Consider the following 53,732-nt stretch of genomic DNA (forward strand, 5'->3'; position numbering starts at 1 on the left):
GTGCTTGCTCCTTCGTCGCCTACGCACCGGCGCCTGACCGGCGACCCGGCCGCGGACCGGCCACTGCGTGGCCGCCGCTCCCTATGGGTCGCGGGTTGTGGCGGGGAGTGCGGTCATGGCGGACCTGGGGTGGACGGTGTGGTTGGGGGTGTGGTGATGGCGGACCTGGGGTGGATCGAGGGGCTGGGTAGTGCAGCAGGGCTGCGGGCTCTCGAGAGGCGGTGTGGCGGCCTCGGGGTGCTCGGTGCGGTGGGGTGTGGTGACGGCGCACCTGGGTGCACGGAGGGGCTGGGTAGTGCAGTACGGCTGCGGGCTCTCGAGAGGCGGTGTGGCGGGCTCGGTGTGGTGGGGGTGTGGCCCAGGTATGGCGGTTTCCGCGGGTCCTGGCACGATCGGGGGTGTGAATGCGCAAGTGGAGACGGTCGTCGACTTGGATGCCATTGCTCACAATGTGCGGGTGTTGCGGGAGTACGCGCAGGGGGCCGCTGTGATGGTGGTGGTCAAGGCGGATGGGTACAACCACGGGGCGGTGGAGGTGGCTCGGGCCGCGTTGGGGGCGGGGGCTCGGGAGTTGGGGGTCACCACCGTCGGTGAGGGGCTGGCTTTGCGGGCGGCGGGGATCACGGCGCCGATCCTGTGTTGGCTCAATACCGTTGACGCCGACTACGCGGCCGCGATCGGGGCCGGTATCGAGATCGGGGTGTCTTCGTCGGCTCAGTTGCGAGCCGTGGAGCGGGCCGCGGTGGCGGTGGGGCAGACCGCGACGGTGACGGTGAAGGTCGATACGGGGCTCAATCGCAACGGGGTATCGGTGACGGAATATCCGCAGGTCTTGCGGGCTCTGCGAGGGCTCGTCGACGGGCAGGTGGTGCGGTTACGCGCGATCTTCTCCCATCTCGCCCATGCCGACGAGCCGGGGCACCCGATGGTGGATCGACAGCGAGAACGGTTCATCGAGGCGATCGCGCTGGCCAAGGAACACGGCCTCGAACCCGAACTCGTGCATCTGTCGAACTCGGCGGCCACGCTGACCAGGCCCGATCTGCGTTTCGACATGGTGCGGCCCGGTATCTCGGTGTACGGGCTCTCGCCGATACCGGAGCTCGGGCAATTCGGGTTGAAGCCCGCGATGACGTTCCAGGCGGAGGTCGCGCTGGTGAAAGAAGTGGCGGCAGGTGAGGGCGTGTCGTACGGGCACCGGTGGATCGCCCCGCGCGACACCACGATCGCCCTGGTGCCCGCGGGGTACGCCGACGGTGTATTCCGGTCGCTGAGTGGTCGTTTCGAGGTGTGGTTGGGCGGGGCGCGACACCGTAATGTCGGACGGGTGTGCATGGACCAGTTCATGGTTGACCTCGGCGACAACGCGGGCGGAGTGCGCGAGGGCGACCGCGCGGTGCTGTTCGGCGGCGGCGCGGGACACCCACACGCGCTCGACTGGGCGCGGGCGCTGGACACGATCGACTACGAGGTCGTCTGCGCGCCGCGCGGCCGGGTTGTTCGCCGCTACGTGGGCACCGGCCGATGACCCGGCGCCAGGTGATCCGCCGCGGCGGTATGGCTACCGCGGGGCTGCTGGCGGGGCTTGCCATCGCTCACACACTGCGCCAGATCGGCGCGCGGGTGATGTGGCCCGCCGAACGCGACGAATACCGCGAAGAGAACTTCGCCCTCATCGATACCGACGAACCGGGAGCGGTACTCGCCGACGACGGGGTGTCGCTGGCCACGCGCACCTTCGGCGACGACTCCGCCGAGGTCACGGTCGTTTTCGTGCACGGATTCTGCAACAGCATGGAGTCGTTCCACTTCCAGCGCCGCGACCTCGCGCAGCAGTGGGGCCCCCGGATGCGGATGGTTTTCTTCGATCTGCGCGGGCACGGACGCTCGGGCACGCCGAGCACCGACAGCTGCACTGTCGCCCAGCTCGGCCGCGACCTCGCCACCGTCGTGCGCGAGTGCGCGCCGACGGGGCCGGTCGTGCTGGTAGGGCATTCGCTCGGCGGCATGGCGGTGCTCGCGGCGGCCGCGCAGTTCCCTGAGCTGTTCGCCGCCCGGGTGCGCGCGGTGGCCCTGCTGAGCACCGCGGCCGCCGAGGTGACCGCCACCGGGATCTCGCAGCTGATCCGCCATCCCGCGGTCGACGGATTCCGGCTCGCGGCGCGGACGGCGCCGATGCTGGTGCAGTTCAGCCGCAGCGCGAGCAAGCACGTGGTGACGCCGATCCTGCACGTCAGCTCGTTCCACGGCTCGGTGAGTCCCACGCTGTCGCGGTTCACCACGATGATGATCGACCGCACCCCGGTCGGCACCATCGAGAAATTCTTGAAAGCGATTGAACTGCACGACGAATCGGCGGCGTTGCCGGTCCTCGGTGAAATGCCGGTGCTGATTCTCGGCGGCGCGCACGACATGGTGATCCCGTTCCGCAACTCCCGCGCACTGGCGGCGGAACTGCCGAGCAGCGAACTGGTCCGGGTGCGTGAGGCGGCGCACATGCCGCACCTGCAATTCCCCGACGTGAGCCTGGCCGCACTCGATCGGCTGCTGGCGCGCGCGGGGATCACCGCGAGTGGCGAGGAGGCCGTCGGTGGCTGATCCACACCAGCGCGTCCTGGACACCGTCGAGGACACCGAAGCGTTCGGACGCGAGCTGGCCGCTACTCTGCGACCGGGTGACCTGGTTGTCCTCGACGGCCCGCTCGGCGCCGGGAAAACCGCACTGACCAGGGGGATCGCCGCTGGGCTCGGTGTCGCGGGCCGGGTCAGCTCGCCGACGTTCATCATCGCGCGGGCGCACAAGGCGGGGGTGCGGCCGGACGGCACGCCCGGGGTGGCGATGGTGCACGTGGACGCCTATCGCCTCGCCGGCGACCTCGACGAACTGGACTCGCTCGACCTCGACACCGATCTGCACCACGCCGTCGTCGTCGTCGAATGGGGCAAGGGGGTGGTCGAACACCTCGCCGACCGGCACTTGCGGGTGCAACTCGCCCGGGAGCCGGAATCCGATGTGCGCACGGCGATCTGGGAATGGATCGAATAACGGGCCGGCAGCGGCGCACCGGCGCGCGCCGAGTGCCGATACCACCCGGTATTGTTGAGACAATCATGCTCGTACTAGCAGTCGACACCGCGACACCCGCCGTTACAGCGGGATTGGTGCACCTGTCACCTGCCGGTGAATCCGGCGCCCGGCCCGCAGTGGCGACGCTCGCTGCCCGCGTGAAGGTCGACGCCCGCGCGCACGCCGAGGTCCTCACCCCGCAGATCCTGGAATGCCTGGCCGAAGCGGGGGTGAGCCGCGGCGAACTCGACGCGGTCGTCGTCGGGCTGGGCCCGGGCCCGTTCACGGGGCTACGCGTCGGGATGGCCACCGCGGCCGCCTTCGGTGACGCGCTCGGGCTACCCGTGTACGGGGTGTGCAGTCTGGACGCGATCGCCGCCGACACCTTCGGCGAGCAGCGCGATCCCGGCGAACTGCTGGTGGTCACCGACGCGCGCAGGCGTGAGGTGTACTGGGCGAAGTATCTGGACGGGGCACGGATCGCCGGTCCCGAGGTGAACAAGCCCGTCGACGTGCCGGTCGGAGACGCCGCGGCGATCGCCGGCTCGGCCGCGCACGTGGACTATTTCGATCTGCCGGTGCTACCGAGCGAGACGCCGTCGCCTGCCGGACTGGTCGCTGTCGCCGCGCCCGCGCTGCTGGCCGGGGACGTGCCCGAGGCGCTGGTGCCGTTGTATCTGCGCAGGCCCGATGCGGTGGAGAACAGCTTCCGCACCCTCGACCGGACCGGGGCGTGAGTGCCGTGACCGAGTACCAGATCGCTCCCATGACGCTGCCCGACATCGACCGCTGTGTCGAACTCGAGCATCTGCTGTTTCCCGAGGACGATCCGTGGCAGGCGGTGTCGTTCCGGTCCGAGTTGGCCGGTGGGCACAACCGCTACATCACCGCCCGCGATCCCGACGGGGTGATGGTCGGTTATGCGGGCATCGCGCTGCTCGGTGACGACGCCCATCCCGAGGCCGAGGTGCACACGATCGGTGTCGACCCGCGATGTCATCGCGGTGGCATCGGCACGCTGCTGCTCGAAGCGCTGCTGGCGACGGCCGCCGAACGCGGCGGGCCGGTGTTCCTCGAAGTGCGCACCGACAACGCACCCGCTATCGCGATGTACGCCAAGCACGGGTTTCACATCATCGGGCTGCGCAAGAACTACTACCACCCCAGCGGGGCCGACGCCTATACGATGCGGCGTCCGGAACTGACCGCCGCGGCCGATGAATGGGCAGCGCGCGCTCGACAGGACGAGGTGTTGTCGTGATCGTCGTCGGATTCCACCAGACGGCCGACGACCAGCGGAGCGAGGCACTGTCGTGATCGTCATGGGGATCGAGAGCTCGTGCGACGAAACGGGAGTCGGCATCGTGCGCCGGCATTCCGACGGCTCTGTCGAACTGCTCGCCGACGAGGTCGCCTCGAGCGTCGACCAGCACGCGCGCTTCGGTGGCGTGGTGCCCGAGATCGCCTCGCGCGCGCATCTCGAGGCGATCGTCCCAGCGATGCGTCGTGCGCTGGCGACCGCGGGCATCAGCAAGCCGGACGCGTTGGCCGTCACCATCGGCCCGGGACTGGCAGGTGCGTTGCTGGTGGGTGTCGCCGCGGCCAAGGCCTACGCGGCGGCGTGGGATGTGCCGTTCTACGCGCTCAACCACCTCGGTGGACACGTGGCGGTCGACACCCTCGAACACGGCCCCATGCCGCCCGCGGTGGCGCTGCTCGTCTCCGGCGGGCACACCCATCTGCTGCAGGTCACCGATCTGGGTGAACCGATCATCGAACTCGGCAGCACGGTCGACGACGCCGCGGGGGAAGCCTTCGACAAGGTCGCGCGGTTGCTCGGCCTCGGCTATCCCGGCGGGCCCGCCCTCGACGCCGCCGCGCAGTCGGGCGACGCGCGTGCGATCGCGTTTCCGCGTGGCATGACCGGGCCCAGGGACGCGCGCTATGACTTCTCGTTCTCGGGCCTCAAGACCGCGGTGGCCCGCTATGTCGAGGCCGCGCAGCGTCAGGGCATCACCCCGGACCGGCTGCCCATCTCCGATATCGCCGCGTCCTTCCAGGAGGCGGTCGCGGATGTGCTGACGATGAAGGCGGTCCGCGCGGCGACCGACGTCGGCGTCGACACGATCGTGCTCGGCGGCGGCGCCACCGCGAACTCGCGCATTCGCTCTCTCGCCGAACAGCGTTGTGCCGCAGCGGGTTTGACGCTTCGTGTGCCCAAGCCGCGGCTGTGCACGGACAACGGCGTGATGATCGCGGCGTTGGGTGCGCATGTGATCGCGGCGGGCGCGCAGCCCGCTGAACTGACTGTCGCCACGGATCCGGGGCTGCCGGTCTCGGTGAGCGCCGTGCGGGGTTGACGTCCGCACTCCCGCGTTCACGTCAGCGGAAGGTGCTCGAAGCCCGGATGCGTCAATCGGCGGGTTGTGTGGGAGTCACGTCCGTGATGGTGGCAGGCGGGATCGGCAGTGTGCTGCTGGCGGGGGCCTGAGTAGGCGAGGTGCTGGGGGAGGAGGTCCGGGTGGGCGAGGTGTTGGGGGTGGAGGGGCGCTGCCTGCCCGCGCCGGATGAGCCGCTGTCCATGGGGCCGAGTGGGGACTCGGGGTAGGGGATCTGCGGGAGATTCGGGTCAGGGCGCAGGGTGGGTGCCGTTGTCGGGGAAGGTGCGGGCGCGTTCGCGCTCGATGTCGGCGCGGGGGTGGGCTGACCGGTGGTGGCCGCGGGAGGTTCGATCGCGGGCGGGGCGTTGGTGACGCCGGTGCGTTCGGTGCTCTCGCGATTGCCGGGGGTGGGCGCCGGGCTCGGCACCAGCGGTAAGGGGGATTGACGCACGGTGCTGCTGGTACCGGCGGGGGTGACGTCGGGGGTATCCGGGGTGACGGCCTGCACGCCGTAACCGATCACCAGTCCGACCACGACCACCGCGCCGACCAGTGTGCCGACGACCTTGGCGAAGGTGCCGCTCGGTGCGTCGGCGTGCGCGCCGCCCGTGAGTCCGGACGGCGCCGCGGCATCGGCGACCAGCGCGGCGCCTTTGGCGATCACGGCCTCCGGGTCGGGCACGGTCAACACGGGCACGTCCAGGCGCGAGTCGAGAGTGTCGATGACGCACGGGATGTTGGCGCAACCGCCGATCACGGCGACCGCGTCGGGGTATTTCGGCGCACGGGTGAACACCGACGTGGAGAACAGCGCGATATTGCGCAGCAGACCGTCGATGAGCTGCTCGAAATCCGGGCGGGTGAGCTCGAGCCCGTGTCCCGCGACGTGATCGATGGTGACCACGGGCGCCAGCGACAGGTGTTCCTTGGCGGCGCGGCCGCGGTTGGTGAGCGTGGTGCGGTTGGGCCGGGTGCCGCGACGGGCGTAGTGCAGGTCGACCAGGTGGTGGTAGACCAGCTCGTCGATCGCGTTGCCGCTCAGCGTCGGCGTCCGTTCACTGTGCAGGACCACACCTTCGGCGTGATCGGCCACCGTGACGGTGAGTCCGGTTGCGCCCAGGTCGATCACGGCCACGGTGGGGTAGCGGTCGAGCAGTCCGGTGTGGCGCAGGTAAGCGAGAGCGGCGGCGCCCTCGGTGACCAACCGCAGATCACGGTGCCTGCCGCAGGCGGCCCGGATGGCCTGTGCCTGTTCCTTGTTGCGGTAGGCGACGGCGACGCTGGTCGGTGGGCGCGTACGGGCCGTTTCGGCGCGACGATGGCCACCGGAATAGCGCCCGAGTGGTTCGCCGACCATCGCGGCCTGCGACACCGGTAGTTGGGTGGTCATCAACTCGATCGAGGACGACACGAGATCGCCGAGGTCGGAATGTGCCTCATCTGCGGAAACGACCCGGTAGTCGAAATTCTGCTCGCCCGCGGGCCCCGTCGCGACCAGTGCCGAGCACACCACCTCGTTCCCGGCCGAGATGCCGAGGGATGTTCGCATGTTCACCTCCCTTCAAGCCGATGGTTCTCTCCGAGCGAATGGCGCCTTCCTGTGCTATGTCACAGCCTGTTATGCGAACGTTACAGATTGTTGCAGGGGATGTGAAGATCACTGGCCAGTGTGGGCGTGTCGAAAATGCGGCATCGGCAGAACCCGACCTTGAGTGCTGGCACTCTCACGTATAGAGTGCTAGTCGGTACGTACCAGTCGGGCAACTGCCCAGCTGCACTCGTGCCTGCCGACTTCTGGGCTTGGCTCCGGCTCCCGCGACGACGGGGCTGTGCGCAGGGTCGCGAGCTGACCGAAACCCGGTCCGGGACACCAGTTCCGGACGACCGAATTTCCCCTGAAAGTGGAGGGCTCAACGTGGCGAGCGTGAACATCAAGCCGCTCGAGGACAAGATCCTCGTCCAGGCCAACGAGGCCGAGACGACGACGGCCTCCGGCCTGGTCATCCCGGACACGGCCAAGGAGAAGCCGCAGGAGGGCACCGTCATTGCCGTCGGAGCGGGCCGCGTCACCGATAAGGGTGACCGCATCCCGGTCGATGTCAAGGAAGGCGACGTCGTCATCTACAGCAAGTACGGCGGCACCGAGATCAAGTACCAGGGTGGGGAATACCTCATCCTCTCGGCGCGCGACATCCTGGCCGTCGTCACCAAGTAAGGCCAACGCCGCACCAGCGTTCCGCCCCGGCGTCTTCACAGACCCGGGGCGGCATGCGTTGCCCAGCGCCTTCGGCGTATCGGCTGGCAGTGAGCTGTTCGCGCAGACCCCGATGACGTCGCGATCGATCGCGACGTCGGGTCGTGCGCGACACGACTAAAGGATTGGAACTTATGCCCAAGCAGATCGAGTTCGACGAAAAGGCTCGCCGGGCTCTGGAACGCGGTGTCGACAAGCTGGCCGACGCCGTGAAGGTAACCCTCGGCCCCCGCGGTCGGCATGTGGTGCTGGCCAAGGCTTTCGGTGGCCCGACCGTCACCAACGACGGTGTCACCATCGCGCGTGAGATCGACCTCGAGGACCCCTTCGAGAACCTCGGCGCACAGCTCGTGAAGAGCGTCGCCACCAAGACCAACGATGTCGCCGGCGACGGTACGACCACCGCCACCGTGCTGGCCCAGGCGTTCGTGCGCGGCGGCCTGAAGAACGTCGCCGCGGGCGCCAACCCGATCACCCTCGGCCAGGGCATCGCCGCTGCCGCCGAGAAGGTGTCGGAGGTGCTGCTCGCGCTGGCCACCCCGGTCGCCGGTGAGAAGGCCATCGCCCAGGTCGCCACCGTCTCCTCGCGGGACGAGGAAATCGGCGAGATGGTCGGCAAGGCACTCACCACGGTGGGCAAGGACGGCGTCGTGACCGTCGAGGAATCCTCGACCACGAACACCGAACTCGTCATCACCGAGGGCGTGCAGTTCGACAAGGGCTACCTCTCGCCCTACTTCCAGACCGACCCCGAGACCCAGCAGGCCGTGCTCGAGGACACCTACGTCCTGCTGCACCGCGACAAGATCAGCTCGCTGCCCGATCTGCTGCCGCTGCTGGAGAAGATCGCCGAGTCCGGCAAGAGCGTGCTGATCGTGGCCGAGGACGTCGACGGCGAGGCGCTGTCGACCCTGGTCGTGAACTCGATCCGCAAGACCATCAAGGCCGTCGCCGTCAAGGCGCCGTTCTTCGGTGACCGTCGCAAGGCGTTCCTCGACGATCTGGCCGTCGTCACCGGTGGCACCGTGATCAACCCCGATCTCGGCGTCACCCTGCGCGAGGCCACCATCGAGCAGCTGGGTCAGGCGCGTCGCGTCGTCGTCACCAAGGACGAGACCGTGCTGATCGACGGCGCGGGCACCGATGACGACATCAAGGCCCGCAGCGCGCAGCTGCGTCGCGAGATCGAGGCCTCCGACTCCGACTGGGATCGCGAGAAGCTCGAAGAGCGTCTGGCGAAGCTGGCCGGTGGCGTCGCGGTGATCAAGGTCGGCGCTGCCACCGAGACCGCGCTCAAGGAGCGCAAGTACCGCGTCGACGACGCGGTCGCCGCCGCCAAGGCCGCGGTCGAGGAGGGCATCGTCCCCGGTGGTGGTTCGGCGCTCGTGATCGCCGCCGCCGCGTTGGTCGAGCTGCGTGACTCGTTCACCGGTGACAAGGCCGTCGGTGTCGAGGTGGTTCGCAAGGGCCTCGAGGCGCCGCTGTACTGGATCGCCAGCAACGCCGGTCTCGACGGTGCGGTTGTCGTCGCCAAGGTCTCCGAGGGCAAGGACGGCTTCAACGCCGCCACCCTGACCTACGGCGACCTGCTCGCCGACGGCGTCGTGGACCCGGTCAAGGTGACCCGCTCCGCCGTGGTGAACGCCGCCTCGGTCGCGCGGATGATCCTGACCACCGAGAGCGCCATCGTGGAGAAGCCGGCCGATGCCGACGACGACCACGGCCATCACGGTCATTCGCACTGACGTGTGAGGTGAAAGGCCCGCTGCCGGTCGATGCGGTGGCTGGGCTTGATGGTTGGTGATACGACGAAGGCCCCTGGATCGCTGATGCGGTCTGGGGGCCTTTGTGTTGTCCGCTAGCTGGCTACCGGCGGATCTTCGGCGCCGACCACGGCCAGTAAGCGGGCACGCAAGGTCGGAGGCGGTGGGGTGGGGGTTGCGGACGCGAGCTGGGCGAGTACTTCGCGGGTATCGCGAATCTCTCGCAGGAACTCGGTACACAGGGTTGGATCTTCGGTATCGATGATGGTCTGGATCGCGTGATGGTCTTCGTCGTCGATCAATCCGAGCGCGACGGTGTGCGCGAGATCGATCTGGGCTTCGTTCATCTCACGTCACCCCCAAACTTTTCTTCAGTCGTGTCAATCCGTCCCGAATTCGGGACTTAACGGTCGGTAACCCGATGCCGAGGTATTGCGCTACCTCCGCGTAGGTCCGCCCGCCGTAGTAGGCGAGCGAGATCGCCTCGCGTTGGGTCTCGGTGAGGGTCGAGAGCCCGCGCTGGACGGCCTGTTGTTCCAGTCTGCGTTCCACCTCCTCGGTGACCTCGTCGAATTCGTGACCGAGCACCCGGATCCCGTACGCGACCTCGCGCTGGGTATGGGCTTGCTCGGCACGAACCCGGTCGACCGCGCGCCGGTGCGCCAGCGTCATCAGCCAGGTCACCGCCGACCCCTTGGCGGGGTCGAAACTCGTGGCGGTGCGCCAGATCTGGAGATAGACCTCCTGAGTGGTCTCCTCCGCGTACCCGGGGTCGTGGAGCACCCGCAGGACCAGGCCGAAAACGCGCGCCGACGTCCGGTCGTACAGCTCGGCGAAGGCCTGCTGGTCTGACAGCGAACATCGTTGGAGCAGTGCAGCTAGCTCGACTCCTTCGGCCGCGCGTGCGGTAACCGCAGAATCCACGATCGGTGGCAAGGCTTCGCTTCGGAACCCATTCTGTGTCATCGGTCACGAATCTATCCCGCGGCTATGACCCCCCGGCGACCGGGGGTGTCTTTATTCGGGGTGCCAGCTGTTTGCTAGGGATTCGGCGCGCCACGCCCAGCGGATTGGAACAGATTTGCCAACCCCTCCAGACGGGTGCGGTGGACCTCAGACGGCCATCCGGCGCCGGTTGCGGCGGGCGTGCATCTCGCGTTCGGTCTCGGACATGCCACCCCAGATGCCATAGGGCTCGCTGACCTTGAGGGCATGGGTTCGGCACTGCATGAGGACGGGGCAGGCCCGGCAGATCTCCTTGGCGCGCATCTCGCGCGCGGTGCGGGCGCGGCCGCGTTCGCCGTCGGGGTGAAAGAAGACCGCGGAGTCCTGACCGCGGCACGAGCCACGCATCTGCCAGTCCCAGACATCGGCGTTCGGTCCGGGGAGGTGGGTGGGCATGGGCATGGTGAACTCCTTGTGGCGCGAGCTCGTCAGCGTTGTCGAGCGAGTGGTGCGGCAGGTCTGCGCGCCACCCGGTGGGGGTGGCCGGCTCGACGGTGCCTGACGGTGCCGCTCGGAGGTCGCTGCGATTTCGCGCGGCGCCGACCGTGGCGATGAGCTACGTTAGGTGCAGGCGGGAATTTACGTCAATAGTTCGGCGCATGAGTTCAGTAAATCTGCAACGCTGAAATTTAACCTACTCACTATTTACATTTCACACCCGATCCCTCCATACTGTTTGGTTGGCTATGGATCGGGTGTCTTCGCGTCTGCGAAGCATCCCCGGTTTTCCCAGGTCGCGCCGGTAGGAGCCGGGTTCGGGCGGGTGGTGCTTGGCGCGGGTGGGTGTGCCGGATCACAACGGCCCGACCGGGCCGACGGTGCGGAGATGGCGAAAACGGGACGCGAAGGTTAATTGCGCGAAACGCACGTGAATTCGAGAATTTGCGGTAGAGGCTCCGGCGGGTGGAGATTTACCTGATGGCAACATAGCCACCCGCGAGAAATGCTGATTGTTTGCTGAATAGCCCTCGCCGGTGCACAACACGCGAACCGCGCGGGGCGGGTCGCGGCTAGAGTCTCGGCGTGCAGACAAAGGCCTCACCCGCGGATATCGGTTCCGAAATACTCGCTTCGACTGCTTTCGGCGCCACTCCGGGCCTGGCCGCTACGGAGTTGCCGGAGCCCGCCGACCCCTTGTCACGGTGGTATCGCGCCGTCGCCCTCGCCGGGCAGGGTCGCTACGCCGCCGCCCGTGCCGACCTGCGGACAGTGGCCCGGACCACGACGAATCCCGGCCTGAAATCGCTCGTCGAGAGCACTCGCGGATCGCTGCTGCGCCAGCTCGGCGATCACGCCGCCGCGTCGACGTTCGACGGCCGTGCCGCCACGCTCGCGCTCGGCGCCACCGGAACCGCCCGCGCCGAGGCGCTGGCCGACGCGTATACGGGGCTGGCCGCCGACGCGCTCGGCACCGGCAGGCTCGCCCTGGCCCGCAAGGTGCTCGATCGCGTGCGGCCGCTGCTCGCCGACGCCCCCGCGCGTGCCGAGGTGCGCTGGCACTGGGTGCGCGCCGAGACCGCGCTCGCCGGCGGCGAATCCGCAGCGGCGCTACGCGACGCGGGGAAGGCGGTCGAACTGGCCGCGGCCCTGCCGTCGGTGCGCCACCAGGTGAAATCGGCACTGCTCGTCGCGGCCGCCACCGCCGCCGCCGGTGACCTCGCCGGGTCGGCGGAACTGGCCCGCCGGGTCGACGCGGACTGCCGCGAAAACAACCTGCTCCCACTGCGCTGGGCCACCGCGATGCTGCTCTCGGGAGTCGCCGAACCGGCTCTCGCGCGCGCCGCGGCGGACGAAGCCGCAGATCATGGCGCCCGTCTGCGTGACATGGGTGGGGTGATAGCCCCGCTGGGTGCCCGATTAGTTGACGGATGATCTTTCTGAGAGCTGGGTTAGAAGCGACCACGGCCGCTGGCGGCCGATCCGGGGGTCGCTATTGTTAGTCCCGTTCCGCCTTTTCGGTGGAAGCTCGGTCACATTCGACCGCGCCACTCGTAACGCCAGGAAAATCTCTGACGATGACGCATATGGGCGAAGAGTTGGACCTCGCCGTCGCTGCGGCTGCGCAGGGCGACAGGACCGCTTTAGCTCGGGTATTGGAACTGGTCCGTCCCTTGGTAGTTCGCTACTGCAGGGCGCGGATCGGGGCCGCGGAGCGCGGACAGCTCTCCGCGGACGATGTTGCGCAAGAGGTCTGTTTGGCTGTGATGACCGCCCTGCCCCGCTATCAGGATCAGGGTCGGCCCTTCATGGCCTTCGTGTACGGAATCGCTTCGCACAAGGTCGCCGACGCCCATCGCAACGCCGCACGTAACAAGGCGGAGGCGATGGCCGAAGTACCAGATGTCATATCCACCGACCAAGGTCCGGAACAGCGGGCTCTCGACTCGGAGACGAGCAGGCAGATGAACACTCTGCTGGCAACGCTCCCCGAGAAGCATCGAGAAATCCTGATCCTGCGTTTGGTCATGGGTCTGTCAGCAGAGGAAACCGCAGTCGCCGTGGGCAGCACGGCGGGGGCGATACGGGTTGCCCAGCACAGGGCACTCGCAAAACTGAAGTCACAAGTGGCGAGGGCAGGTGAAATGTATGGCTAGGGATGGCGAGCGCGGTTTAGGCGACCGGAAAGTGTGGCAGCGCGGATCGCACGACAGCGGTCCCTACGCCGCCGAGGATGCCGGTGACTCCGGACCGGTCGACATCGCGGCGGTGCGCGGCGATGACGCGCTCATCGACGCGATCGCGAGCGATGGTCCGGTTCATACCGACAGTCCCGAAGAGTTCCAGCTGGCATCGTTACTCGCGGATTGGCGGGCCGATGTACTGGCCGAGCCGATGCCCGCGGGCCCTGATCTGGACACCGTGTTCGCGGCGGTCAATCAGGAGATCGGTGCGCGGCAGGTTCGAGTCGGTGCTTCCTCGCGCGGACGTCTACGGCTGGTCCGCCCGATCTTCGGAGCAGCAGCGGCACTGTCGCTGGTGTTCGGCGGTATCACGGCTTTCGCGTACAGCGCGGCCCCCGGCGATCCGCTGTGGCGGGTCAAGGAGGTCGTGTTCAGCGAGCAGGCCCAGTCGACCGTAGTGCAGTACGCCGACGAAGATCTACTGGCCGCGCAGAATCTGCTCACCTCGGGCAATCCGGAACAGGCGAAGGCCAGGCTGGAACAGGCCTCGGCCAATGCGGGCCAGGTCAACGACCAGGGCAAGCGCGAGGATCTGATCGCGCGCTGGAACCTGCTGCGTGATCAGCTGCTGAAGGTCGCACCGGAGATCGGCGCGCAGTTGCCGCCGACCACGTCCGACCCGACCAAGCCGAGTTCACCCGCACAGGTCCCCCCGACGGCCGACCCCGGTACCACCGCTCCGGTGGCACCGACAGCTCCGGGGGCGGGCACCACCGATCCGTCGACCGAGCCGCCGGTCATCATGCAGTCGCCCGGTCCGGAGACCAAGCCGCTGGTTCCGCCGGTCGAGCCGACACAACCGCCCGTGACCACCGCGCCGGTGACGCCGGAACCGCCGGTCACCGTCGATCCGACGACACCGCCCACCACCATCGCCGAACCACCGCCGGTCGTGACCGTGCCGACGGTGGTTCCGACCTCGCATCAGCTGCCGCCGACGGTGCCACCCACACTGCAGGCCCCGCCCGCTGCGACGTTCCTGCCCACACCGGTCGTGCCGTCCCCCTGAGTGGTGATCACCGCGCATCGATGAATCGAATCAACGACGAAGGCCCCGAACAGGTTCGGGGCCTTCGTCGTATGTCGAGGGGTTTCCGGTGCGGGCCCGCGTGATCTCCCCACCACGCGTGACCGAGGTGGGGACCGCGAGGTCCCGCGACGGGCTCAGCTGTGCCGAGTCGCCGCGGAGCTCAGTTGTCGAACCCGTCGAAGCCGTCGCCGTGGAACGCCTCGTTCATCGAGGCGTCCGCGTAGCCGCGGCAGTAGTCCCACGTGACGTAAGCCTCGGGGGTGGGATCGTAGGCGGGCTCGTGGGGACGGACGGTGCCGTCGACGAGTAGCTGCAGCAGGTTGGCCCGCAGCATGTCCCAGTCGTGGTAGTGATCTTGCCGACAGTCCTCACAGCTGACGACCAGTCCGCGGATGCCGCGGTGGGCCAGCAGGGCTTCGTATACGGCGAGGTCTGCGAGATCTTCCTCGACCGCGAGGCGCTCATGAGGATCCAACGGCTCACCGGGCTCGATCGCATCGAGCGCGGCAGACGGGTCGGAGGGGTCTCCGGCGAAGGGATCCGGCGGCAGGCCAGGTGGTAGATGGTCACGCACATCCCCACGGTACGCAGTACTTGGTGCATCGCGCCAGCGATGCACGGGGCAAGTTTTGCCGAAGGGCTCACTTCACAGCCGTCCACAGGCGCCGGATACCATGGAATACAGGCGTCGGCGACTTTGTTCTTGCCGACCATCCGAAAGCTTTTTCCGCTCGAGCACCGATGCGCCGTGTCCACTGCGTCGGTTGCTATGACGACCAGGAGGGGTCGATCCGAATGAGTAATCCCGTGTCGGGCGAACGAATCGCGGTGCGCCCTCCTACGGGGGGCGACGATCCGACCAAGATCGCCATGCTCGGCCTCACGTTCGACGACGTGCTGTTGCTGCCTGCCGCCTCGGATCTCATCCCCAGCTCTGTCGAGACGTCCAGTCGACTGACCAGGGACATCACCCTGCGCACACCGCTGGTGAGCTCGGCCATGGACACCGTCACCGAGGCGCGCATGGCCATCGCCATGGCGCGTGCGGGCGGTATGGGTGTGTTGCACCGCAACCTCTCGGCCGTCGATCAGGCCGCCCAGGTGGAGACGGTGAAGCGCTCCGAGGCGGGCATGGTGACCGACCCGGTCACCTGTCGTCCCACCGATACCCTCGCCGAGGTCGACGCCATGTGCGCCCGCTTCCGGATCTCGGGTCTGCCGGTGGTGGACGAGACCGGTGCGCTGGTCGGCATCATCACCAACCGCGACATGCGCTTCGAGGTCGATCAGGACCGTCGGGTGGACGAGGTGATGACCAAGGCGCCGCTGATCACCGCGCGTGAGGGTGTCACCGCCGAGGCCGCGCTCGGTCTGCTGCGCCGCCACAAGATCGAGAAGCTGCCGATCGTCGACGGCAACGGTCGCCTGCGCGGCCTGATCACGGTCAAGGACTTCGTCAAGACCGATCAGTACCCCAACGCCACCAAGGACCGCGACGGCCGCCTGCTGGTCGGCGCCGCGATCGGTGTCGGCGAGGACTCCTGGTCGCGTGCCATGACGCTGGCCGACGCCGGGGTGGACGTGTTGATCGTCGACACCGCGCACGGCCATCAGTCGCAGGTGCTGCAGATGGTCGCCAAGGTCAAGGCCGAGGTCGGTGACCGCATCCAGATCGTCGGCGGCAATGTCGCCACGCGTGCGGGCGCCGCCGCGCTCGTCGAGGCGGGCGTCGACGCGGTGAAGGTGGGTGTGGGCCCCGGCTCCATCTGCACCACCCGGGTGGTCGCCGGTGTCGGCGCACCGCAGATCACCGCGATCCTCGAGGCCGTCGCCGCCTGCAAGGCCGCGGGTGTCCCGGTGATCGCCGACGGCGGCGTGCAGTACTCCGGCGACGTCGCCAAGGCCATCGCCGCCGGCGCGTCCACCGTGATGCTCGGCTCGCTGCTCGCGGGCACCGCCGAGTCGCCCGGCGACCTGGTGCTGGTCAACGGCAAGCAGTTCAAGGCCTACCGTGGCATGGGCTCGCTCGGTGCCATGCAGGGCCGTGGACAGGCCAAGTCGTACTCCAAGGACCGCTACTTCCAGGACGACGTGCTCGCCGAGGACAAGCTCGTCCCCGAGGGCATCGAAGGTCGCGTCCCGTTCCGCGGCCCGGTCAACCAGGTGATCCACCAGCTCGTCGGCGGCCTGCGCGCCGCGATGGGCTACACCGGTTCGCAGAACATCGAGCACCTGCAGGGTGCCCAGTTCGTGCAGATCACCGCCGCGGGCCTCAAGGAAAGCCACCCGCACGACATCACGATGACCGTCGAGGCCCCGAACTACACCGGGCGCGGCTGAGTACAATAGATGCGTTTGTGCTCCGGGAGATAAGCTCCCGGCGCACAAGGGCAATGCAGGCTGACTCCGCCTCCGCCGCCTATCGCATTCCCGGTCCCGCACGCCCCGACCTCGAGGAGGGGCCGCCGCGTAGCGGCGGTTCGCGGCGGGTCGCCGGTCAGGTGCCGCGGCGTAGGCGACGAAGGAGCAAGCCGCGGTGCCTGACCGGCGGCCCATCAGGGCCGCGAACTCGAGCGCGCCAGCGCTCCAAAAACACAGGAGCAACTGTGCGTGACATGGTCGAAATCGGTATGGGCAGGGTCGCCCGTCGGACCTATGAGCTCGACGACGTCGATATCGTCCCCTCGCGGCGGACGCGTTCGTCGAAGCTGGTCTCGTTGGCCTGGCAGCTCGACGCCTACCGTTTCGAGATCCCGGTGCTCGCGCATCCCACCGACGCGCTGGTCTCGCCGGAGTTCGCGATCGAGCTGGGTCGCCAGGGCGGTCTCGGTGTGATCAACGGCGAAGGCCTCTGGGCCCGCCACGCCGACGTGCAGTCCAAGATCGACCAGCTGCTCGATCTGGTCGACAAGGGGGGTTACGAAAAGGCCATCTCGCTGCTGCAGGAACTGCATGCCGCGCCGATGCAGCCCGACCTCCTCGCTGCCGCGGTCGCGCAGGTGCGCGCGGCCGGGGTGACCACCTCGGTGCGCGTGAGCCCGCAGAACGCCCGTGCGCTGACTCCCGCGCTGGTGCAGGCCGGCATCGACCTGCTGGTCGTGCAGGGCACCATCATCTCCGCCGAGCACGTCGGTGGGGAGGAGCCGCTCAACCTCAAGACCTTCATCGCCGAACTGGATGTGCCGGTCGTGGCCGGTGGTGTGAGCGATCACCGCACCGCGTTGCACCTGATGCGCACCGGCGCGGCGGGCGTCATCGTCGGCTACGGTTCGTTCCCCGGCGCCACCACCACCGGCGAGGTGCTCGGCATCGGTGTCCCGATGGCCACCGCGATCGCCGATGCCGCCGCGGCCCGTCGCGATTACCTCGACGAGACCGGCGGCCGGTATGTGCACGTGATCGCCGACGGTGACGTGGCCACCTCGGGTCAGCTGGCCAAGGCCATCGCCTGCGGCGCCGACGCCGTGATGCTGGGTGTGCCGCTGTCGGCGTCGGCCGAGGCGCCCGGTCGGGGCTGGTACTGGCCTTCGGCCACCGCGCACCCCTCGGTGCCGCGTGGTTCGTTCCTGCCGGTCGACGAGGCCTGGCTGGACGGCCCCGACGGTGCGGTGGCCCGCCCGAGCCTCGAGCGCGTGCTCTACGGCCCCTCCGACGACCCGTTCGGCTCGCTGAACCTGGTCGGCGGTCTGCGTCGGTCGATGGCGAAGGCCGGCTACTCCGATCTCAAGGAATTCCAGAAGGTCGGGCTCAGCGTCCGTTGAGAAGCGGTTCCTAACGAACGTGGGTCAGTGAGACCCGATCCCGCAGGAATCGGGAGATCGCGGTGTTGACCGGTTCCGGGTGGGTCATCGTGACGGCGAGGCGGGCGCCATCGATCTCCACGAAGGTGGAGGCGGTGAGCCCGTCGGCCAGCGTGCGGGCCCGATCGCCCCTGATGCCGCTCTGGGTGGCGTGGATGATCAGTGCCGGGCAGGTGATCTCGCGCAGCCGGTCGAGTACCGAATCGCGTCCGAGCAGGCAGCCGACGGCGGCGTCGAGGCCGCTGTGGGCGTCGCCGACCCAGCGTCGGGTCCAGATGTCGCGGTACCAGATGTCGTCGCCGATGAGCCAGTCGGCCAGGCGGCCCGCGGCTTCCTCGCGGGAGCCGCGGTCGTGCCACTCGTCGAGGAATCGCTGGGTGGCGGTGGACTGATCCAGCGTCGGCCCGTGCGCCTCGGTGCTGATCAAGATCAGCGCGGCGACCCGTTCGGGCGCGACCAGCGCGGTCCGCAATGCTGTGAAGCCCCCTTGCGCCGTGCCGCCGATGATCGCGCGTTCGACACCGATCGAGTCGAGCACGGTCAGCGCATCGCGCGCCGCGGTCCAGTAGGTGAACGGCAACCTCTGGTCCCTGGTGCGGCCGTGCCCACGCGCGTCCCAGGCGACAACTCGGAATTCGGGGGCGAGTGCGGCCTGCTGCGAGGCGAACATCGTGCGATCCATGAAGAATTCGTGGGCCAGCAACACCACCGGGCCCGTGCCACCGCTGTCCTCGTAGTAGATGTCTGCATCGATCGCGCGGGCGAATGGCACGAGCAAGAGGATAGCCAGAGCCGCCGCGCCACGCCCAAGAACGGCGCCGCGTCGTGCTCTGTCACTACTGCGCGATGGTCGGTCTCCACTGCGCGTTCGGGCTCCGGCGATGCCCGATGCTTGCTCGCCGTACCCCGTCACTAAACTGTGGCGGTGGCAGATACTCAGAGACCGGTCCTCGTCGTCGACTTCGGCGCGCAGTACGCCCAGCTGATCGCCCGACGGGTGCGTGAGGCGCGGGTGTTCTCCGAGGTGATTCCCCACACGATGACCGTGGAAGAGATCGCCGACAAGCAGCCGTTGGCCGTGATCCTCTCGGGTGGTCCGTCGAGCGTGTATGCCGAGGGCGCACCGCAACTCGACGCGCGCCTGTTCGATCTCGGCATCCCCGTGTTCGGCATCTGCTACGGCTTCCAGGCGATGGCGCAGGCGCTGGGCGGCACCGTCTCGCACACCGGCACCCGCGAATACGGCCGCACCGAGCTGAACATCGACGGCGGCGTGCTGCACGGCGGCCTGCCGACCATCCAGCCGGTGTGGATGTCGCACGGTGACGCGGTGACCGACGCCCCCGAGGGCTTCGAGGTCACCGGCACCACCGCGGGCGCCCCCGTCGCCGCGTTCGAAGATCGCGCGCGGCGCCTGGCCGGCGTGCAGTACCACCCCGAGGTGCTGCATTCCCCGCACGGCCAGCAGGTGCTCAGCCGCTTCCTGCACGAGCTCGCCGACATTCCGCCGCAGTGGACCCCGGCCAATATCGCCGAGTCGCTGATCGAGAGCGTGCGCGAGCAGATCGGTGACGGGCATGCCATCTGTGGTCTGTCCGGTGGCGTCGACTCCGCCGTGGCGGCCGCGCTGGTGCAGCGCGCGATCGGTGACCGGCTCACCTGTGTGTTCGTCGACCACGGTCTGCTGCGGGCAGGTGAACGCGAGCAGGTCCAGCACGACTTCGTCGCCGCGACCGGTGCCAAGCTGGTGACCGTCGACGCGGTGGACAAGTTCCTCGGCGAGCTGAAGGGCGTCTCCGATCCCGAGGAGAAGCGCAAGATCATCGGGCGCGAGTTCATCCGCTCCTTCGAGGACGCGGTCGCCGGCATCGTCATCGAAGAGGGTGCGGCCGAAGGCAGTACGCCGAAGGTCGAGTTCCTGGTGCAGGGCACCCTCTACCCGGACGTCGTCGAATCCGGCGGCGGCACCGGCACCGCGAACATCAAGAGCCACCACAATGTCGGCGGCCTGCCCGACGACCTCGAGTTCGACCTGGTCGAGCCGCTGCGCCTGCTGTTCAAGGACGAGGTCCGCGCCGTCGGCCGCGAACTCGGCCTGCCCGAGGAAATCGTTGCGCGCCAGCCTTTCCCGGGTCCGGGTCTGGCTATTCGCATTGTCGGCGAGGTGACCGCCGATCGGCTCGACCTGCTCCGTCAGGCCGACGCCATCGCGCGCGAAGAGCTCACCGCCGCCGGTCTGGACAAGCAGATCTGGCAGTGCCCGGTCGTGCTGCTGGCCGACGTGCGCTCGGTCGGTGTGCAGGGTGACGGCCGCACCTACGGCCACCCGATCGTGCTGCGCCCGGTGTCGAGCGAGGACGCGATGACCGCGGACTGGACCCGGTTGCCCTACGACGTGCTGGAACGGATCTCGACACGGATCACCAACGAGGTGGCCGACGTCAACCGTGTGGTCCTCGACGTGACGAGCAAGCCGCCGGGCACCATCGAGTGGGAGTGAGTTAAGCCGGTCGCGGCGGCGCCGGCTGGGCGAGCAGGAGCCTGCCCAGGAGGAAGCCGCCGGTGTGCGGTCGGTGGATGACCGGTGGCAGGACCTTCGCCAGCCGGGTTTCCGGTTGCTTGTCGGATTCGTCCATGGCCCTTGTCTTCTCGAGTGGTCCGTCAACAGCAATGGCCCGTCACGGTGACGGGCCATTGCTGGTTTCCTGGGTGGTCCTTCGCCTCAGTGGTGTTTGCGGCTCGGGGTGAGCGTGAGCAGCAGGCCGATGACGATGGCCGCGATCACCACGCCCCAGCCGATGGGGAGGATGCCGCCCTCGGTGGGGGTGGGTGCGCCCACCAGCGCCCAGACACTCACCGCGAGGGCGATCAGTCCGATGGTCAGCAGGGAGAATGCCGGTCGGCGTCGGGTCTCGACGCTGTCGTGCTCAGCCACGGGTCACCTCCACGTCGCCCAGGTGCATCTTGATCTTCAGGTCGAGAACCGGCGCGCCAGGGGTGCTCGGTCCACTCAGCCCCTCCACGCAGGTCGAATCGGCTACGCGGATGTCACATGTCGTGTTCACTGTCATCCCTTCGGGCAGGTGCACTTTCGTGTCACCGATGTTCACCGCGACTTCGACACTGCGGGACTCGGTCAGGGTCAGACCACGCAGATCCAGCGTGCCCGAACCGATGTCGAGGGCATAGCGCGGCTTCAGGTCGGTCACCGTGGTCGGTGCCCAGACACGGTCGCCGACCTCGCCACTGTTCTCGAAATCGATCGGTCCGAGCAGTGAGGCCAGCACCACGAATCCGGCCAGCGGGGCGGTGAGGACCAGCAGTCCGTATCCGCGTCGCAGGAACGCGCCGACGACGAGGCCGAGGCCGACCACGGCCAAGGCGAAGGCCGCGATCCGCGCGGGAGTCATCCATTCCACGCCCGATGCCGCCGCGGCCCCTGCCAGCGCCGCGGCGAGGATCGCCAGGCCGATGGTGACCGGGGTCAGTCGGGAGCGTGGACGTCTCGGCGCGGGTTGTGGTGGCGCGACGGGTGCGTAGTGGGGCGCCGCCTGGGGAAGTTCCCAGGCCAGCGGTGCTACGGCGAGCGGGTCCCAGCCGTTGGGCACCTGTGCGTTGATCCGAGGAGGTTCCGGTGCGGGGGAGATGGTTCCGGGGAGAGGCTTGTGTAGAACCGCGGTGGTCTCCTCGGCGGCGCGAACCTCGACGACCTCCGATCTCGGGCTGTCCGCACGCTTGCCGAGGTCGACGGGCGCGGCCGAATCGTCGACCGGAACCTGATCCGCCTCTTCTGGCCCGGGCTCGCTGGATTCCGCCGGTGTCTCAGTGATCCGTTCGGTGTCGACCGAATCCGCGGTGGTGTCACCTGTTTCGGCGATGTCCTTGCGCAGGACGACGGTCTCGGTGGAGTCGACACGCAGCAACGGGGTGGATTCCGCTGTGGCGGTGCGGTTTTCCTGCCGGGCGAGCACCGTCGTCGCCGGATCGGGGACGTAGGCGTCGGGGAGTTTGGTGTAGGGCGTGTACATCCCCGTCGGCGGTACCTCCGGGTTGTACGGATAGCCGCGCACCGGAACACCGGTGGGGTAGCCGGCACCCGGGTAGCCCGTGGTGCCGTCGAGGGGCGCGCGGTAGGCGTCGAACCCCGAGGGCAGCTCGGGGTGACGCAGATACAGCATCCACCAACCGGCGAGCATCAGCCCCAGGCTGAACACCCCGCCCCCGCCCATCCCCAACCCGATCGGCCCCATGGTCGACACGGCGATGGCCAGCGCGACGATCAACACGATCGTCTTGGTCTGCGAATGTGAGCCGCGCTCGTGCGAGGTCAACGCCTGCGCCGCCGACACTTCGTTGCCCGCCGAACTCAGTACCAACCAGGCCAGCAGGTACAGCAGGATTCCGGCCCCACCGAAGATCGTCGACACGACGAAAGCCACTCGAAGCAGCACCGGGTCGACCCCGTACCGCAATCCGAACCCCGCCGCCACGCCGGCGATCGGCCCTTGCCGAGGCAGCCGGACGGGCCGGGTATGCCACATCTGGTGAACCTGGTCGGCAAAGCTCGTTCTGCTCATGCCATCCATGGTGGGCCGCGCCGCCCCTTTCGCGCATCGGGGGTAACCCTGAGAATTTCCCGGGTTCAGGTCGAGCGGCCGCTCAGCGCCGGATCGCCGACATCGGAGGCGAGATCAGGGACTTACCTGATGTCGGCACCCCGTCCCGCGTGCCACTATCGAGAGCATGGATCCGTCTGTTCCCGCTCGCGACGCCACCCAGGGGTACCCCCACGGGTACGGCAGTGTCCCTGGGAACAACGCCACCCGACACCCGGTCGGCCCGAACTCCGCCCCCGGCTATCCGCCCACGGGCAACGGCGCCACCGGTGCGGGCGCCTATCGAGCGGCAGCCGTGGGGGCTGTGAACGGATATCGACCGGGCAGATCGGCGAGGCCTGTCGAGGGGCCGGGGGCCGCGGCGAATCCGCGATTCGGCGGGCACCGGCTGCGTGGTCCGCACGGTTTCGTCGCGCGCGCGTTCGGGGGTGAGCCGGTGGTCTACGGGTCGCCGCAGCAATACCTGCCGCCGCCGCAGTACCGATCTGCGCCGGGGTACACCCAGTATCCGGGCGCACCGCAGGGCTACGGCGTCCCGCGCGGCTATCGGCCCATGCTGCCCGCTCCCGTTCCCGTGCCGAGCGGTCCGCCCGTGCCGGAGACCCCGCGACTGGTCCGGCGGACCGGTGGCCGGGTGGTCGGTGGGGTCGCGGGTGGCCTGGCCGATCATCTCGGTGTCGACGTGATCAAGGTGCGGCTGGCGTTCGTGCTGCTGTCCGCGCTCGTCGGTGCGGGCCTGGTGGCGTACGGGCTGTTGTGGATCTTCACTCCCGCAGGCGCGGATGCCGCCAAACCGACCGGAGACGAACGCAGGCAGGCGATCGGGCTGGCCTTGCTGGGCCTCGGGCTCGCGGTGACGGTGGGGTGGCTGTTCCAGGGGACCGCGGCGAAGGTGATCGCGCCGATCGTGGTGGTCGCGGTCGGCGCCGCGCTGGTGTGGCGCGAATACGACGTCGCCGCGCCGGGGCCACGGGCCCTGTTCGGGCTGCCCGCGCGGCCCTCGGTGGTCACCTGGTCACGGATCGTGGCCGGGGCGACGCTGATCGTGGTCGGGCTCGGTGTGGTGGTGCTGGCCAGGATCGATCTGAGTTCGCTCGGGTCGGCGTTGATCGCGGTGGCGGTCACCCTGGTCGGCGCCGGTCTGCTGACGGTGCCGCTGTGGCTGCGCATGGTCCGCGCGCTCAATGCCGAGCGCGGCGCCCGCATTCGCAACGAGGAACGCGAGGAGATCGCCTCGCACCTGCACGATTCGGTGCTGCAGACGCTCGCGCTGATCCAGCGCCAGGCCGAAGATCCCCACGAGGTGCTTCGCCTGGCCCGCAGCCAGGAACGCGAACTGCGCAAATGGCTCTTCGACGACACCGCGCCCGCCCAGTCCAGCCTGGCCACCGCACTGCGCACCATCGCGGGTGAGGTGGAGGACCAGCACGGTGTGAAGGTCACCCCGGTCATCGTCGGCGATGTCGCGATGGACCCCGGCGACACCGGCGCGGGCCTGCCCAAGGAACATTTCACCGCCCTGCTCGGCGCCACCCGCGAGGCGCTGGTCAACGCCGCCAAGCACGCCGATGTGCCCGAGATCGACCTGTTCGCCGAAACCGAACCCCACCAGGTGAGCATCTTCGTGCGCGATCGCGGCGCCGGTTTCGACGTGTCGGCGGTGGCTGCCGATCGGCGCGGGGTGGCCAAGTCGATCTGCGCCAGAATCGAGCGCCGCGGCGGCACCGCCGAGATCGACTCGACCGTCGGACGTGGCACCGAGGTGCGGATCGTCATGCCGCGCACCGACTCCGGGACCTCCGAGCCGGACCAGGACGTGACAGCGGAGGCGGACCCGGTCGACTCCGAGCGCCCCGACGCCGACCGGCCCGCGGCCGACCCCGCCGTCGACGCGCCGACCGCTCGACCCGATGACCGCGCGTCGACGCGGGACCATCCGGCCGATCACTGAGCGCGCGTGATCGCAGGCGGAGCCGAGCCGATTTCGACGCCAGGACACCGCGGTGTGGTACCGATGACAGCAGGTCGATCGCGACGGTTCGAATGAGGAGTTTTCAGTGGGTGTTCGGGTGTTCCTGGTCGACGATCATGCGGTCTTCCGGTCGGGGGTGCGGGCGGAGTTGAGCCGGGAGGCCGATATGGAGGTCGTCGGTGAGGCGGGGGCGGTGGCCGAGGCGATCGTGGGGATCGACGCGGCGAAGCCGGACGTGGTGTTGCTGGATGTGCACATGCCCGATGGTGGCGGGGTGGCGGTGCTGAGCGGGATCGCGCAGGGGCCGGTGTGCTTGGCGCTGAGCGTGTCCGACGCGGCCGAGGACGTGATCGCGGTGATCCGGGCGGGTGCGCGCGGGTATGTCACCAAAACGATTTCCGGTGCCGAGCTGGCCGACGGTATTCGCCGGGTCGCGGGTGGGGACGCGGTGTTCAGTCCACGGTTGGCCGGTTTCGTGCTCGACTCGTTCACCGGACGCTCGCCGGTTCCCGAGCCGCCACTCGATCCTGAACTGGACTCGCTCACACCGCGCGAGTTGGAGGTGCTGCGCTTGCTGGCGCGCGGTTACACCTACCGGGAGATCGCCGAGTCGTTGTTCATCTCGGTGAAGACCGTCGAGACGCACGCGTCGAATGTGCTTCGCAAGACCCAGCAGTCCAACCGCAACGCGCTGACCCGCTGGGCGCACCGGCGCCGGATCGAATGATCACATCACGGCGATGATGATCGCGATCAGGATGACCAGGCCGATCAGCACGCCCGCGCCGATGGCGAGGGGAGCGCCGTTGGGGAGGTTGTCGATGAAGCTGCCGCCGCGCTGCTGGGGTGCGGCGGCGGTGGCGGCGAGCGGGGCGCGGTGCGGGCGCGGGAGGGGGGCGGCGTTGGCGCTGCGCAGGCCGCTGGCGGAGTTGCGGGTGGACCAGGCGGGGATGGTGCTGTCCTCGGTGCGCAGCGGCACACCGAGGATGTAGGCGCCGGTGCCGGGGCCGAAGGCGGCGGTGAGGATTTCGTCGCGGGCCTCGGCCATGGTCGGGCGACGCTGGGGAGCGGGCTCGAGCATGTGCAGCAGGGGCTGGGTGAGGATGCCACTGCGGGCGGGCGGGATGATCCGGCCCATGGCGGCCGCGGCGACGACGTCGTGCTCGTCGGAGTCGAAACCGAACGGCGGCTGGCCCTCCAGCGCGGTGTAGAGGGTGGCGCCGAGGGAGAACACGTCGCTGGCCTCGGTGGGCTGGGCACCACGCGCGACCTCGGGCGGGAGGTAGGCGGGGGTGCCGGTGATCACACCGTCGGGTTCGTCACCGGGGGTGTCGCCTGCCCCGCGCGAGATGCCGAAGTCGCTGAGTTTGGCCAGGCCCACACTGTTGCCACGATCGGCGACGAGGATGTTGCCCGGCTTGATATCGCGGTGCACGATGCCCGCGGCGTGCGCGGCGGCGAGCGCGTCGGCCACCTGAGCGCCGATCTGGGCGACCTCGACCGCGGGCAGCGTGTCGACCAGCGCGAGCGCCTTGGCCAGGCTGCGCGAGGGTAAGTACTCCATGACGAGCCACGGCTCGCCCGCCTCGATCACCACGTCGTGCACGGCCACGGCGTGCACGTGCGACAGCTTGGCGGCCACGCGGCCCTCGTGCACGATGCTGCTGCGGATTCGCTCGGCCTCGGCCGCGCTCAATCCCGCGGTGGACAGCACCTGCTTGATCGCGACCTCCCGGTTCAGCAACCGATCGGTCGCGAGCCAGACCGCACCCATGCCACCCCCGCCCAGCTTGGACTGCAGGCGGTAGCGACCCGCGACCAGGTAGTCGGGGCCGATATGGGGACGAGCACGTTCGGTCACGGGTGCGAGGGTAGTCGAATATGGCGCTGACTGGCCGAGATCTTCGCGGTGCTTCGCGGTGGAGATGGGAAGGGGGCGGGTGTCGCGCCGATCGCTATCGAACGTATATTCGAATACGATCGATAGCTGAAACGGTGCTGCTGTTTCGGCGCAGGGCGGTTCTCCGCTCGCGGGTCCATCGTGGAAGTAGGTGGTGTTGATGGGTTCGGAAGCATTGTCGCCCGATCGGGGCGCACGGGAGCACACGCTCGACGAGCTGCGCAGGCGGATGGCCGCGGTACCGGGCCGAGGCGAATCCGCCACCGGTCATATACCGCGTGATCAGCCATTACGCCGCGATCTGCTGCCGGTGCCGCCGCCGCTCGCAGACCTACTGCCCGACGGTGGTCTGCCCAAAGGCGCGGTGGTGGCCTACACCGGCGCGCACTCCCTGCTGACCGGGCTGCTCGCCGCGGTCACCGGAAACGGTGGTCACGCCGCGGTCGTCGGTCTGCCGCGGCTCGGTTTGCTGGCCGCCGCCGAGATGGGCGCCGAGCTGTCCCGGTTGGCCGTGATCCCCGACCCCGGCTCCGACCCCGCCGAGGTGGCCGCGGTCCTGCTCGACGGCCTCGACCTGGTGGTCCTCGGTCTGGGCGGGCTCGCCGTCCCGCCCGCCCGCTGTCGCGTGCTCGCCGCCCGTGCCCGCAACCGCGGCGCAACCCTGGTCGTCGCGGGCGAATGGGCCAACCCGACCCTGCGCCTGGACTCCCGTGTCACCGGCTACCGCGGCCTCGGCCCCGGACGCGGTCGCCTGCGCTCGGTCTGCCTCGACGTGCGCGTCAGCGCCAAGGCGGGCCAGACCCGCCACGGCCGCATGGACCTGTGCGCCCAGGTCGGCCGCACCGAATGGTTGCCTCGCGACACCGCCGACCGCGCAACCGAAGTCACCGCGCTACACGAAGCTGTGTCGTGACCGTCCGGTGGTGCCGCCGTGACGCGCGCTGATCGGGTACTGGCGGTGTGGTGCCTGGACTGGCCCGCGGTGGCGGCGGCCGCGGTGGAGGGGGTGTCGGCGGCGCGGCCGATCGCGGTGTTGCGGGGGAATTCGGTGGTGGCGTGTTCGGCGATCGCGCGGGCCGAGGGGGTGCGGCGGGGGATGCGGCGCCGCGATGCGCAGGGGCGTTGTCCGGAACTCGTTGTCGTGCAGGATGATCCGGACCGCGACGGGCGGTTGTTCGAACCGGTGGTGGGGGCTGTCGATGCGACGGTGCCGGGCGTGGAGGTGTTGCGTCCGGGTCTCGTCGTGCTCGGAGCACGCGGGGCCGCACGGTATTTCGGTTCGGAGGAGGCCGCGGTGGTGCGGTTGATCGATGCGGTCGCCGCGGCGGGAGCCGAGGCGCAGATCGGGATCGCCGACACTCTGTCGACGGCGGTGATCGCGGCCAGGCGCGGGGCGATCGTGGCGCCGGGGCAGGGTGCGCGGTACCTCGCCTCGCTGCCGGTCTCGGAACTCGCGGTGGAACCGAGCCTGGCCGCTCCCGAGCGCAAAGACCTGGTAGACCTGTTGCGGCGCTTGGGCTTACGCCGCATCGGCGATTTCGCGCGCCTGTCCGCCGCCGAAGTGGCCTCCCGGTTCGGCGCCGACGCCGTGCTCGCCCATCGCACCGCGCGGGCGCTGCCGGAACGCCCGCCGTCGGCGCGCCGTCCCGCCCCGGAACTGACCGTCGAGCTGGCCTGCGATCCGCCCATCGACCGGGTCGACGCGGCGGCGTTCGCGGGCAGGCAACTGTCCACCCGACTGCACGCGGTGCTGTCGGCGGCGGGCGTGGCCTGCACCCGGCTCGCCGTGACCGCGCGCACCGAGGCGGGCGAGGAGCTGACCAGGATCTGGCGCTGCGCGCGCCCGCTCACCCCCGCCGACACCGCCGATCGCGTCCGCTGGCAACTCGACGGCTGGCTCACTCGTCGCGCTCGCCCCACCGGCCCGATCGTCGCGCTCACCCTGGAACCGGTCGAGGTGGTGGCCGCCGGTGCCCTGCAACTGGGTCTGTGGGGCGGCGAGGGCGAGGAGACCGAACGGGCCCGGCGCGCCCTGGTCCGCGTGCAGGGACTGCTCGGCGGCGAAGCGGTCCGCATCGGTGTGCTCAGCGGCGGACGCGGCCCCGCCGAACGCATCACCATGATCGCCCTCGGCGACGAACTGACCCCCGCCGCCGACCCCACCCAGCCCTGGCCCGGCCGCCTCCCCGAACCCGCCCCCACCCTGCTCCTGCTGCACCGCCCGGTCGTGCACCTGACCGCGGCCGACGGCGCCCCCGTTCTGGTCACCGACCGCGGCCTGTTCACCGCTACCCCCACCCGCCTGCGCTGGGGTCGCAAGCAGTGGGCGCTGCTGGGCTGGGCGGGCCCGTGGCCGATCACCGAACGATGGTGGTCCACCGCCGAACCCACCTCCCTGGCCGTGCGCGTCCAAGTCCAACTCGACGCCGAACCCACCGAAATCCGCGCCGTCCTGCTCGTCTACGACGCGACGCTGTGGCACGCCGAGGGCGTCTACGAGTAACCGCCGAACCGCTGTCAGCTCGGGTTCGGTGGTACGGCCGTCGTCGTTCGGCGCGGTGCGACCCGACCTCCGGACCGCGCGACGCTGCGATCGGGGCAGTACCGGTGTGGGGTGGGCATCGACTCGGTCCGCGCGCTCGGTTCTAGAGTGAAACGACGCCTGTCCGGGAACCCGGAGGGCTCGGTCGCGGGAGGAGCGCTGTGAACCCATTCGAGGGCATGTTGTGTACGGCGGCCGCTGCCGACATCCCGCTTCTCGGTACCGCGGGGCACTTCACCGGATGGCTGTGTATCGAGCATCCCGGTGCGTGGGGCGGCGATGTGATCGGTGACGAGGTGCTCGGTCCGGAGATCACCGCCGAACTGGCGGCGCGTACATCGGCGGCGCGGGTTCGGCCGACGCTGATCCGCCGCCCCGGCCGCAACGAGTTCACCGGTACCCGCACCGTGCTGCTGGCCAGTTCGCGGCCCGAGGGTTCCTGGTGTGAGCGGTTCGAGATCACCGACTTGCGCCAGCTCTTCGACATAGACCTGCATCTCGTGGACGGACCGGCTCCGGGAATCGGTGTGCGGGTCGACGATCCGGTGGTCCTGGTCTGCGCCCACGGCAAACGCGACCAGTGCTGTGCCCTGTTGGGCCGCCCGATCGCCGCCGCCCTGGCCGCCGAGTATCCGGGCCGGGCCTGGGAGGCCTCCCACACCGGTGGTCACCGCTTCGCCCCCGCGGTCGTCCTGCTTCCCTCCGGCCTCACCTACGGTCGCCTCGACGCCCCCGCCGCCAAGGCGATGCTCGACGCGGCCGACGTCGACGAGGTCTCCCTGACCGGTCTTCGCGGCCGTAGCTGCTACCCCCCGATCTCCCAGCTCGCCGAAGTGGCTGTGCGCGAACGGATTCCGGCCGGCGCCACCGATCTCACCGTCCATCCCGACCCGGCCCCCACCCACGACCCGACCCTGGCGGGCGCCGCCGTCGTCACCCACCGCGACGGTCGCCGCTGGCGCGTCACCGCCCGCTCCGTTCCCGCCGCCCCTCGCCAAGCCAGCTGCGGCGCCGCGCCCAAACCGGCCACCTATCTGGAACCCGCTGCTGTGGAACAACTCTGCGAGCCGTCCACTGTCCAGTCCGAACGGTCTGCCGACCGCTGACGGAAGCGATCAGGCGGGGTCGCCGGATGGCCGACGGCGTCGGTGGACTATCGGAACTGCGGCGCAGTGGCTCTCCCGCGCGTCGCCGGTCGGCCCTAGCGTCGATTCCATGATCGACATCCGCGAAATCGGCAAGGATGAAACCGAGCTGGCAGGCCCTGCCCTACTTGAGCTTCGCCCACGGTGGGAGACGGCAGCCCTGCTGACCGAGTTCGTCGACACCGAACTGCGCCCTGCGGGCTACCGGCTGGTCGGGATCTTCGAATCAGGTTCTCCCACAGCGCTCTCGGTGGCAGGGTTTCGCGAATCGCACTCCACCGCCTGGGGCCACCACCTCTACGTCGACGACGTCTCCACCCTGCCCGCGGTGCGCGGTCGAGGCCACGCCGACCGCCTGCTCGACTGGCTCACCGCCGAGGCCCGTCGCTTGCACTGCACGGCGATCCATCTGGACTCCGGCGTCGGCCCCACCCGAGCCGCCGCCCACCGCCTCTACATGCGCCACCATCTGACCATCACCGCCCACCACTTCACCCTCGACGTGCGGTGAATCGCGCGCGAACCTGCGGGCCGAATCCGCGGAAGCGGGAGCTGAGCCGAACCGTCATCGGGTGAATGGGCCTTCCCGATGACGTCGGGTCACCAGTGCGTGCCGGGTACCCAGCGAGCCGCGCGGCGCAGGGCGGTGCCGGTGACCTTGCGGGCAGCCGAGGGAGTCTTCGGGTTCGTCGGCGCCACCACTTCGGTGACTTCGGCCGATTCCCCTTTGGCGGCAGGGGAATCGGGCAACGCGCGGTAGTAGCGGTGCAGGATGCGGTCGCGGAACTTGGGGGTGAGGATGCCGCCGTATTCGGCGAGGGTGCCGAGGGGGACGTCGATGCGTTTGGGGCGCTCGGCGAGGGCGCGCACGATCGTGCCCGCGGCCCACTCGGGGGATTCGGAGGGTCCCTGATCGCCGCTGGGGGCGATCATCGGGGTGCGTACCAACGGCATGTGGATGGTGGTGAAAGTGACTCCGTCGGCGAGGGTTTCGACAGCGGCGACCTCGGTGAACTTGTCCAGGGCGGCCTTGCTGGCGAGGTAGGCGGCGAACCGAGGGGTGGCCACCTGCACACCGGCACTGGAGATGTTGACGATGTGGCCGAAACCGCGTTCGCGCATCTGTGGCAGCAGCGCCAACGTCATCCGCAGCGCGCCGAAGTAGTTCACCGCCATGGTGCGTTCGAAGTCGTGCAGGCGGTCGGTGGAGCGGTGGATGGCGCGGCGGATGGAGCGGCCCGCGTTGTTGACCAGCATGTCGACGTGGCCGTGCTGCTCGAGAATGGCCTTGACGGCCGCATCCACGGAGTCGGAATCGGTGACATCGCACGGGTAGCCGTAGGCCTGTCCGCCCGCGTCGACGATCTCGGTGACCACCGCGGCCAGTTCGTCGGCGCGGCGCGCGAGCAGCAGGACTACGCCGCCCTTGTCGGCGACCGCCAGCGCGGCGGCGCGTCCGATCCCGGACGACGCACCGGTGATCACGACATGCCTGCCGGTGAGATCGCGCCGCTTACGACGCTGTTCACCTGGAGAAACCTGAGACATTACTGCTCCTTTGCAGCTCGTTCCCTACGAACTTACTCCAAAGTAAGTTCCGGAGCCAGGCCCCGCGAAGAACTCGAAAATATGTTCGAATGCCTCTCGCCAATATTCGAACGTATGTGCGATACTGGTGCGCATGGCGGACGATCGGATGGCGGACATCTATGCCGCGGTGCGGCTCGGCGGTGGCGACCCTGATGCGGCGCGCGCGGCGCTGACCAGGCTGTGGAGTGAGATAGGGGAAGGTGGCGAGCCGTTGCATCGCTGTGTGGTGGCGCACCACCTGGCAGATGTGCAGGAGTTGCCGGAAGGAGCGCTGCTGTGGGATCAGCGAGCGCTGGCCGCGGTGTTCGGGCCGGGCATTCCGTTGGACGAGGGGCTGCGCGGGTTCCTGCCCTCGCTGTACCTGAACCTGGCCGACAGTCATCGCCGCGTCGGTGACTTCGAGATGGCGCGGATGCAGTTGGCCATCGCGCGCGGGCACCTGGACGTGCTCGCCAACGATGCCTACGGCGCGGTGATCCGCTCGGGTCTCGGGCATGTGGAGGCCGCGCTGGAATCGCGGTCGATGGAGCGCTTGCCCGCTCATTGAGTTGTCCGGCAAGGAAAACGGAAAGGGAGCTGTGATGCGGGGGTCGTGAGAGGAGCGGGTGCGTGGGCTGGAACCATGGACCACCGACCTGGTGGGAGCTGGAACGGGTGCTCTCGGGCAAGCCGAGCGGCAGGCCCGCCGAAGACATGCATCCGGGCGACGGCGGCGACAGCCCGGCCTGGTCGCGCAAGCGCGGCGAGTACCGCGCCGGCGAGCTCGACCGGCCGACCTGCCCGACGGTGCCCTACGCGGAACTGCACGCCCACTCCGCCTACAGCTTTCTCGACGGCGCGAGTCAGCCGGAGGAACTGGTGGAGGAGGCGGTGCGGCTCGGGCTGGAAGCGCTCGCGCTCACCGACCACAACGGGTTCTACGGGACCGTCCGGTTCGCCGAGGCGGCCAGGGAATGGGGAATGCCAACGGTTTTCGGTGCCGAACTGTCACTGGGAACCGATGCGAAGGCGGCGCCGGGCCGAGGGGATGCGGTCCGGCGCCGTTCTGTACCTCGGGGGGGCTCGCGGGTGAGCGATCCGCAGCACGCGAGTGCTGCGGTCGTGTCGGGGCGTGGGCACGCGCATGCCCCCGATTCGGTGCCGCGCACCGGCTTCCCCGACCCGCACGGCCCGCACCTGTTGGTCTTGGCCAGAGGCCAGGAGGGGTATCGGCGGCTTTCTCGGGAGATGGCGGCGGCGCACATGGCCGCGGGGGAGAAGGGTGTGCTGCGCTACGACCTCGACACGCTCGCCGCGGCGGCGGGCGGGCACTGGCACATTCTCACCGGCTGCCGAAAAGGTCATCTGCGCACCGCACTCGAACACGATCTGCGCGGCGGCGATATCCGATTACCGAAAGCCGAAGCGGCGCTGCGTGATCTGATCGAACGATTCGGTGCCGACCGGGTGAGCGTGGAACTCACCCACCACGGCATCGCCACCGACGACGAGCGCAACGCGCTGCTGATCGCGGTGGCCGATCGCCTCGATGTTCCCGTCCTCGCCACCACCGGCGCCCATTTCGCCTCGCCTGCCCAACGTCGGCGGGCGATGGCACTGGCCGCGATCCGCTCCAGGAGCAGTCTCGACGAGATGGCGGGCTGGCTCGCCCCCACCGGCGGCGCGCACCTGCGCTCGGGCGCGGAGATGGCGCACCTGTTCGCCGAGCATCCGCACGCGGTGGCGAACGCGGCCGCACTGGCTCGCGAATGCGCGTTCGACCTGGGGCTGATCGCGCCGAAGCTGCCCCCGTTCGAGGTGCCCGCCGGCCATGACGAGAACTCGTGGTTGCGCCGCCTGTCCTACGCGGGAGCCGCGCGACGATACGGTCCACCCGAGCGAAATGTCGAGGCGTATCGGCAGATCGACCACGAGTTGGCCGTGATCGAGGAGCTGAACTTTCCCGGCTACTTCCTGGTGGTGCACGACATCGTGCAGTTCTGTAAGGACAACGACATCCTGTGCCAGGGCCGGGGTTCGGCCGCCAACTCCGCGGTCTGCTACGCCATCGGCATCACCAATGTCGACCCGGTGGGCAACAAACTGCTGTTCGAACGGTTCCTGTCGCCCGAGCGGGACGGGCCGCCCGACATCGATGTCGACATCGAGTCCGACCGCCGCGAGGAAGCCATCCAGCACGTCTACGCCGAATACGGTCGCGACTACGCCGCGCAGGTGGCCAACGTGATCACCTACCGCGGCAAGTCCTCGGTCCGCGATGCCGCCCGAGCGCTCGGCTTCTCACCGGGACAGCAGGACGCGTGGAGCAAACAGGTGAGTCGCTGGTCGGGGGTGGCGGGCGAGACGGGCACCGATATTCCGGACGCCGTGCTCGAACTCGCCGGTGAACTCGACGGGCTGCCACGGCATCTGGGCATCCACTCCGGCGGCATGGTGATCTGTGATCGGCCGATCGCCGACGTGTGCCCGGTGGAGTGGGCGCGGATGGCGGGGCGCAGCGTGCTGCAGTGGGACAAAGACGATTGCGCCGCGGTGGGTTTGGTGAAGTTCGATCTGCTCGGCCTCGGCATGCTCTCGGCGCTGCACTACATGATCGACCTGGTGCGCGAGCACAAGGGCGAGACGGTGGAACTCCACGCGCTCGACCTCACCGAAGCCGGCGTCTACGAGATGCTGCAGCGCGCCGACTCGATCGGGGTGTTCCAGGTGGAGTCGCGCGCGCAGATGGCGACGCTGCCCCGGCTCAAGCCGCGCACCTTCTACGACCTGGTCGTCGAGGTGGCGCTGATCCGGCCCGGCCCGATTCAGGGCGGCTCTGTGCACCCCTACATTCGCAGGAGAAACGGCCAGGAGCCGGTGGTCTTCGATCATCCGTCGCTGGAGCGCTCACTCGAACGCACGCTCGGCATTCCGCTGTTCCAGGAGCAGTTGATGCAGATGGCGGTCGATGTCGCCGGTTTCAGTGCGGCCGAGGCGGATCAGCTGCGGCGGGCGATGGGGTCGAAGCGGTCACCGGAGAAGATGGCCAGGTTGAAGGAGCGGTTCTATCAGGGCATGCGCGACCTGCACGGCATCACCGACGAGGTCGCCGACCGGATCTACGAAAAACTTTATGCCTTCGCCAATTTCGGCTTTCCGGAAAGCCATTCGCAGAGTTTCGCCTCGATCGTGTTCTATTCGTCGTGGTTCAAGCTGCACCATCCGGCCGCGTTCTGTGCCGGGTTGTTGCGCGCGCAGCCGATGGGTTTCTACTCACCGCAGTCGCTGGTCGCCGACGCCCGACGCCACGGGGTGCGCGTGCACGGCCCCGATATCAACCTCGGCCGTGCCGAACCCACCCTCGAGAACTCGGGCACCGAGATCCGGCTCGGCCTGTCGGGCGTGCGCCACATCGGCACCGAGCTGGCCGACCGCATCGTCGCCGACCGCGCCGAGCACGGCCCCTTCACCTCGATGCTCGACCTCACCGGCCGCGTGGAACTCACTGTCGCCCAAGCGGAATCACTCGCGACCGCCGGTGCGCTGGACGCCCTCGTCGATACCGAACCGCAGGTGAACCACGCTTCCGCCGACCGAACTGCCGCAGCTGCGCGGGCCCGTACGCGGGCTGCGGCTGGTGCGACCGCGGATACGCCGGAGCGGGATTCACGTGGCAGCAGCGTGCGCAGGGCGGCGCTGTGGGCGGCGGGCGCGGCGGCCGTGGAACGGACCGACCGCCTGCCCGGCACCGGCCCGGCGACCACCGCCCCGGCTCTGCCCGGCATGAGCGCACTCGAACTCGCCGCCGCCGATGTCTGGGCCACCGGCATCTCGCCCGGCACCTATCCCACCGAATTCCTGCGCGCCCACCTGAATTCGCTCGGCGTGGTGCCTGCCTGCGACCTCCTGCTCGTCGAGGACGGCGCTCGCATCCTGGTGGCAGGCGCTGTCACCCACCGCCAGCGCCCCGCCACCGCCGCGGGTGTCACCTTCCTCAACCTCGAAGACGAAACCGGCATGGTCAACGTCGTCTGCTCGGTCGGCCTGTGGACCCGCTACCGGCGCCTCGCCCAGAGCGCCACCGCCCTGCTCGTCCGCGGCCGCATCCAGAACGCCGAGGGCGCCGCCAGCCTGGTCGCCGACCACCTCGAACACCTGGACCTGACCATCGTCGCCCGCTCCCGCGACTTCCGCTGACCAGCGGCCACGTCATCGCCGGGCTACCCCGGCCGACCTTCCCACACCGGATCACCGGCGCCGCTCCGACTTCGAACACGAGTCACCGCCCCGCCCACGCACTACGCTGCGCACTATGCGCAAGCTTGCCGTGGTGATGATCGCCTTGCTCGGACTCCTTTTCCTGGCGGGGTGCGGTGGCGAGGCCGGCGAGGACCACGCCGGCCGGGCGTCCGCGCCGACCGTCGAGGGCCCTGCCGCCGCCGTGGCGCCCGGATTCCGTGAGGGCGCCCCGCAGAAGGACAGTCCGGCGCCGACGGAGCAGTCGAACCGCAAAGAGGTGATCACCGGGTCGGTGGATGTCACCTCGACGGACCCGATCGACGCCGCCGCGACCGTCACCGAGCAGGTCGCTGCCCTCGACGGCCGGATCGACAGCCGCACCGAACAACCCGGCACCGACAAGCGCACCGCTCGCGCCGTGCTCAGCGTTCGGGTGCCCGCCGACAAGACCGACGCGTTCATCACCGGCCTCGGCGGGGTGGGCACCGTCACCCGGATCAGTACCGATCGCGACGACGTCACCATGCAGTGGCAGGACCTCGACGCCCGTATCCGCGCCCTGCAAGCCTCCGTCGACCGGCTCAAAGCGCTGATCGCGGGCGCCACCAACACCGCCGACCTGATCGCCGCCGAGGAGGCGCTGTCGAGCAGGCAGGGCGAACTCGACAGCCTCACCGCGCAGAAGCGCAGTCTCGACGATCAGGTCGCGCTGTCGACGCTGACCATCACCCTCACCGCCGACGACAAGAACGCACCCGGCGATCCGGACAATTTCTGGGACGGCATCGTCGCGGGCTGGCATTCGCTGATCGACTGGTTGCAGGACGCGATCGTCTTCGTCGGCAAGGCCCTCCCGTGGCTCGGCTTCCTCGCCGTCATCGGCGCGGTGGTGTACGCCGCACTGCGACTGCTGCGCAGGCGCCGCACCGGCATACATACGACCGCCGCATCGGCGACCACGACCCCGCCGCCCGCTGCACCGGCAACGACCGCACCGGCAACCGCTGCGCCCGCAACCGCTGCGCCCGCAACCGCTGCGCCCGGAGCCGCCGCGTCCGGCACGACCGAACCGACAGCGCCCGAAAAGGAGACCCCCGGTGCCCACAGTGCGGGCGACGATCAAACCGAACAGCCGTAAAGGCCCCCTCGTCGAGACCGCCGAAGACGGCACCCTCACCCTCTACGTCCGAGCCCCGGCCGTAGAGGGCAAGGCGAACAAGGCCGCCATCGAACTACTCGCCGAACACTTCGGCGTCACCAAGTCCGCCGTTCGCCTGACCGCAGGCGCCACCTCACGCTCCAAGCGCTTCGACATCGACTGAGAACCTCGTCAGATGTTCACCAGGCCATCAGGGATTTTCGCTCTCGGGCGATGCCGCCATGGTGGCCTGGTGATCAAGTGACCGAATAGGTATCCAGCGCGGGCTCTGGGATCAGACCGAGCCTGGAAACCCCAACTGTCGCCAGGCTTCGTACACCGACACTGCCGCCGCGTTCGACAGGTTCATCGAACGCCGCCCCGGCAGCATCGGGATGCGCACCTGCTCGGTGATCCGCGGATCGGCCAGCACGTGCGCGGGCAGCCCGGTGGGCTCGGTGCCGAACAGCAGCGCGTCGTTGTCCTGATAGGCGACATCGGTGAAGCGGGTGGTCGCCTGGGTGGTGAAGGCGAACACGCGCCCCGGCCCGATCGCCGCGAACGCCGTCGCCAGGTCCGGATGCACGGTCACCACCGCGAGGTCGTGATAGTCCAGCCCAGCCCGTCGCAGCTTGGACTCCGACAGATCGAAGCCGAGCGGTTCGACGAGGTGTAGCGCGCAGCCGGTCCCCGCGGCCAACCGGATCGCATTGCCGGTATTGGGCGGAATCACGGGCTCGTGAAAGATCAGGTGCAGCACAGCGGACCACTCTGTCATGCGCCACCCCGTCCGCGCGCAGGCGGTATCTGGAACAATCGGGCTCGTGAACGAGGCGGAGACGACCGGCAAGCACCGGGTCGCGCGGTTGAGCGCGGGGGAGCAGTACCTGCGCAGTCATCTGCCGATGACCGTGGTGACCGCGCTGATCGTGATCGCGGTCGGCTTCGTCGCGTGGGATCGGTGGCGTCGCGGCGCGCTGATCTTCGGCAGCGCGGCGCTGGTGGCCGCCGCGTTCCGGCTGTGCCTGCCCACCGTGCAGGTGGGGTTGCTCGCCGTGCGCAGCCGCCCGTTCGACGTGGCCGCGCTCACCGCGCTCGGCAGCTCCATCGTGTTCCTGGCCGCCACCATCAACACTCTCGGCGTCAGCTGAACAAGGCCGGCCGCGCCATCGACGCGTCCGGTCCCTCGATCATGTTGTCGTTCAGGCAGTTTCGGTGACGGAGTCCCATATGCTCCGCACACCCTGGCTGCCGTAGAGCTCGCGGGCATCGCGCGGAGTGATCGTCGAGAGGTTCTCGGGTGGAGCCGAACGGGCGTGCGCGGCGAAGATCTGCCCGGTCATCGGCGCGATGAACGGCGCCGCGTGGATCAGCACCCAGTTGTCCCGGCGCGCGGCGACCCAGGCGATCACCTTCGCGGGGATGCGAACCGACACATCGACCAGGCGCGGCAGGTCGAACCGGCCGAGCTTGCGCATCCACCTCGGCAGGGTGGGAATCGTCGCCAGTGACAGCAGCCTGGCACCGATCGCGAACGCCCAGCCCTTGTTCGGCGGTGTCCACAGCAGGTAGTGCATGGCCTGCACCGCCCGCTCGGTGACGCACAACTGTGGTCGGACCCGTGCGAAGTAGGCACGCACTTGTTCGCGATTGCGCGGCACATCCGACGGTTTGCAGGTCTGTAGTTCGGCGGCGATCACGCACTCGGCCCAGTACCGATCCTCCTCGGCCGGGCTCAACGGGCCCGGCCCGTACATCTCGTAGGCCTTGAGCACCGAATGCCACCCGGTGACGTGGATCCACAGCTGTGCGTCGGGGCTGTTGGCGCTGTAGCGCTTGCCGCTGACCGGTTCGATGCCTGTCATCGGCGCGTGCACCTTCGTCAGGTGTTCGGAGGCCTGGATGGCGGTGCGGCCGTCACCGAGCGCGACCAGCACGAAGTAGGCCAGCGTGTGATCCAGCCGGACCGCGGGGTTGTCGTAGATCCCCTGCGAATCGGCGACCGCGGCGGTCAGGAACGGATCGAAATGCTCGAGGGTGACGGCGCGCTGGAAGCCGATCAGCGCGGTCGGCGACCCCCACACCTTCCAGCTGGGAGAGCCCGGCCCGAAGAAGCCGTAGTCGTCGCGGCGCAGGGTGGACGGATCGAAAGCCATTGCACATGCTCCTTTGCAGTGCCGAGGCAGCACCTCGAAATTGAATACAACACGACCGTAGCAATGACGTGCGGATAATACAACGGCTGCGTAGGATTTGTGTGAACGGGTCTGCGGCGAGGTACCCTCCAGGAGGGAAAGGCAGGTGGGGCGTGTGACCGCGACACGGGATCAACGACCGCGACGCCGCTATGCCCCGCGCCTGCCGCCGCGGGAGCGGCGCGCGCAACTGCTCGACGCCGCGTTCGCGGTGCTGGGCCGGATGGAACTGCACGAATTGAGCATGGAAGCCGTCGCGCAGGAGGCCGGTGTCGGAAAACCGGTGCTGTACACCGTGTTCAAGACCCGTGCCGAACTCGTCGAAGCGCTGCTGGAACGTGAACGGGAACGCGGACTCGAGCAGATCGCCGACACGCTGCCGCAGGACCTGCTCGACACCGATCCGCTGGCCGCCGCCTCGGCGACGGTCGAAGCGTTCGTCGGTGTGGCACTGGAGAATCCGACCCGCTGGCGACTGATCCTGGCCACGCCCGCCAGTGCCCCCGACGAATACCGTGCGGCCCTACGGGCTTCGCGCACCGACATCCTCGAGCGTGCGGAATCGCTGGTCCGCATGGGCATTTCGCTGTCGCCACGCTGGTCGGACATGGATGCCCCACTGCTCGCGAACTCCACCCTCACCGTCGCCGAGATGCTCGGCCGACTGGCCGTGAGCGAGCCGGGAGAGTATCCGCGGGAACGGCTTCAGGCCTACGTTCGCTCGATCGTCACCCTGCTGACCGGGCCGTGACGCCTCAGCGGTTCTCCCGCGCCAGGCGCATCGTCTCGGTGAGCAACTTCGACACAGCGGCCGCCTCGGTGAGGAACCCGTCGTGCCCGTCGCGGGAATGCACGATCTCGAGCCCCGCGCAGCCCGGCAGGCCTTCGGCCAGTTCGGCCTGGGTGTGCAGGGGATACAGCCGATCGGAGTCGACCCCGCCGACCACGCACGGCACCGACGTCGAAGCCAGCGCGGCCGCGATGCCGCCGCGCCCGCGACCCACATCGTGGCGGTTCATGGCCTCGCTGAGCAGCACATAGGTGGCCGGGTCGAAGCGCTGACACAGCTTGTCGGCCTGGTGCTCGAGGTAGCTCTGCACCGCGTAGCGCCCGCCGGTCCACGGGTCCTCGTCGCCCTGGGCCGTGTTGGTGAAGCGGTGGTCGAGTTCGCTCTCGGTGCGGTAGGTCAGGTGCGCGATGCGCCGGGCCAGCCCCATGCCGGTCATCGGCGCGCGGCCGGTGCCGTGATAGTTGCCGCCCTGCCAGTCGGGATCGGCGGCGATGACGGCCATCTGTGTGGTCTGGGTGCCGATCTGATCGGCGGTGGCGCGGGCGCCGACGGCCAGCACGAGCGCCGCCGAGACCCGCTCGGGCAGGCCGATGATCCACTCGAGCACCCGCATGCCACCCATCGAGCCGCCGACGACCGCGCCGAGCCGCTCGATCCCGAGCACCTCGAACAAGCGCGCCTCGGCGGTCACCTGATCGCGGATGGTCAGCTCGGGAAACCGTGCGCCCCAAGGCTTTCCGTCGGAGGCGAGCGAGGACGGGCCGGTGCTGCCCTTGCAACCGCCCAGCACGTTGGTCGCGATCACACACCACTCGTCGGTGTCGATCGGCGCGCCGGGCCCGACCATGCCCTCCCACCAGCCGGGCGCCCCGTCGGGCCCACCGACGACATGGGAGTCGCCGGTGAGCGCGTGTTCGACGAGCACCACATTGTCCAGCGCGGGCGAGAGCTCGCCCCAGCGTTGCACCGCCAGCCGCACATCACCGACCACGGCGCCGTTCTCCAGCGTCACGTCCCCGATGGCGACCAGACCGACTCGCCCGTCCGGCGGCGGCAGCAGGGCCACCCCGGTTCCGGGTCGGGCGATCGGCGATTCGGTGCTCACAGTCACGTCGTCGCCGCCGCGAACCCGGCCCGCAGATCGGCCAGAATGTCGTCGATTCCCTCGATGCCCACCGCGAGCCTGACCAGGCCGGGAGTCACGCCGGCCGCCAGCTGCTCGCCGGGCGTCAACTGCGAGTGCGTGGTCGACGCCGGGTGAATCACGAGAGAACGCACATCACCGATGTTAGCTACATGGCTGTGCAGGCTGAGCGCGTCCACGAACTTCTTGCCCGCGTCGACACCGCCTGCCAGCTCGAACGCGACGATCGCGCCCGCGCCCTTGGGTGCCAGCTCCTTGGCCCGCGCGTACCAGGGTGAGGACTCGAGGCCGGCGTAGAACACCGCGTCGACACCCGGCTGCTCGGCGACGAACTTCGCGACCTTCTCGGCGTTGCTGACGTGGCGTTCCACGCGCAGGCTCAGCGTCTCGATGCCTTGGGCGATGAGGAAGGCGTTGAACGGTGAGACCGCCGCACCGAGATCGCGCAGCAACTGCACGCGCGCCTTGAGCGCGAACGCGGGCGCACCCAGATCGGCGAACACCGCACCGTGGTAGCTGGGATCGGCCTCGGTGAAACCGGGGAAGCGCGCGTTGCCGTCGGCGTCGCGCACGGTCCAATCGAAGGTGCCACCGTCGACGATCACACCCGCCACGGCCGCGCCGTGCCCACCCAGGTACTTCGTCGCCGAATGCACGACGATGTCGGCGCCGTGCGCCAGCGGCTGGATCAGGTAGGGGGTGGCGACGGTGTTGTCCACGATCAGCGGAATGCCGTTCGCGTGCGCGACACCGGCGATGCCGGGAATGTCGAACACCGCGCTGCTGGGGTTGGCGATGGTCTCGCCGTAGAACGCCTTGGTGTTGGGCTGGATCGCCGCCTCCCACTGCGCCAGATCATCGGGATCCTCGACGAACGAGACCGTGATCCCCAGCTTGGGCAGCGAGTAGTGGAACAGGTTGTACGTGCCGCCGTAGAGGTGCGGGCTGGACACGATGTGATCGCCCGCGCTCGCCAGGTTCAGGATCGCGTAGGTCTCCGCGGCCTGGCCCGAGGCCACCAGCAGCGCCGCGACGCCGCCTTCGAGCGCGGCCACTCGCTGCTCCACCGCGTCCTGGGTGGGGTTCATGATCCGGGTGTAGATGTTGCCCGGTTCGGCGAGACCGAACAGCGCCGCGGCGTGGTCGGTATCGCGGAAGGTGTAGGAGGTGGTCTGGTAGATCGGCAGTGCCCGCGCGTTGGTGCTCGCGTCGGGGGACTGGCCGGCGTGGACCTGCTTGGTCTCGAAGGACCAGTTCTCGGGCAGGGAAGAGTCGGTCATGTCGTACTCCAGTGGGTGTCAGTCGGGGGATCTCGTCAACTGGGTCGGATCGACTGGCAACAACACATGGGGGCCTCCTGCAGTGCGCGCTTGCTCTCGACTTTCGAGAGCCCGGTCATCACCCGGAGCACCCCACCGCAGCTGGAGGGTTGCCGACCAGCGAGCCGGGGCTTGGCGCTGGTACTCATGACCTTGCCGTCATGTTAACCGGACATCGCCCGCGCGCGGAAACTTCCCCCGCATTTCATCGCCCAGATCACTCGTTCGACGGTGTGGCAGGCCTCGGCGTGTCGTCGTGTACAGCGGATCGGAGCACGGTCCGACCCGGCCGACCGGACTCGCACCGCCGCTCCCGGGGCGCGGACTCAGTTGTGTTACTACTCAGTAGCCGGTCAAGGCCCGATCGGTGCCGACGTGGCCGCCGGGGCGGAGTAGCTTCGAGGAGTCCCGCACAGCGGGCCCTCCCATCGCGGTGAGGTACGGGACAGCAGTACGCTCGTCTTGTTTGCACCACACGTCCCGCAGACAACGCGGGGCATATACGTTGTCTGTTGGAACTGCTGGGGTCCGCTCACAAGCGTGTTCGCCTAGCCGTGCAATAAGGGCACCCACCGAGGAGGACACGAAGATCCATGTCCAAGATCAAGGTTGAAGGCACCGTCGTAGAACTCGACGGCGACGAGATGACCCGGATCATCTGGCAGTTCATCAAGGACAAGCTGATCCATCCCTATCTCGACGTGAATCTCGAGTACTACGACCTCGGCATCGAGTACCGCGACAAGACAGACGACCAGGTCACCGTCGACGCGGCCAATGCCATCAAGAAGTACGGCGTCGGCGTGAAATGCGCCACCATCACCCCCGACGAAGCGCGGGTGAAAGAGTTCGGCCTCAAGAAGATGTGGCGCTCGCCCAACGGCACCATCCGAAACATTCTGGGTGGCACCATCTTCCGCGCGCCGATCATCATCTCCAATGTGCCCCGTCTGGTGCCCGGCTGGACCAAGCCGATCATCATCGGCCGTCACGCCTTCGGCGACCAGTACCGCGCCACCGACTTCAAGGTCTACGAGGCGGGCACCGTCACGCTGACTTTCACCCCGGAAGACGGCAGCGAGCCGATCGTCCACGAGGTCGTGAAGATGCCCGAAGACGGCGGCGTCGTCATGGGTATGTACAACTTCCGCAAGTCCATCGAGGACTTCGCGCGCGCGTCGTTCAACTACGGCCTGCAGCAGAACTACCCGGTGTACCTCTCCACGAAGAACACCATTCTCAAGGCCTACGACGGCATGTTCAAAGACGTCTTCCAGGAAGTCTTCGACGACGAGTTCAAGGCCGAGTTCGACGCCGCGGGTCTCACCTACGAGCACCGCCTCATCGACGACATGGTCGCCTCCTCCATGAAATGGGAGGGCGGCTACGTCTGGGCCTGCAAGAACTACGACGGCGACGTGCAGTCCGACACCGTGGCCCAGGGCTTCGGCTCGCTCGGCCTGATGACCTCGGTGCTGCTCACCCCGGACGGCAAGACCTGCGAGGCCGAAGCCGCCCACGGCACGGTCACCCGGCACTACCGCCAGCACCAGCAGGGCAAGCCGACCTCGACCAACCCGATCGCGTCGATCTTCGCCTGGACCCGCGGCCTCGAACACCGCGGCAAGCTGGACAACACCCCCGAGGTGATCGGCTTCGCGCAGGCGCTCGAGGACGTGGTCATCAAGACCGTCGAGGGCGGTCAGATGACCAAGGACCTCGCCGCGCTCGTCGGCGGGGACCAGGGCTACCTGAGCACCGAGGAATTCCTCGGCGCGCTCGACGTGAACCTGGCTCGCGCTCTGAAGTGAGATAGCCCCGGTTCGCGACCGCGAACCCGCCCGGCTGTGAAGGTGCGCTTGTCCGCCTCTCCGTGTTCCAGGCCAGGCTCGAGTGACGTGAGATCTGCGTCGGCGGCCTGCGGACAGGTGGTGTTTCGGTTTGCTCGACCCGGTGAGTTACCCATGTTCTCGCGAGATCAGTGGGTGGCTTGCCGGGTCGTTCTTGTTCGGGGTGTGGTAGCTCACGGTCTCCTCGGGTAGCGAATGGGCACCTACCCCCGTTGCATGGAAGCGTGACTTCCTCCATCGCCGTTCCCGATCGCCTCGACGAGCCACGCACCAGCTGGCATGTCCCGGCGATGCTCGCGTTGGCGCTGGGTGGATTCGGGATCGGGACCACCGAGTTCGTGACCATGGGGTTGCTGCCCGATATCGCGCGGGCCTTCGATATCTCCGAGCCCTCGGCCGGGCACGCGGTCTCGGCGTACGCGCTCGGGGTCGTTGTCGGTGCGCCGCTGATCGCCGCGCTGTGCGCGCGGGTGGCGCGCAAGAAATTGTTGATCGTGTTGATGGTCGCGTTCACCGTCGGCAATATCGGGACCGTGCTCGCGCCGACCTTCGGCACGCTCGTGCTCGCCCGCTTCGTGTCCGGGCTCCCGCACGGCGCGTACTTCGGTGTCGCCTCGCTGGCCGCCGCCACGCTCGCCCCCGTCGGGCAGCGGGCCAAGGCGGTGGCGGCGGTGATGCTCGGGCTCAGCGTGGCGAATGTGGTCGGTGTGCCGGGCGCGACCTGGCTCGGTCAGCACTTCGGCTGGCGTGACGCCTATGTGGTCGTCGCCGTGATCGGGATGGCGACGGTGGCCGCCCTCTGGCGCTACGTCCCCGCCCTGACCAGCATGAAGATCACCAACCCACTGACCGAGCTCGGTGCGTTGCGTCGCCCGCAGGTGCTGCTCACCCTGGCCGTCGGCGCGATCGGCTTCGGCGGCATGTTCGCCGTCTACACCTACATCGCCACCACCATGACCGACGTCGCGGGCATGCCCATCGGCGCGGTGCCGCTCGTGCTGGCCCTGTTCGGCGTCGGCATGATCGTCGGCAACATCGGCGGCGGCATCCTCGCCGACCGTGGCGTGGACCGCTCGATCTTCGTCGCCATGATCGCGATGGTGGTGATCCTGGCCGGCTTCGTCCTGGCCGCGCACAACCCCGTCACCGCCGCGATCGGCGCCTTCCTCGTCGGAGCCTCCGGTGCGTCCTTGGCCCCCGGCCTCCAAACCCGCCTCATGGACGTAGCCGCCGACGCCCAGACCCTCGCCGCCGCCCTCAACCACGCCGCCTTGAACATGGCCAACGCCGCAGGGGCCTGGTTGGGCGGCCTGGTCATCGCCGCGGGCCTCGGTTACACCGCCCCGGCGATGGTCGGCGCCGTCCTCGCGGTAGCCGGCGTCGTCCTGTTCACCCTGACGGTGTTCCTGCAACGCCGCTCGGCACACAACACGCCGTAACCGATTGGTACCCTTCGTCGCCTCGACATACGGTGCCCCGCATGCCGAGCCACCTGCACGAAGGTTTGCTTGACCTGTTCCGCACCGATCTCCTGCTGGCCCCGTCGTTGCTGGCTGAGGAGTTCGGTATCCCGCTCCCGGGCCTGTCCCAGATGCGGGCTGAGCCGTGCGACTTCACCGACGTCGGGCCCAAGGAGTTTCGCGGTGACCTGGCACTCAGCACTCATGACGATCGCGACATTCCCGTTCTCGGTGTGTGCGTGGAGGTGCAGTTGTCGAAGGCGGATGTGCGCCGCTGGAAATGGCCGGTCTACCTGACAACGCTGCGATCGCGGCTGTGTTGCCCGGTGGTTCTGTTGGTGGTGACGCCGAGTAGGGCGGTCGCGAAGTGGGCCGAACAGCCGATCGAACTCGACACCGTGGGATCGGTGATCCAACCGCTGGTGCTCGGCCCTGACCGTTTCCCCGTCGTGACCGATCCAGCTGAGGCGGGAAGGTGCCCTGAGCGCGCGACACTGTCGGCGATCGCCCACGGCGCGGGTCCGCATATGGAGGAGGTCCTTGCCGCGTTCCTGGCCGGGCTGATGAAAACCGACGATGAACATGCGAAAATGTATCTTGATCTGGTCGACGACGCGTTGACCGTCGTCGCAAGCCGACGCCTGGAGGAACTGATGGAGAGCACGCCTCAATACCGCGGCCGCATCGCGACCAAGTACATGGCGAAGGGGCGCGAGGAGGGGCTCGCCGAGGGGCTCGCCGAGGTGGACGCGAAGGTCGTCGAGACTGCCGCGCATGCGGTGCTCACCGTACTGACGGCCCGCGGGCTCGAGCTGTCGGCCGCGCAACGGGCGCAACTCGCGGCGTGTACCGATATCGACCAGCTCGACGCATGGTTGACGCAAGCCGTTACCGCCACCCGCACCGACGAACTCTTCAGCTGATAAGTCTCCAGCCACCGCTTCCTCGGCGTTTCTAGTCGGCCGGGCGGGCCCAACCGACGCTGAGTTGAACGGCGCGTTGCCAGCGTTCGTATTCGTTGTCGCGGATTCGGCGATCCGCGGCGGGGGTCCATTGCGCGGCTACCTTCCAATTGCGGCGTAGCCCTTGGAGATCGGGCCAGTAGCCGACGGCCAATCCCGCCGCGTAGGCGGCACCGAGGGAGACGGTTTCGGTGACCAGCGGGCGCATCACAGGGGTGTCCAGGACATCGGCGATGATCTGCATGAGCAGATTGTTGGAGGCCATTCCTCCTGCTACGCGCAGGGATCGAGCTTGTAAGCCCGCGTCGGCGTTCATGGCTTCGACTACGTCGCGGGTCTGCCAGGCGGTGGCTTCCAGGACGGCGCGGGCCAGGTGGCCTTTGGTGACGTAGGAGGTCAGGCCGATGAGCAGGCCCCGGGCGTCGCTGCGCCAGTGGGGGGCGTAGAGGCCGGAGAAGGCGGGGACGAGGTAGCAGCCGCCGTTGTCGTCGACTGTGCTTGCCAGAGTTTCGATTTCGGGGGCGGTGGCGATCAGGCCGACGATGTCGCGTAGCCATTGGACCAGGGATCCGGTGACCGCGATCGGGCCTTCCAGCGCGTAGACCGGTTCGGGGCCGACCTGGTAGCCGATGGTGGTGAGCAGGCCGTGTTCGGAGCGGATCAGTTCGGTGCCGGTGTTCATCATGAGGAATCCGCCGGTGCCGTAGGTGCATTCGGTTTCACCTGGGGCGAAGCAGGTTTGGCCGAACAGGGCCGCGTGCTGATCGCCGAGGGCGGCGCCGATCCGCACGCCGGGGACGACGGTGCGGGCGGTGCCGAAATCGCCGGTCGACGGTTCGATACGGGGGAGCATGGCGGGCGGAATGTCGAAGAATCGCAACAGTTCCGCGTCCCACTGGCGGGTGGCGAGGTTCATCAGCAGGGTGCGCCCGGCATTGGTGACGTCGGTGACGTGCTCGCCGGTGAGGTTCCAGATGAGCCAGGATTCCATGGTGCCGAACAGGACGTCGCCGCGTTCGGCCCTGTCGCGCAGGCCGTCGACATTGTCGAGCAGCCAGCGCAGGCGCGGTGCGGCGAAATAGGTCGCCAGGGGGAGACCACTCAACTCCGGAATACGTTGGGCGCCGGGCAATTCCTTCATTTGGTCGACCAGGTCTTCGGTGCGCACGTCCTGCCAGACGATGGCCAGCCGCACCGGCTGCCCGGTGTGCCGATCCCACACGACGGTGGTCTCACGCTGATTGGCGATGCCGATCGCGGCGACCTGCTCGACGGTGATCCCGGCATCGCGCAACGCGGCGGGCACGATCCGCTCCACGGTTCGCCATATCTCGAGCGCGTCCTGCTCCACCCATCCGGACTTGGGGTAATGCTGACGATGGGTTCGCTGCGCCATCCCTACCAGCCGCGCGTGCTGGTCGAAGACGATGCAGCGGCTCGAGGTGGTGCCCTGGTCGATGGCCAGCACGAAACGTTGAGTCATCGGCAGCTGCTCTCGTCGTCGGTGCGCGTCTTCACGGCGACGGCCGCACCATGGTTGCACTGAGCGGTGAAAAGTGCTGTTTCGCGACTTATCTGGTACGGAATCACGATTATGGGGGACCCACTATGCCGTGCCCGTCGGGTGGTGTTCGGCCGGCACCGGGCAGCTGGCTCGCTGCTCGGGAGCTGGTCCGGCTGGACCACAGCGAAAGTCGCGATGGCCCAGCTCATTGCGCTGCCGTCAAGTCGCGGTGCACAGCGAGGGCAGCGGCCCGCACCTGCTCTATCGCGGCGGTGTGAACCTGTAAACGGTTGTCGCACAACCGTTCAACCGGTCCGGTGATACCGATGGCCGCGACGACAAGCCCACCTCTGGCTCGAATGGGGACCGCGATCCCCGCTTCGCCCGTGCGATGCTCTTCGACCTCCGCTGCCCAGCCTCGCCGTCGTACCTCGGCGATCGCCCGGTCGAGTCCATCGTGTTCGGTGATCGTCCGCCGGGTGAACCCTTGCAGTGCAACGACTTCCGCTGCCACGTCGTAGGCCAGCAGAATCTTGCCGAGCGCGGTCGCGTGGGCGGGGAGCACCTCACCGACGGCCAGGGTTTGCACGCTGTTGTCGGGTCGAAAGACGTGGTGGATCACCGTGATTCGACTATCACGTGCCACCGCGATGCGAACCGATTCCCCGGAACGGGAGGCGAGGGCGTCGGCCCGGTGGATCGCTCGCGAACGCAACTCGTTCACATCGAGCCGATCGGTCCCGAGTTCGCCGATCGAGGGGCCGAGGAGGTATTTGCCGGTGAGCGCGTCCTGGCCGACGAACCCGACCCCGAGCAGCGTCCGCAGGATGCCGTGCGCGGTGGGTTTGGCCAGGTCGAGTGCGGTCGCGATCTCGCCGACGCCCAGCGGTCCCGATCCGCGCGCGAGCAGGCGCAGCACGGCGGCGGCGCGTTCGATCGACTGGATCGGCCCGGGCATGGCCCCGAACCTACCACCGTTCAGCATTGTCGAACGGTGTCCGTGGTGTACGCGTCCGCGCGTTCCTAGCGTGGGTTTCGGGCCCGGGTGCCCGATCGACGGACTCGATGCCGAGGTCCGGGAAGGACGACAAATGAACCGGTATGTGGGCGCGATCGACCAGGGCACGACTTCGACGCGATTCATGGTTTTCGACCACAGAGGCACCGTTGTGGCCCGCCACCAGCTCGAACACTCCCAGATCATGCCGCGTCCAGGGTGGGTCGAACACAATCCGGACGAGATCTGGGAACGCACCCGCACCGTCGTCAAGACCGCCCTCTCGCTCGCCGATCTCACGGCCGACGACCTCGCCGCCATCGGTGTCACCAACCAGCGCGAGACCACCGTGGTGTGGAACCGCCGCACCGGCCGTCCCTATGGCAACGCCATCGTCTGGCAGGACACCCGTACCGACCGCATCATCGCCGACCTCGATGCCGCCGGGCACAGTGCGCTCATCCGCGAGAAGACCGGCCTGCCGCCCGCGCCGTATTTCTCCGGCGGCAAGCTGAAGTGGATCCTGGACAACATCGCGGGCGTGCGCGCCGATGCCGAGCGCGGTGACGCCCTGTTCGGCACCCTCGACAGCTGGCTGATCTGGAATCTCACCGGCGGCGTGCACGTCACCGACCCCACCAACGCCTCGCGGACCATGCTGATGGATCTCGAAACCCTCGACTGGGACGACGAACTCCTCGCGATCTTCGGCATCCCACGGGCCATGCTGCCGACCATCGCCGCGTCGGCGAACCCGGGACTGTTCGGGACCACGAAACCCGACGGTCCGTTCACAGGGGCGGTGCCCATCGCGGGCGTGCTCGGCGACCAGCAGGCCGCGGGTGTCGGGCAGGTGTGCTTCCAGCCCGGCGAGGCCAAGAACACCTATGGCACAGGCAATTTCCTGATGCTCAACACCGGCACGGAGATCGTGCGCTCGAACCACGGCTTGATCACCACCGTCGCCTACCAGTTCGGCGACGACAAACCCGCCTACGCGCTGGAGGGTTCGATCGCGGTCACCGGTTCGGCGGTGCAGTGGTTGCGCGACCAGATGGGCATCATCGCCGGTGCCGGGCAGATCGAAGACCTCGCGGGCCAGGTGCGCGACTCCGGCGGTGTGTATTTCGTGCCCGCCTTCTCCGGTCTGTTCGCACCGTATTGGCGTCCCGATGCGCGCGGCGCGGTCGTGGGTCTGTCGCGCTACAGCAACAACGCCCACTTGGCCAGGGCAACACTGGAATCCATCGCCTACCAGACCCGCGATGTGGTCGAGGCCATGCAGCGCGACGCCGGCGTGCGCCTGGCGACACTGCGGGTCGACGGCGGCGTCACCGTGAACCAGTTGGCCATGCAGATCCAGGCCGACCTGCTCGGCGTGCCGGTCTCGCGACCGGTCGTCGCCGAGACCACCGCGCTCGGTGCCGCGTATGCCGCCGGGCTGGCCGTCGGCTTCTGGAGCGGCACCGACGAACTGCTCGACAACTGGTCCGAAGACGTTCGCTGGTATCCGAGCTGGTCCGACGAGCAACGCGAACACGGCTACCGCCGCTGGCTCAAGGCCGTCGAGCGCACCCTCGACTGGGCCGAAATCTGAATCACCACAATACTTTCGAGAAGGAGATCATCGTGTCTGTGCGACTGGACCCCACCTACCGCGAGAAGGCTGTCGGCACGCTCGACACCGCCGAGGTCGATGTTTTGGTCATCGGTGGTGGCGTGACCGGCGCCGGCGCCGCGCTCGACGCCGCCTCACGCGGCCTGTCCGTCACCCTCGTCGAGGCACGCGATTTCGCCGCGGGCACTTCGAGCCGCTCCTCGAAACTCATCCACGGCGGCCTTCGCTACCTGGAGCAGATGGACTTCGCGCTGGTGCGCGAGGCGCTCAAGGAGCGTGGGCTGCTGCTGAATACGCTCGCACCGCACCTGGTGCATCCGGTGCCGTTCCTGTTCCCGCTCCAACATCGGGTGTGGGAGCGCGCCTACATCGGTGCGGGCATCGCGCTCTACGACACCCTCGGCGGCGCGCGCACGGTCCCGATGCACAAGCACCTGAGCCGTTCGGGCGCACTGGAACTCGCACCCGCGCTGCGTGAGGACGCGCTGACCGGCGCCATCCGCTACTACGACGCACAGGTCGACGACGCCCGCCACACGATGATGATCGCCAGGACCGCCGCCGAAAACGGTGCCACGGTGCTGACCCGCACCAAGGTGATCGGGCTGGAACGCGACGGCGACAAGGTCGTCGGCGCGCGCGTGGAAGACCTGGAAACCGGCCTGACGCACACCATTCGGGCCCGCACGGTGATCAGCGCGACCGGCGTGTGGACCGACGACATGATCAAGATGACCGGCGTCGACTTCCCGTTCCATGTCCAGATGTCGAAGGGCGTGCACATCCTCGTGCCGCGCGAGCGGCTGAACCTGCACACCGGCATGATCATGCGCACCGAGAAGTCGGTCCTGTTCGTGATCCCGTGGGCCGAACACTGGATCATCGGCACCACCGACACCGAATGGGCCCTGGACAAGAACCACCCGACAGCCACCGCCGCCGACGTGCAGTACATCCTCGACCATGTCAACGCGCTGCTGCGCGAGCCGTTGACCAGGGCGGACATCGTCGGCACCTACGCGGGCCTTCGCCCACTGATGACCGGTGCCACGAAGGAGACCGCGAAGCTCTCGCGCGAACACGCCGTCGCCGAACCCGCGCCGGGCCTGTTCGTGATCGCGGGCGGCAAGTACACGACCTACCGGGTGATGGCCGCCGACGTCGTCGACGCGGCCGTCGCGCGCCTGGGCGGGGAGATCCCCGCCTCGTCGACCGCGCAATTGCCGATCGTCGGCGCGACGGGCTACTTCGACATGCTCGCCGAAGTAGCCGACCTGTCGGTGTCGCAGCGGCTGCCCGTCGACGTGGTCGAACACCTGCTCGGCCGCTACGGCTCACTGAGTACCGACATCTTCGGCCTCATCGCCGCCGATCCCGCCCTGCGCCACCCGATTCCGGGGGCCTCGGACTACATCGCCGCCGAGATCGTCTACGCCGTCACCCACGAGGGTGCCCTGCACCTCGACGACATCCTCGCCCGCCGCACCCGCATCTCCATCGAGGTCCCCGACCGCGGCCTCGCCGCCGCGCCGGAAATCGCCCGCTTGATCGCGCCGCTGCTCGACTGGAACGAGGAGACCACCAACGTCGAGATCAACCGGTACTACGACCGCGTCCACGCCGAACTCGCCGCCAACAAGGCAGGCGACGACGCCGCGGCCAACGCCGCCAGACTGGTCGCGTCCCGCTGACCTGCGCCGATATCCACCGAACGGCACCGCGGACTGCGCAGTCGTCGGGCTGAGCCGACGACTGCGCAACCCGCGGCGCTGCTCCACGTCGACTCGCGGAACCCAGTCGTGGTGTCGAGATCGGGACCACCATGCCCCCGCGATGGCTAGCGTGGGCACATGGAATCGCCAATCACTCCCCGAACCGCGGCGCTCTCGTGAGCCGGGGCACCATCCTGATCACCGGCGCCAGCTCCGGACTCGGCGCCGAGATGGCCCGCCAATTCGCCGCGCTGGGCTATGACCTCGGTCTGTGCGCGCGCCGCACCGAACGGCTCGACGAATTGCGCGCCGAGATCCTCGCCGCACACCCCGACCGCGTCGTTTCGGTGAAGCAACTCGACGTCACCGACGACACGGCGGTGTTCACCGTCTTCGACGAGTTCGCCGCCGAATTCGGCACTGTCGACCGGGTGATCGTCAATGCGGGCCTCGGCAAGGGCGCCCCGCTGGGCACCGGCCACCACAAGGCCAACCGCGAGACCGCGGTGGTGAATTTCGTTGCCGCTCTTGCCCAGAGCGAGGCGGCGCTGAAGATCTTCCGAGCCCAGGGCCGCGGTCACCTCGTGATGATCTCCTCGATCTCGGGCCTGCGCGGCATGCCCAAGACGCTCACCACCTACGCGGCCACCAAGGCAGGGGTCGCGGCACTGGCCGAAGGTGTTCGCGCGGAAGCGATTGCGGGCGTCGACGTCTCGGTGATCTATCCCGGTTACATCCGCTCGGAGATGAACGACCGAGTAAAGCATCAGCCGAAGTTCATGGTGGACACCGAAACCGGCGTCAACGCAATGGTCTCCTCGATCGAGAAGCGTCGCGCCAATGCCTATGTGCCGAGTTGGCCGTGGGTACCACTGGGCTTCGCACTGCGCATCCTGCCGCTGCCGATTGTCCGAAAATTGATCTGATTACCGCGCACGCCCCGACCTCGGGATTGATCTGAAACCGGCCCCGCACGCCCCGACCCCGAGGAGGGGCCGCCGCGCAGCGGCGGTTCGCGGCCGTCCCGTCGATCAGGCGCCGTTGCGTAGGCGACGAAGGAGCAAGCAACGGTGCCTGAT

Annotated in this window: 49 protein-coding genes and 1 riboswitch; of the genes, 32 read left to right on the forward strand and 17 right to left on the reverse strand. The window is 68.6% G+C overall.

Annotated features, from left to right (window positions below):
* The first annotated feature begins 364 nt into the window (after nt 1-364).
* From alr to tsaD, 6 genes are all read left to right on the forward strand, one after another.
* Nucleotides 365-1,528, forward strand: coding sequence for an alanine racemase (gene alr / locus ACFWUR_RS26665; protein WP_378910435.1), 1,164 nt, complete (start codon nt 365-367; stop codon nt 1,526-1,528).
* Entirely contained in the window at nt 1,525-2,598 is a 1,074-nt protein-coding gene (locus ACFWUR_RS26670; RefSeq protein WP_378910436.1) for an alpha/beta fold hydrolase, read from the forward strand. The genes alr and ACFWUR_RS26670 overlap by 4 nt, the downstream gene beginning before the upstream one ends.
* The gene (gene tsaE / locus ACFWUR_RS26675) at nt 2,591-3,046 is read left to right on the forward strand and encodes a tRNA (adenosine(37)-N6)-threonylcarbamoyltransferase complex ATPase subunit type 1 TsaE (protein ID WP_056818220.1); all 456 of its coding nucleotides are present in this window, start codon (nt 2,591-2,593) and stop codon (nt 3,044-3,046) included. The genes ACFWUR_RS26670 and tsaE overlap by 8 nt, the downstream gene beginning before the upstream one ends.
* A 65-nt stretch (nt 3,047-3,111) precedes the next feature.
* Nucleotides 3,112-3,804, forward strand: a complete 693-nt coding sequence (gene tsaB / locus ACFWUR_RS26680) for a tRNA (adenosine(37)-N6)-threonylcarbamoyltransferase complex dimerization subunit type 1 TsaB (RefSeq protein WP_378910438.1) — start codon at nt 3,112-3,114, stop codon at nt 3,802-3,804.
* A 29-nt stretch (nt 3,805-3,833) separates the two neighbouring features.
* Nucleotides 3,834-4,328 (forward strand): ribosomal protein S18-alanine N-acetyltransferase, encoded by a 495-nt coding sequence (rimI, locus tag ACFWUR_RS26685; RefSeq protein WP_378910533.1) that lies wholly within the window; start codon nt 3,834-3,836, stop codon nt 4,326-4,328.
* 52 nt (nt 4,329-4,380) lie between these two features.
* The gene (gene tsaD, locus ACFWUR_RS26690; RefSeq protein ID WP_378910439.1) at nt 4,381-5,427 is read left to right on the forward strand and encodes a tRNA (adenosine(37)-N6)-threonylcarbamoyltransferase complex transferase subunit TsaD; all 1,047 of its coding nucleotides are present in this window, start codon (nt 4,381-4,383) and stop codon (nt 5,425-5,427) included.
* 52 nt (nt 5,428-5,479) lie between these two features.
* Here tsaD and ACFWUR_RS26695 read toward each other — a convergent pair whose 3' ends face one another.
* Nucleotides 5,480-6,997: an Hsp70 family protein gene (locus ACFWUR_RS26695; RefSeq protein WP_378910441.1), complete on the reverse strand. Its 1,518-nt coding sequence runs from the start codon at nt 6,995-6,997 to the stop codon at nt 5,480-5,482.
* A 366-nt stretch (nt 6,998-7,363) separates the two neighbouring features.
* On the opposite strand from ACFWUR_RS26695, the gene groES reads away from it, so the two are divergent.
* Nucleotides 7,364-7,663, forward strand: coding sequence for a co-chaperone GroES (gene groES / locus ACFWUR_RS26700; RefSeq protein WP_056818214.1), 300 nt, complete (start codon nt 7,364-7,366; stop codon nt 7,661-7,663).
* A gap of 173 nt (nt 7,664-7,836) precedes the next feature.
* Entirely contained in the window at nt 7,837-9,447 is a 1,611-nt protein-coding gene (groL, locus tag ACFWUR_RS26705) for a chaperonin GroEL (RefSeq protein ID WP_378910442.1), read from the forward strand.
* 113 nt (nt 9,448-9,560) lie between these two features.
* On the opposite strand, the gene ACFWUR_RS26710 is transcribed toward groL, so the two are convergent.
* The 3 genes from ACFWUR_RS26710 to ACFWUR_RS26720 all read right to left on the reverse strand — a co-directional run bounded on the left by ACFWUR_RS26710 (nt 9,561) and on the right by ACFWUR_RS26720 (nt 10,872).
* The gene (locus ACFWUR_RS26710; protein WP_378910443.1) at nt 9,561-9,812 is read right to left on the reverse strand and encodes a hypothetical protein; all 252 of its coding nucleotides are present in this window, start codon (nt 9,810-9,812) and stop codon (nt 9,561-9,563) included.
* 1 nt (nt 9,813) lies between these two features.
* Nucleotides 9,814-10,431, reverse strand: coding sequence for a sigma-70 family RNA polymerase sigma factor (locus ACFWUR_RS26715; RefSeq protein ID WP_378910445.1), 618 nt, complete (start codon nt 10,429-10,431; stop codon nt 9,814-9,816).
* Between the two features lie 147 nt (nt 10,432-10,578).
* Nucleotides 10,579-10,872 (reverse strand): WhiB family transcriptional regulator, encoded by a 294-nt coding sequence (locus ACFWUR_RS26720; protein WP_022567299.1) that lies wholly within the window; start codon nt 10,870-10,872, stop codon nt 10,579-10,581.
* Between the two features lie 621 nt (nt 10,873-11,493).
* Between ACFWUR_RS26720 and ACFWUR_RS26725 the strand changes: the two genes are divergently transcribed.
* From ACFWUR_RS26725 to ACFWUR_RS26735, 3 genes are all read left to right on the forward strand, one after another.
* A complete protein-coding gene (locus ACFWUR_RS26725; RefSeq protein ID WP_378910446.1) occupies nt 11,494-12,342 on the forward strand; it encodes a hypothetical protein in 849 nt (282 codons plus the stop codon).
* 143 nt (nt 12,343-12,485) lie between these two features.
* A complete protein-coding gene (locus tag ACFWUR_RS26730) occupies nt 12,486-13,064 on the forward strand; it encodes a sigma-70 family RNA polymerase sigma factor (protein ID WP_266296525.1) in 579 nt (192 codons plus the stop codon).
* Nucleotides 13,057-14,160 carry an anti-sigma-D factor RsdA gene (locus tag ACFWUR_RS26735; protein ID WP_378910447.1) on the forward strand — a complete coding sequence of 368 codons (1,104 nt, stop codon included), beginning with the start codon at nt 13,057-13,059 and terminating at the stop codon, nt 14,158-14,160. The genes ACFWUR_RS26730 and ACFWUR_RS26735 overlap by 8 nt, the downstream gene beginning before the upstream one ends.
* 181 nt (nt 14,161-14,341) lie before the next feature.
* Here ACFWUR_RS26735 and ACFWUR_RS26740 read toward each other — a convergent pair whose 3' ends face one another.
* Nucleotides 14,342-14,755, reverse strand: a complete 414-nt coding sequence (locus tag ACFWUR_RS26740) for a DUF5319 domain-containing protein (RefSeq protein WP_022567296.1) — start codon at nt 14,753-14,755, stop codon at nt 14,342-14,344.
* Between the two features lie 221 nt (nt 14,756-14,976).
* Here ACFWUR_RS26740 and guaB point away from each other — a divergent pair, with 221 nt between their 5' ends.
* Nucleotides 14,977-16,521 carry an IMP dehydrogenase gene (gene guaB / locus ACFWUR_RS26745; RefSeq protein WP_378910449.1) on the forward strand — a complete coding sequence of 515 codons (1,545 nt, stop codon included), beginning with the start codon at nt 14,977-14,979 and terminating at the stop codon, nt 16,519-16,521.
* A gap of 266 nt (nt 16,522-16,787) precedes the next feature.
* Nucleotides 16,788-17,942, forward strand: coding sequence for a GuaB3 family IMP dehydrogenase-related protein (locus tag ACFWUR_RS26750; RefSeq protein ID WP_378910451.1), 1,155 nt, complete (start codon nt 16,788-16,790; stop codon nt 17,940-17,942).
* A 10-nt stretch (nt 17,943-17,952) separates the two neighbouring features.
* Here ACFWUR_RS26750 and ACFWUR_RS26755 read toward each other — a convergent pair whose 3' ends face one another.
* A complete protein-coding gene (locus ACFWUR_RS26755; RefSeq protein WP_378910453.1) occupies nt 17,953-18,753 on the reverse strand; it encodes an alpha/beta fold hydrolase in 801 nt (266 codons plus the stop codon).
* A 153-nt stretch (nt 18,754-18,906) separates the two neighbouring features.
* Here ACFWUR_RS26755 and guaA point away from each other — a divergent pair, with 153 nt between their 5' ends.
* Nucleotides 18,907-20,481 carry a glutamine-hydrolyzing GMP synthase gene (gene guaA / locus ACFWUR_RS26760; RefSeq protein WP_378910454.1) on the forward strand — a complete coding sequence of 525 codons (1,575 nt, stop codon included), beginning with the start codon at nt 18,907-18,909 and terminating at the stop codon, nt 20,479-20,481.
* A 1-nt stretch (nt 20,482) separates the two neighbouring features.
* On the opposite strand, the gene ACFWUR_RS26765 is transcribed toward guaA, so the two are convergent.
* The 3 genes from ACFWUR_RS26765 to ACFWUR_RS26775 all read right to left on the reverse strand — a co-directional run bounded on the left by ACFWUR_RS26765 (nt 20,483) and on the right by ACFWUR_RS26775 (nt 22,558).
* The gene (locus tag ACFWUR_RS26765) at nt 20,483-20,617 is read right to left on the reverse strand and encodes a hypothetical protein (protein WP_378910455.1); all 135 of its coding nucleotides are present in this window, start codon (nt 20,615-20,617) and stop codon (nt 20,483-20,485) included.
* Between the two features lie 86 nt (nt 20,618-20,703).
* Nucleotides 20,704-20,916 (reverse strand): hypothetical protein, encoded by a 213-nt coding sequence (locus ACFWUR_RS26770; RefSeq protein WP_378910457.1) that lies wholly within the window; start codon nt 20,914-20,916, stop codon nt 20,704-20,706.
* Nucleotides 20,909-22,558 (reverse strand): PspC domain-containing protein, encoded by a 1,650-nt coding sequence (locus ACFWUR_RS26775; protein WP_378910458.1) that lies wholly within the window; start codon nt 22,556-22,558, stop codon nt 20,909-20,911. Before ACFWUR_RS26775 ends, ACFWUR_RS26770 begins: the two co-directional genes overlap by 8 nt.
* Before the next feature lie 592 nt (nt 22,559-23,150).
* Between ACFWUR_RS26775 and ACFWUR_RS26780 the strand changes: the two genes are divergently transcribed.
* Both ACFWUR_RS26780 and ACFWUR_RS26785 read left to right on the forward strand, forming a co-directional pair.
* On the forward strand, nt 23,151-24,548 hold the full coding sequence (locus tag ACFWUR_RS26780; protein ID WP_378910534.1) for a PspC domain-containing protein: 1,398 nt from the start codon (nt 23,151-23,153) through the stop codon (nt 24,546-24,548).
* A 106-nt stretch (nt 24,549-24,654) separates the two neighbouring features.
* Complete coding sequence (locus ACFWUR_RS26785; RefSeq protein WP_378910460.1) at nt 24,655-25,296, forward strand: response regulator; 642 nt, start codon at nt 24,655-24,657, stop codon at nt 25,294-25,296.
* Here the strand turns inward: ACFWUR_RS26785 and ACFWUR_RS26790 are convergent, their stop codons facing one another.
* The gene (locus ACFWUR_RS26790) at nt 25,297-26,430 is read right to left on the reverse strand and encodes a serine/threonine-protein kinase (RefSeq protein WP_378910462.1); all 1,134 of its coding nucleotides are present in this window, start codon (nt 26,428-26,430) and stop codon (nt 25,297-25,299) included. It lies immediately after the preceding gene.
* Nucleotides 26,431-26,629: 199 nt separating this feature from the next.
* Between ACFWUR_RS26790 and ACFWUR_RS26795 the strand changes: the two genes are divergently transcribed.
* The 4 genes from ACFWUR_RS26795 (at nt 26,630) to ACFWUR_RS26810 (ending at nt 30,667) form a co-directional block, all read left to right on the forward strand.
* On the forward strand, nt 26,630-27,382 hold the full coding sequence (locus ACFWUR_RS26795; protein ID WP_378910463.1) for a hypothetical protein: 753 nt from the start codon (nt 26,630-26,632) through the stop codon (nt 27,380-27,382).
* Nucleotides 27,383-27,400: 18 nt separating this feature from the next.
* Nucleotides 27,401-28,972 carry a DNA polymerase Y family protein gene (locus ACFWUR_RS26800; protein WP_378910465.1) on the forward strand — a complete coding sequence of 524 codons (1,572 nt, stop codon included), beginning with the start codon at nt 27,401-27,403 and terminating at the stop codon, nt 28,970-28,972.
* 218 nt (nt 28,973-29,190) lie between these two features.
* Nucleotides 29,191-30,117 carry a sucrase ferredoxin gene (locus ACFWUR_RS26805; RefSeq protein ID WP_378910536.1) on the forward strand — a complete coding sequence of 309 codons (927 nt, stop codon included), beginning with the start codon at nt 29,191-29,193 and terminating at the stop codon, nt 30,115-30,117.
* 109 nt (nt 30,118-30,226) lie between these two features.
* Nucleotides 30,227-30,667 (forward strand): GNAT family N-acetyltransferase, encoded by a 441-nt coding sequence (locus ACFWUR_RS26810; protein WP_378910467.1) that lies wholly within the window; start codon nt 30,227-30,229, stop codon nt 30,665-30,667.
* A gap of 89 nt (nt 30,668-30,756) precedes the next feature.
* Here the strand turns inward: ACFWUR_RS26810 and ACFWUR_RS26815 are convergent, their stop codons facing one another.
* The gene (locus ACFWUR_RS26815) at nt 30,757-31,704 is read right to left on the reverse strand and encodes an SDR family NAD(P)-dependent oxidoreductase (RefSeq protein ID WP_378910468.1); all 948 of its coding nucleotides are present in this window, start codon (nt 31,702-31,704) and stop codon (nt 30,757-30,759) included.
* A gap of 133 nt (nt 31,705-31,837) precedes the next feature.
* Here ACFWUR_RS26815 and ACFWUR_RS26820 point away from each other — a divergent pair, with 133 nt between their 5' ends.
* The 4 genes from ACFWUR_RS26820 to ACFWUR_RS26835 all read left to right on the forward strand — a co-directional run bounded on the left by ACFWUR_RS26820 (nt 31,838) and on the right by ACFWUR_RS26835 (nt 37,286).
* A complete protein-coding gene (locus ACFWUR_RS26820; protein ID WP_378910470.1) occupies nt 31,838-32,293 on the forward strand; it encodes a hypothetical protein in 456 nt (151 codons plus the stop codon).
* A 62-nt stretch (nt 32,294-32,355) separates the two neighbouring features.
* Complete coding sequence (locus tag ACFWUR_RS26825) at nt 32,356-35,922, forward strand: error-prone DNA polymerase (RefSeq protein WP_378910471.1); 3,567 nt, start codon at nt 32,356-32,358, stop codon at nt 35,920-35,922.
* Between the two features lie 115 nt (nt 35,923-36,037).
* On the forward strand, nt 36,038-37,102 hold the full coding sequence (locus tag ACFWUR_RS26830; RefSeq protein ID WP_378910473.1) for a DUF4349 domain-containing protein: 1,065 nt from the start codon (nt 36,038-36,040) through the stop codon (nt 37,100-37,102).
* Nucleotides 37,062-37,286 carry a DUF167 domain-containing protein gene (locus tag ACFWUR_RS26835; protein WP_378910474.1) on the forward strand — a complete coding sequence of 75 codons (225 nt, stop codon included), beginning with the start codon at nt 37,062-37,064 and terminating at the stop codon, nt 37,284-37,286. Before ACFWUR_RS26830 ends, ACFWUR_RS26835 begins: the two co-directional genes overlap by 41 nt.
* Before the next feature lie 111 nt (nt 37,287-37,397).
* Here ACFWUR_RS26835 and ACFWUR_RS26840 read toward each other — a convergent pair whose 3' ends face one another.
* A complete protein-coding gene (locus ACFWUR_RS26840) occupies nt 37,398-37,880 on the reverse strand; it encodes a tRNA (cytidine(34)-2'-O)-methyltransferase (RefSeq protein WP_378910475.1) in 483 nt (160 codons plus the stop codon).
* Nucleotides 37,881-37,926: 46 nt separating this feature from the next.
* Between ACFWUR_RS26840 and ACFWUR_RS26845 the strand changes: the two genes are divergently transcribed.
* A complete protein-coding gene (locus tag ACFWUR_RS26845; protein WP_378910476.1) occupies nt 37,927-38,253 on the forward strand; it encodes a DUF3017 domain-containing protein in 327 nt (108 codons plus the stop codon).
* A gap of 51 nt (nt 38,254-38,304) precedes the next feature.
* Here the strand turns inward: ACFWUR_RS26845 and ACFWUR_RS26850 are convergent, their stop codons facing one another.
* The gene (locus tag ACFWUR_RS26850) at nt 38,305-39,258 is read right to left on the reverse strand and encodes an oxygenase MpaB family protein (protein WP_378910477.1); all 954 of its coding nucleotides are present in this window, start codon (nt 39,256-39,258) and stop codon (nt 38,305-38,307) included.
* Between the two features lie 154 nt (nt 39,259-39,412).
* Between ACFWUR_RS26850 and ACFWUR_RS26855 the strand changes: the two genes are divergently transcribed.
* A complete protein-coding gene (locus ACFWUR_RS26855) occupies nt 39,413-40,048 on the forward strand; it encodes a TetR/AcrR family transcriptional regulator (RefSeq protein WP_378910478.1) in 636 nt (211 codons plus the stop codon).
* A 4-nt stretch (nt 40,049-40,052) separates the two neighbouring features.
* Here ACFWUR_RS26855 and ACFWUR_RS26860 read toward each other — a convergent pair whose 3' ends face one another.
* Both ACFWUR_RS26860 and ACFWUR_RS26865 read right to left on the reverse strand, forming a co-directional pair.
* Nucleotides 40,053-41,198: a homoserine O-acetyltransferase gene (locus tag ACFWUR_RS26860; protein ID WP_378910479.1), complete on the reverse strand. Its 1,146-nt coding sequence runs from the start codon at nt 41,196-41,198 to the stop codon at nt 40,053-40,055.
* A complete protein-coding gene (locus tag ACFWUR_RS26865; protein WP_378910480.1) occupies nt 41,195-42,511 on the reverse strand; it encodes a bifunctional o-acetylhomoserine/o-acetylserine sulfhydrylase in 1,317 nt (438 codons plus the stop codon). Before ACFWUR_RS26865 ends, ACFWUR_RS26860 begins: the two co-directional genes overlap by 4 nt.
* Before the next feature lie 81 nt (nt 42,512-42,592).
* Nucleotides 42,593-42,703: riboswitch (SAM riboswitch) on the reverse strand.
* 440 nt (nt 42,704-43,143) lie between these two features.
* Here ACFWUR_RS26865 and ACFWUR_RS26870 point away from each other — a divergent pair.
* From ACFWUR_RS26870 to ACFWUR_RS26880, 3 genes are all read left to right on the forward strand, one after another.
* Nucleotides 43,144-44,361 (forward strand): NADP-dependent isocitrate dehydrogenase, encoded by a 1,218-nt coding sequence (locus ACFWUR_RS26870; protein WP_378910482.1) that lies wholly within the window; start codon nt 43,144-43,146, stop codon nt 44,359-44,361.
* Between the two features lie 329 nt (nt 44,362-44,690).
* Nucleotides 44,691-45,839 (forward strand): MFS transporter, encoded by a 1,149-nt coding sequence (locus ACFWUR_RS26875; RefSeq protein WP_378910537.1) that lies wholly within the window; start codon nt 44,691-44,693, stop codon nt 45,837-45,839.
* A gap of 41 nt (nt 45,840-45,880) precedes the next feature.
* Nucleotides 45,881-46,783, forward strand: coding sequence for a hypothetical protein (locus ACFWUR_RS26880; protein ID WP_378910483.1), 903 nt, complete (start codon nt 45,881-45,883; stop codon nt 46,781-46,783).
* Between the two features lie 31 nt (nt 46,784-46,814).
* Here ACFWUR_RS26880 and glpK (ACFWUR_RS26885) read toward each other — a convergent pair whose 3' ends face one another.
* Nucleotides 46,815-48,305, reverse strand: a complete 1,491-nt coding sequence (gene glpK, locus ACFWUR_RS26885; RefSeq protein ID WP_378910484.1) for a glycerol kinase GlpK — start codon at nt 48,303-48,305, stop codon at nt 46,815-46,817.
* Nucleotides 48,306-48,531: 226 nt separating this feature from the next.
* Nucleotides 48,532-49,284: an IclR family transcriptional regulator gene (locus tag ACFWUR_RS26890; RefSeq protein WP_378910485.1), complete on the reverse strand. Its 753-nt coding sequence runs from the start codon at nt 49,282-49,284 to the stop codon at nt 48,532-48,534.
* Nucleotides 49,285-49,417: 133 nt separating this feature from the next.
* On the opposite strand from ACFWUR_RS26890, the gene glpK (ACFWUR_RS26895) reads away from it, so the two are divergent.
* The 3 genes from glpK (ACFWUR_RS26895) to ACFWUR_RS26905 all read left to right on the forward strand — a co-directional run bounded on the left by glpK (ACFWUR_RS26895) (nt 49,418) and on the right by ACFWUR_RS26905 (nt 53,579).
* Nucleotides 49,418-50,920 carry a glycerol kinase GlpK gene (glpK, locus tag ACFWUR_RS26895; protein WP_378910486.1) on the forward strand — a complete coding sequence of 501 codons (1,503 nt, stop codon included), beginning with the start codon at nt 49,418-49,420 and terminating at the stop codon, nt 50,918-50,920.
* Between the two features lie 32 nt (nt 50,921-50,952).
* Nucleotides 50,953-52,632, forward strand: a complete 1,680-nt coding sequence (gene glpD, locus ACFWUR_RS26900) for a glycerol-3-phosphate dehydrogenase (RefSeq protein ID WP_378910488.1) — start codon at nt 50,953-50,955, stop codon at nt 52,630-52,632.
* 197 nt (nt 52,633-52,829) lie between these two features.
* Nucleotides 52,830-53,579, forward strand: coding sequence for an SDR family oxidoreductase (locus ACFWUR_RS26905; protein ID WP_378910489.1), 750 nt, complete (start codon nt 52,830-52,832; stop codon nt 53,577-53,579).
* The last annotated feature ends 153 nt before the right edge of the window (nt 53,580-53,732 follow it).

Origin of the sequence: Nocardia sp. NPDC058633, from assembly GCF_042717045.1 — a bacterium.
In the GTDB taxonomy this organism is placed as follows: domain Bacteria; phylum Actinomycetota; class Actinomycetes; order Mycobacteriales; family Mycobacteriaceae; genus Nocardia.

Excerpts from the sequence above, each read along its gene's own strand:
- ACFWUR_RS26805 (WP_378910536.1), top strand. The coding sequence starts at position 29,191 with ATGTTGTGTACGGCGGCCGCTGCCGACATCCCGCTTCTCGGTACCGCG.
- ACFWUR_RS26865 (WP_378910480.1), bottom strand. The coding sequence starts at position 42,511 with ATGACCGACTCTTCCCTGCCCGAGAACTGGTCCTTCGAGACCAAGCAG.
- ACFWUR_RS26880 (WP_378910483.1), top strand. The coding sequence starts at position 45,881 with ATGCCGAGCCACCTGCACGAAGGTTTGCTTGACCTGTTCCGCACCGAT.
- ACFWUR_RS26875 (WP_378910537.1), top strand. The coding sequence starts at position 44,691 with ATGCTCGCGTTGGCGCTGGGTGGATTCGGGATCGGGACCACCGAGTTC.
- ACFWUR_RS26670 (WP_378910436.1), top strand. The coding sequence starts at position 1,525 with ATGACCCGGCGCCAGGTGATCCGCCGCGGCGGTATGGCTACCGCGGGG.
- tsaB (WP_378910438.1), top strand. The coding sequence starts at position 3,112 with ATGCTCGTACTAGCAGTCGACACCGCGACACCCGCCGTTACAGCGGGA.
- glpK (WP_378910486.1), top strand. The coding sequence starts at position 49,418 with ATGAACCGGTATGTGGGCGCGATCGACCAGGGCACGACTTCGACGCGA.
- ACFWUR_RS26775 (WP_378910458.1), bottom strand. The coding sequence starts at position 22,558 with ATGAGCAGAACGAGCTTTGCCGACCAGGTTCACCAGATGTGGCATACC.
- ACFWUR_RS26735 (WP_378910447.1), top strand. The coding sequence starts at position 13,057 with ATGGCTAGGGATGGCGAGCGCGGTTTAGGCGACCGGAAAGTGTGGCAG.
- ACFWUR_RS26710 (WP_378910443.1), bottom strand. The coding sequence starts at position 9,812 with ATGAACGAAGCCCAGATCGATCTCGCGCACACCGTCGCGCTCGGATTG.
- ACFWUR_RS26840 (WP_378910475.1), bottom strand. The coding sequence starts at position 37,880 with ATGACAGAGTGGTCCGCTGTGCTGCACCTGATCTTTCACGAGCCCGTG.
- ACFWUR_RS26890 (WP_378910485.1), bottom strand. The coding sequence starts at position 49,284 with ATGCCCGGGCCGATCCAGTCGATCGAACGCGCCGCCGCCGTGCTGCGC.
- ACFWUR_RS26795 (WP_378910463.1), top strand. The coding sequence starts at position 26,630 with ATGGGTTCGGAAGCATTGTCGCCCGATCGGGGCGCACGGGAGCACACG.
- ACFWUR_RS26780 (WP_378910534.1), top strand. The coding sequence starts at position 23,151 with ATGCTGCCCGCTCCCGTTCCCGTGCCGAGCGGTCCGCCCGTGCCGGAG.
- ACFWUR_RS26715 (WP_378910445.1), bottom strand. The coding sequence starts at position 10,431 with ATGACACAGAATGGGTTCCGAAGCGAAGCCTTGCCACCGATCGTGGAT.
- ACFWUR_RS26695 (WP_378910441.1), bottom strand. The coding sequence starts at position 6,997 with ATGCGAACATCCCTCGGCATCTCGGCCGGGAACGAGGTGGTGTGCTCG.
- ACFWUR_RS26820 (WP_378910470.1), top strand. The coding sequence starts at position 31,838 with ATGGCGGACGATCGGATGGCGGACATCTATGCCGCGGTGCGGCTCGGC.
- ACFWUR_RS26720 (WP_022567299.1), bottom strand. The coding sequence starts at position 10,872 with ATGCCCATGCCCACCCACCTCCCCGGACCGAACGCCGATGTCTGGGAC.
- ACFWUR_RS26810 (WP_378910467.1), top strand. The coding sequence starts at position 30,227 with ATGATCGACATCCGCGAAATCGGCAAGGATGAAACCGAGCTGGCAGGC.
- ACFWUR_RS26730 (WP_266296525.1), top strand. The coding sequence starts at position 12,486 with ATGACGCATATGGGCGAAGAGTTGGACCTCGCCGTCGCTGCGGCTGCG.
- alr (WP_378910435.1), top strand. The coding sequence starts at position 365 with ATGGCGGTTTCCGCGGGTCCTGGCACGATCGGGGGTGTGAATGCGCAA.
- ACFWUR_RS26815 (WP_378910468.1), bottom strand. The coding sequence starts at position 31,704 with ATGTCTCAGGTTTCTCCAGGTGAACAGCGTCGTAAGCGGCGCGATCTC.
- ACFWUR_RS26765 (WP_378910455.1), bottom strand. The coding sequence starts at position 20,617 with ATGGACGAATCCGACAAGCAACCGGAAACCCGGCTGGCGAAGGTCCTG.
- ACFWUR_RS26870 (WP_378910482.1), top strand. The coding sequence starts at position 43,144 with ATGTCCAAGATCAAGGTTGAAGGCACCGTCGTAGAACTCGACGGCGAC.
- ACFWUR_RS26850 (WP_378910477.1), bottom strand. The coding sequence starts at position 39,258 with ATGGCTTTCGATCCGTCCACCCTGCGCCGCGACGACTACGGCTTCTTC.
- glpK (WP_378910484.1), bottom strand. The coding sequence starts at position 48,305 with ATGACTCAACGTTTCGTGCTGGCCATCGACCAGGGCACCACCTCGAGC.
- groL (WP_378910442.1), top strand. The coding sequence starts at position 7,837 with ATGCCCAAGCAGATCGAGTTCGACGAAAAGGCTCGCCGGGCTCTGGAA.
- rimI (WP_378910533.1), top strand. The coding sequence starts at position 3,834 with ATGACGCTGCCCGACATCGACCGCTGTGTCGAACTCGAGCATCTGCTG.
- ACFWUR_RS26830 (WP_378910473.1), top strand. The coding sequence starts at position 36,038 with ATGCGCAAGCTTGCCGTGGTGATGATCGCCTTGCTCGGACTCCTTTTC.
- guaB (WP_378910449.1), top strand. The coding sequence starts at position 14,977 with ATGAGTAATCCCGTGTCGGGCGAACGAATCGCGGTGCGCCCTCCTACG.